At 41.0% G+C, this 57,092-nt stretch carries 62 protein-coding genes, 1 tRNA gene and 1 riboswitch (2 of these 64 running past the window's edge); of the genes, 34 read left to right on the top strand and 29 right to left on the bottom strand.

All coding sequences use genetic code 11. The features are described from left to right. The 3 genes in view from fabK to fabD are tightly spaced (each overlapping or abutting the next) and all read left to right on the top strand, a layout consistent with a single transcriptional unit that may run on beyond the window. A protein-coding gene (gene fabK / locus AS005_RS07125) for an enoyl-[acyl-carrier-protein] reductase FabK (protein ID WP_101510987.1) crosses the window boundary here: on the top strand, window positions 1-661 show its 3' portion. The gene continues 281 nt to the left of window position 1, outside the view; 661 of the gene's 942 nt are visible here — the last part of the coding sequence; its start codon lies beyond the left edge, outside the window; it ends in the stop codon at window positions 659-661. Beyond that, the gene (locus tag AS005_RS07120; protein ID WP_101510986.1) at window positions 658-1,167 is read left to right on the top strand and encodes a biotin transporter BioY; all 510 of its coding nucleotides are present in this window, start codon (window positions 658-660) and stop codon (window positions 1,165-1,167) included. The genes fabK and AS005_RS07120 overlap by 4 nt, the downstream gene beginning before the upstream one ends. Then, window positions 1,164-2,045, top strand: coding sequence for an ACP S-malonyltransferase (gene fabD, locus AS005_RS07115; RefSeq protein WP_101510985.1), 882 nt, complete (start codon window positions 1,164-1,166; stop codon window positions 2,043-2,045). The genes AS005_RS07120 and fabD overlap by 4 nt, the downstream gene beginning before the upstream one ends. Here fabD and AS005_RS07110 read toward each other — a convergent pair. Further along, a complete protein-coding gene (locus AS005_RS07110) occupies window positions 2,023-2,706 on the bottom strand; it encodes a 2-phosphosulfolactate phosphatase family protein (RefSeq protein ID WP_101510984.1) in 684 nt (227 codons plus the stop codon). The two genes, fabD and AS005_RS07110, sit on opposite strands and share 23 nt — an antisense overlap. Further along, window positions 2,700-3,716 (bottom strand): DUF1611 domain-containing protein, encoded by a 1,017-nt coding sequence (locus AS005_RS07105; RefSeq protein WP_101510983.1) that lies wholly within the window; start codon window positions 3,714-3,716, stop codon window positions 2,700-2,702. The genes AS005_RS07110 and AS005_RS07105 overlap by 7 nt, the downstream gene beginning before the upstream one ends. Before the next feature lie 53 nt (window positions 3,717-3,769). Between AS005_RS07105 and AS005_RS07100 the strand changes: the two genes are divergently transcribed. Next, window positions 3,770-4,549, top strand: a complete 780-nt coding sequence (locus AS005_RS07100; protein ID WP_101510982.1) for a PfkB family carbohydrate kinase — start codon at window positions 3,770-3,772, stop codon at window positions 4,547-4,549. On the opposite strand, the gene AS005_RS07095 is transcribed toward AS005_RS07100, so the two are convergent. Genes AS005_RS07095 through AS005_RS07060 form a run of 8 tightly spaced genes read right to left on the bottom strand, consistent with a single transcriptional unit; the run spans window position 4,502 to window position 11,684 of the window. Then, entirely contained in the window at window positions 4,502-5,914 is a 1,413-nt protein-coding gene (locus AS005_RS07095; RefSeq protein WP_101510981.1) for a hypothetical protein, read from the bottom strand. The two genes, AS005_RS07100 and AS005_RS07095, sit on opposite strands and share 48 nt — an antisense overlap. A gap of 2 nt (window positions 5,915-5,916) precedes the next feature. Continuing rightward, window positions 5,917-6,669, bottom strand: a complete 753-nt coding sequence (locus AS005_RS07090) for an ABC transporter ATP-binding protein (RefSeq protein ID WP_101510980.1) — start codon at window positions 6,667-6,669, stop codon at window positions 5,917-5,919. Between the two features lie 6 nt (window positions 6,670-6,675). Then, complete coding sequence (locus AS005_RS07085) at window positions 6,676-7,314, bottom strand: queuosine precursor transporter (protein WP_101510979.1); 639 nt, start codon at window positions 7,312-7,314, stop codon at window positions 6,676-6,678. Continuing rightward, window positions 7,298-7,711: a preQ(1) synthase gene (queF, locus tag AS005_RS07080; RefSeq protein ID WP_101510978.1), complete on the bottom strand. Its 414-nt coding sequence runs from the start codon at window positions 7,709-7,711 to the stop codon at window positions 7,298-7,300. Before queF ends, AS005_RS07085 begins: the two co-directional genes overlap by 17 nt. 4 nt (window positions 7,712-7,715) lie before the next feature. Then, window positions 7,716-8,915 (bottom strand): thiamine-phosphate synthase family protein, encoded by a 1,200-nt coding sequence (locus AS005_RS07075; protein ID WP_101510977.1) that lies wholly within the window; start codon window positions 8,913-8,915, stop codon window positions 7,716-7,718. Continuing rightward, a complete protein-coding gene (locus AS005_RS07070; protein ID WP_101510976.1) occupies window positions 8,912-9,661 on the bottom strand; it encodes a sugar phosphate isomerase/epimerase in 750 nt (249 codons plus the stop codon). The genes AS005_RS07075 and AS005_RS07070 overlap by 4 nt, the downstream gene beginning before the upstream one ends. Next, window positions 9,658-10,932, bottom strand: coding sequence for a phosphomethylpyrimidine synthase ThiC (gene thiC, locus AS005_RS07065; RefSeq protein ID WP_101510975.1), 1,275 nt, complete (start codon window positions 10,930-10,932; stop codon window positions 9,658-9,660). Before thiC ends, AS005_RS07070 begins: the two co-directional genes overlap by 4 nt. Window positions 10,933-10,937: 5 nt before the next feature. Then, complete coding sequence (locus AS005_RS07060) at window positions 10,938-11,684, bottom strand: sulfide-dependent adenosine diphosphate thiazole synthase (protein WP_101510974.1); 747 nt, start codon at window positions 11,682-11,684, stop codon at window positions 10,938-10,940. Between the two features lie 51 nt (window positions 11,685-11,735). Further along, window positions 11,736-11,846, bottom strand: a riboswitch (TPP riboswitch). 95 nt (window positions 11,847-11,941) lie between these two features. Between AS005_RS07060 and AS005_RS07055 the strand changes: the two genes are divergently transcribed. From AS005_RS07055 to AS005_RS08805, 3 genes are read left to right on the top strand one after another with little or no spacing between them, the layout of a single operon-like run. Then, entirely contained in the window at window positions 11,942-12,289 is a 348-nt protein-coding gene (locus AS005_RS07055; protein WP_101510973.1) for an encapsulin-associated ferritin-like protein, read from the top strand. A 15-nt stretch (window positions 12,290-12,304) separates the two neighbouring features. Next, on the top strand, window positions 12,305-13,108 hold the full coding sequence (locus AS005_RS07050; protein ID WP_199203877.1) for a family 1 encapsulin nanocompartment shell protein: 804 nt from the start codon (window positions 12,305-12,307) through the stop codon (window positions 13,106-13,108). Next, window positions 13,109-13,246, top strand: a complete 138-nt coding sequence (locus AS005_RS08805; protein WP_158241064.1) for a hypothetical protein — start codon at window positions 13,109-13,111, stop codon at window positions 13,244-13,246. 138 nt (window positions 13,247-13,384) lie between these two features. On the opposite strand, the gene AS005_RS07045 is transcribed toward AS005_RS08805, so the two are convergent. From AS005_RS07045 to AS005_RS07030, 4 genes are all read right to left on the bottom strand, one after another. Next, on the bottom strand, window positions 13,385-13,897 hold the full coding sequence (locus AS005_RS07045) for a hypothetical protein (protein WP_101510971.1): 513 nt from the start codon (window positions 13,895-13,897) through the stop codon (window positions 13,385-13,387). Between the two features lie 212 nt (window positions 13,898-14,109). After that, on the bottom strand, window positions 14,110-15,117 hold the full coding sequence (locus AS005_RS07040) for a glycosidase (RefSeq protein ID WP_101510970.1): 1,008 nt from the start codon (window positions 15,115-15,117) through the stop codon (window positions 14,110-14,112). A 39-nt stretch (window positions 15,118-15,156) separates the two neighbouring features. Next, entirely contained in the window at window positions 15,157-15,372 is a 216-nt protein-coding gene (locus tag AS005_RS07035) for a hypothetical protein (RefSeq protein WP_101510969.1), read from the bottom strand. A 57-nt stretch (window positions 15,373-15,429) separates the two neighbouring features. Next, window positions 15,430-15,903 carry a peroxiredoxin gene (locus AS005_RS07030; protein ID WP_101510968.1) on the bottom strand — a complete coding sequence of 158 codons (474 nt, stop codon included), beginning with the start codon at window positions 15,901-15,903 and terminating at the stop codon, window positions 15,430-15,432. A gap of 71 nt (window positions 15,904-15,974) precedes the next feature. Between AS005_RS07030 and AS005_RS07025 the strand changes: the two genes are divergently transcribed. Both AS005_RS07025 and AS005_RS07020 read left to right on the top strand, forming a co-directional pair. Then, complete coding sequence (locus tag AS005_RS07025; RefSeq protein WP_101510967.1) at window positions 15,975-16,712, top strand: Mut7-C RNAse domain-containing protein; 738 nt, start codon at window positions 15,975-15,977, stop codon at window positions 16,710-16,712. Between the two features lie 34 nt (window positions 16,713-16,746). Further along, window positions 16,747-17,451 carry a family 16 glycoside hydrolase gene (locus tag AS005_RS07020; RefSeq protein ID WP_101510966.1) on the top strand — a complete coding sequence of 235 codons (705 nt, stop codon included), beginning with the start codon at window positions 16,747-16,749 and terminating at the stop codon, window positions 17,449-17,451. Between the two features lie 16 nt (window positions 17,452-17,467). On the opposite strand, the gene infB is transcribed toward AS005_RS07020, so the two are convergent. The 5 genes from infB to AS005_RS06995 are packed head-to-tail and all read right to left on the bottom strand — an operon-like array spanning window position 17,468 to window position 21,856. After that, window positions 17,468-19,546, bottom strand: coding sequence for a translation initiation factor IF-2 (gene infB / locus AS005_RS07015; RefSeq protein ID WP_101510965.1), 2,079 nt, complete (start codon window positions 19,544-19,546; stop codon window positions 17,468-17,470). 19 nt (window positions 19,547-19,565) lie between these two features. Further along, window positions 19,566-19,880: a L7Ae/L30e/S12e/Gadd45 family ribosomal protein gene (locus AS005_RS07010; RefSeq protein WP_101510964.1), complete on the bottom strand. Its 315-nt coding sequence runs from the start codon at window positions 19,878-19,880 to the stop codon at window positions 19,566-19,568. Window positions 19,881-19,887: 7 nt separating this feature from the next. Continuing rightward, window positions 19,888-20,109 carry a DUF2905 domain-containing protein gene (locus tag AS005_RS07005; protein ID WP_101510963.1) on the bottom strand — a complete coding sequence of 74 codons (222 nt, stop codon included), beginning with the start codon at window positions 20,107-20,109 and terminating at the stop codon, window positions 19,888-19,890. A 2-nt stretch (window positions 20,110-20,111) separates the two neighbouring features. Next, window positions 20,112-20,927 (bottom strand): stage 0 sporulation family protein, encoded by an 816-nt coding sequence (locus AS005_RS07000; RefSeq protein WP_101510962.1) that lies wholly within the window; start codon window positions 20,925-20,927, stop codon window positions 20,112-20,114. Next, window positions 20,918-21,856, bottom strand: coding sequence for a DNA polymerase III subunit delta' (locus AS005_RS06995; protein WP_101510961.1), 939 nt, complete (start codon window positions 21,854-21,856; stop codon window positions 20,918-20,920). The genes AS005_RS07000 and AS005_RS06995 overlap by 10 nt, the downstream gene beginning before the upstream one ends. Window positions 21,857-21,909: 53 nt before the next feature. Here AS005_RS06995 and AS005_RS06990 point away from each other — a divergent pair, with 53 nt between their 5' ends. Genes AS005_RS06990 through ylqF form a run of 3 tightly spaced genes read left to right on the top strand, consistent with a single transcriptional unit; the run spans window position 21,910 to window position 25,899 of the window. Further along, complete coding sequence (locus tag AS005_RS06990; protein ID WP_101510960.1) at window positions 21,910-23,763, top strand: TIGR03960 family B12-binding radical SAM protein; 1,854 nt, start codon at window positions 21,910-21,912, stop codon at window positions 23,761-23,763. Next, window positions 23,705-25,120, top strand: a complete 1,416-nt coding sequence (locus tag AS005_RS06985) for a phospho-sugar mutase (protein WP_101510959.1) — start codon at window positions 23,705-23,707, stop codon at window positions 25,118-25,120. Before AS005_RS06990 ends, AS005_RS06985 begins: the two co-directional genes overlap by 59 nt. Beyond that, window positions 25,117-25,899: a ribosome biogenesis GTPase YlqF gene (gene ylqF, locus AS005_RS06980; protein WP_101510958.1), complete on the top strand. Its 783-nt coding sequence runs from the start codon at window positions 25,117-25,119 to the stop codon at window positions 25,897-25,899. Before AS005_RS06985 ends, ylqF begins: the two co-directional genes overlap by 4 nt. On the opposite strand, the gene AS005_RS06975 is transcribed toward ylqF, so the two are convergent. After that, window positions 25,870-27,789, bottom strand: coding sequence for a DUF1923 family maltosyltransferase (locus tag AS005_RS06975; RefSeq protein ID WP_199203876.1), 1,920 nt, complete (start codon window positions 27,787-27,789; stop codon window positions 25,870-25,872). The genes ylqF and AS005_RS06975 overlap by 30 nt on opposite strands. Before the next feature lie 121 nt (window positions 27,790-27,910). On the opposite strand from AS005_RS06975, the gene AS005_RS06970 reads away from it, so the two are divergent. From AS005_RS06970 to AS005_RS06955, 4 genes are read left to right on the top strand one after another with little or no spacing between them, the layout of a single operon-like run. After that, window positions 27,911-28,288, top strand: coding sequence for a GntR family transcriptional regulator (locus tag AS005_RS06970; RefSeq protein ID WP_101510956.1), 378 nt, complete (start codon window positions 27,911-27,913; stop codon window positions 28,286-28,288). Next, the gene (locus AS005_RS06965; protein WP_101510955.1) at window positions 28,276-29,067 is read left to right on the top strand and encodes an ABC transporter ATP-binding protein; all 792 of its coding nucleotides are present in this window, start codon (window positions 28,276-28,278) and stop codon (window positions 29,065-29,067) included. The genes AS005_RS06970 and AS005_RS06965 overlap by 13 nt, the downstream gene beginning before the upstream one ends. Next, window positions 29,057-29,803 carry an ABC transporter permease subunit gene (locus AS005_RS06960; protein ID WP_101510954.1) on the top strand — a complete coding sequence of 249 codons (747 nt, stop codon included), beginning with the start codon at window positions 29,057-29,059 and terminating at the stop codon, window positions 29,801-29,803. Before AS005_RS06965 ends, AS005_RS06960 begins: the two co-directional genes overlap by 11 nt. A gap of 14 nt (window positions 29,804-29,817) precedes the next feature. Continuing rightward, window positions 29,818-30,141 carry a heavy metal-binding domain-containing protein gene (locus tag AS005_RS06955; RefSeq protein ID WP_101510953.1) on the top strand — a complete coding sequence of 108 codons (324 nt, stop codon included), beginning with the start codon at window positions 29,818-29,820 and terminating at the stop codon, window positions 30,139-30,141. 25 nt (window positions 30,142-30,166) lie between these two features. Here the strand turns inward: AS005_RS06955 and rpsB are convergent, their stop codons facing one another. The 4 genes from rpsB to AS005_RS06935 form a co-directional block, all read right to left on the bottom strand. After that, the gene (gene rpsB / locus AS005_RS06950) at window positions 30,167-30,949 is read right to left on the bottom strand and encodes a 30S ribosomal protein S2 (protein WP_101510952.1); all 783 of its coding nucleotides are present in this window, start codon (window positions 30,947-30,949) and stop codon (window positions 30,167-30,169) included. Between the two features lie 139 nt (window positions 30,950-31,088). Next, window positions 31,089-32,336: an MFS transporter gene (locus tag AS005_RS06945; protein ID WP_101510951.1), complete on the bottom strand. Its 1,248-nt coding sequence runs from the start codon at window positions 32,334-32,336 to the stop codon at window positions 31,089-31,091. Window positions 32,337-32,397: 61 nt separating this feature from the next. Continuing rightward, entirely contained in the window at window positions 32,398-33,597 is a 1,200-nt protein-coding gene (locus tag AS005_RS06940) for a glycosyltransferase family 4 protein (RefSeq protein WP_101510950.1), read from the bottom strand. Then, a complete protein-coding gene (locus AS005_RS06935; protein WP_101510949.1) occupies window positions 33,597-34,361 on the bottom strand; it encodes an N-acetyltransferase in 765 nt (254 codons plus the stop codon). Before AS005_RS06935 ends, AS005_RS06940 begins: the two co-directional genes overlap by 1 nt. Before the next feature lie 148 nt (window positions 34,362-34,509). Between AS005_RS06935 and AS005_RS06930 the strand changes: the two genes are divergently transcribed. The 5 genes from AS005_RS06930 to AS005_RS06910 all read left to right on the top strand — a co-directional run bounded on the left by AS005_RS06930 (window position 34,510) and on the right by AS005_RS06910 (window position 42,050). Beyond that, window positions 34,510-35,670, top strand: a complete 1,161-nt coding sequence (locus AS005_RS06930; protein WP_101510948.1) for a flagellin — start codon at window positions 34,510-34,512, stop codon at window positions 35,668-35,670. A gap of 101 nt (window positions 35,671-35,771) precedes the next feature. After that, window positions 35,772-38,360, top strand: coding sequence for a glycosyltransferase family 2 protein (locus AS005_RS06925; RefSeq protein ID WP_101510947.1), 2,589 nt, complete (start codon window positions 35,772-35,774; stop codon window positions 38,358-38,360). Further along, on the top strand, window positions 38,357-39,709 hold the full coding sequence (locus tag AS005_RS06920) for a glycosyltransferase (protein ID WP_101510946.1): 1,353 nt from the start codon (window positions 38,357-38,359) through the stop codon (window positions 39,707-39,709). The genes AS005_RS06925 and AS005_RS06920 overlap by 4 nt, the downstream gene beginning before the upstream one ends. A 61-nt stretch (window positions 39,710-39,770) precedes the next feature. Continuing rightward, window positions 39,771-40,967 carry an FprA family A-type flavoprotein gene (locus AS005_RS06915; RefSeq protein WP_101510945.1) on the top strand — a complete coding sequence of 399 codons (1,197 nt, stop codon included), beginning with the start codon at window positions 39,771-39,773 and terminating at the stop codon, window positions 40,965-40,967. A gap of 6 nt (window positions 40,968-40,973) precedes the next feature. Beyond that, window positions 40,974-42,050 carry an NAD(P)/FAD-dependent oxidoreductase gene (locus tag AS005_RS06910; RefSeq protein ID WP_101510944.1) on the top strand — a complete coding sequence of 359 codons (1,077 nt, stop codon included), beginning with the start codon at window positions 40,974-40,976 and terminating at the stop codon, window positions 42,048-42,050. Window positions 42,051-42,172: 122 nt separating this feature from the next. Here the strand turns inward: AS005_RS06910 and AS005_RS06905 are convergent. Next, window positions 42,173-42,246 (bottom strand) — tRNA-Gln (locus tag AS005_RS06905). A gap of 59 nt (window positions 42,247-42,305) precedes the next feature. Here AS005_RS06905 and AS005_RS06900 point away from each other — a divergent pair. From AS005_RS06900 to AS005_RS06840, 13 genes are read left to right on the top strand one after another with little or no spacing between them, the layout of a single operon-like run. Continuing rightward, window positions 42,306-43,973, top strand: a complete 1,668-nt coding sequence (locus AS005_RS06900) for a nucleoside kinase (RefSeq protein WP_101510943.1) — start codon at window positions 42,306-42,308, stop codon at window positions 43,971-43,973. Window positions 43,974-43,987: 14 nt separating this feature from the next. Continuing rightward, the gene (locus AS005_RS06895; RefSeq protein ID WP_233186274.1) at window positions 43,988-44,848 is read left to right on the top strand and encodes a DUF4941 domain-containing protein; all 861 of its coding nucleotides are present in this window, start codon (window positions 43,988-43,990) and stop codon (window positions 44,846-44,848) included. Then, window positions 44,845-45,288: a GerMN domain-containing protein gene (locus AS005_RS06890; RefSeq protein WP_101510941.1), complete on the top strand. Its 444-nt coding sequence runs from the start codon at window positions 44,845-44,847 to the stop codon at window positions 45,286-45,288. The genes AS005_RS06895 and AS005_RS06890 overlap by 4 nt, the downstream gene beginning before the upstream one ends. Then, a complete protein-coding gene (locus AS005_RS06885) occupies window positions 45,273-46,058 on the top strand; it encodes a tRNA (adenine-N1)-methyltransferase (RefSeq protein ID WP_199203879.1) in 786 nt (261 codons plus the stop codon). The genes AS005_RS06890 and AS005_RS06885 overlap by 16 nt, the downstream gene beginning before the upstream one ends. Further along, complete coding sequence (locus AS005_RS06880) at window positions 46,058-47,266, top strand: S41 family peptidase (RefSeq protein WP_101510939.1); 1,209 nt, start codon at window positions 46,058-46,060, stop codon at window positions 47,264-47,266. Before AS005_RS06885 ends, AS005_RS06880 begins: the two co-directional genes overlap by 1 nt. Further along, entirely contained in the window at window positions 47,263-47,649 is a 387-nt protein-coding gene (locus AS005_RS06875) for a hypothetical protein (protein ID WP_101510938.1), read from the top strand. The genes AS005_RS06880 and AS005_RS06875 overlap by 4 nt, the downstream gene beginning before the upstream one ends. Continuing rightward, window positions 47,649-48,074 carry a hypothetical protein gene (locus AS005_RS06870; protein WP_199203875.1) on the top strand — a complete coding sequence of 142 codons (426 nt, stop codon included), beginning with the start codon at window positions 47,649-47,651 and terminating at the stop codon, window positions 48,072-48,074. Before AS005_RS06875 ends, AS005_RS06870 begins: the two co-directional genes overlap by 1 nt. 7 nt (window positions 48,075-48,081) lie before the next feature. After that, complete coding sequence (locus tag AS005_RS06865; protein WP_101510936.1) at window positions 48,082-49,302, top strand: glycosyltransferase family 4 protein; 1,221 nt, start codon at window positions 48,082-48,084, stop codon at window positions 49,300-49,302. Window positions 49,303-49,307: 5 nt separating this feature from the next. Next, the gene (locus AS005_RS06860) at window positions 49,308-49,952 is read left to right on the top strand and encodes a hypothetical protein (RefSeq protein WP_199203874.1); all 645 of its coding nucleotides are present in this window, start codon (window positions 49,308-49,310) and stop codon (window positions 49,950-49,952) included. Next, on the top strand, window positions 49,952-50,581 hold the full coding sequence (locus tag AS005_RS06855) for a metallophosphoesterase family protein (RefSeq protein ID WP_101510935.1): 630 nt from the start codon (window positions 49,952-49,954) through the stop codon (window positions 50,579-50,581). The genes AS005_RS06860 and AS005_RS06855 overlap by 1 nt, the downstream gene beginning before the upstream one ends. A gap of 1 nt (window position 50,582) precedes the next feature. Next, window positions 50,583-51,068: a pantetheine-phosphate adenylyltransferase gene (gene coaD / locus AS005_RS06850; RefSeq protein ID WP_101510934.1), complete on the top strand. Its 486-nt coding sequence runs from the start codon at window positions 50,583-50,585 to the stop codon at window positions 51,066-51,068. Beyond that, window positions 51,065-52,990, top strand: a complete 1,926-nt coding sequence (thrS, locus tag AS005_RS06845; protein WP_101510933.1) for a threonine--tRNA ligase — start codon at window positions 51,065-51,067, stop codon at window positions 52,988-52,990. Before coaD ends, thrS begins: the two co-directional genes overlap by 4 nt. A 2-nt stretch (window positions 52,991-52,992) precedes the next feature. Beyond that, window positions 52,993-53,838, top strand: a complete 846-nt coding sequence (locus AS005_RS06840) for an HD-GYP domain-containing protein (protein WP_101510932.1) — start codon at window positions 52,993-52,995, stop codon at window positions 53,836-53,838. Here AS005_RS06840 and AS005_RS06835 read toward each other — a convergent pair. The 4 genes in view from AS005_RS06835 to AS005_RS06820 are tightly spaced (at most 11 nt apart) and all read right to left on the bottom strand, a layout consistent with a single transcriptional unit that may run on beyond the window. Beyond that, window positions 53,818-54,297, bottom strand: a complete 480-nt coding sequence (locus AS005_RS06835; RefSeq protein ID WP_101510931.1) for a hypothetical protein — start codon at window positions 54,295-54,297, stop codon at window positions 53,818-53,820. The two genes, AS005_RS06840 and AS005_RS06835, sit on opposite strands and share 21 nt — an antisense overlap. Before the next feature lie 11 nt (window positions 54,298-54,308). Then, window positions 54,309-55,481, bottom strand: coding sequence for a metallophosphoesterase (locus AS005_RS06830; protein WP_101510930.1), 1,173 nt, complete (start codon window positions 55,479-55,481; stop codon window positions 54,309-54,311). 5 nt (window positions 55,482-55,486) lie between these two features. Further along, complete coding sequence (locus AS005_RS06825; protein WP_101510929.1) at window positions 55,487-56,323, bottom strand: type I phosphomannose isomerase catalytic subunit; 837 nt, start codon at window positions 56,321-56,323, stop codon at window positions 55,487-55,489. Continuing rightward, window positions 56,320-57,092: the 3' portion of a DUF342 domain-containing protein gene (locus AS005_RS06820; RefSeq protein ID WP_101510928.1), read on the bottom strand. 601 nt of this gene lie beyond the right edge of the window; only the last 773 of its 1,374 coding nucleotides appear in the window; its start codon lies beyond the right edge, outside the window — the gene reads right to left on this strand; the stop codon is at window positions 56,320-56,322. Before AS005_RS06820 ends, AS005_RS06825 begins: the two co-directional genes overlap by 4 nt.

The following is a 57,092-nucleotide window of genomic DNA, read 5'->3' as shown; positions in this document are numbered from 1 at the left end:
CACCTTCGGAGCTGGAAATCCCACCAAGTACATAAAAAGGCTTAAAGAAAACGATATAAAAGTAATTCCAGTTGTTGCGTCTGACTCTCTGGCTCGTATGGTGGAAAGAGCGGGGGCGGACGCAGTCATAGCGGAAGGAATGGAATCAGGCGGACACATAGGGGAAGTTACTACTTTCGTTCTCGTCAACAAAGTATCAAGAAGCGTGAAAATACCCGTTATAGCTGCCGGAGGAATAGCAGATGGAAGGGGGATGGCGGCAGCGTTTGCTCTCGGTGCCGAAGCAGTTCAGATGGGAACAAGATTCGTTGCAAGTGTGGAAAGCGATGTTCATCCCGTTTACAAAGAAAAAATAGTGAAGGCTTCTATAAGAGACACCGTGGTGACAGGGGCGAAACTTGGTCATCCTGCTCGGGTACTCAGAACACCTTTCGCTCGTAAGATACAAGATATGGAATTCGAAAATCCTATGCAGGCCGAGGAAATGCTGGTAGGAAGCTTGAGAAGGGCAGTTGTTGAGGGCGATATCGAAAGAGGATCCTTCATGATGGGGCAAAGTGCAGGATTGATCGACGAGATAAAACCTGTGAAACAGATCATTGAAGATACGATCAAAGAATTCATAGAAACAGTCGATAAACTGAGGGGGTACATTGTGTGAAACAACTGGCAATCTCCGGACTGTTCACCGCTCTGATTGTTGTTGGAGCGTGGATTTCTATCCCTGTAGGTCCCGTCCCTTTTACACTCCAGGTGTTCTTTATCCTCCTTGCCGCCTACCTTTTGGGTAAAAAGTACGGAACCCTTTCTGTAACCACTTACGTCTTACTCGGTGCTGTGGGTCTTCCCGTTTTTGCCAATTTCAAGGGAGGAGTTCACATCCTTGTGGGGCCAACCGGTGGATATCTCTTTGGTTTCATTATCGGAACGTTTGTCATAGGATTTCTTTCCGAGAAAAAGGAAAACCTTTTCTGGTACATTCTTTCGGGAATAGCAGGTCTTGGGATTATTTATACTCTTGGTGTTTTCGTTCTTAACTTTTACGTTCACGATATAAAAAGAGCTGTCCAGGTTGGTTTTGTCCCGTTCGTGTGGCTAGATCTTACAAAATTGGTGCTTGCTTCCTTGATAACGATCAAACTGAGAAAAATGGGGGTGTTGAAATGAGAGCCTTCATTTTCCCAGGACAAGGATCCCAGTATTCTGGTATGGCAAAAGATTTCTCCGTTTACGAATCGTCGGAGGAGATTTTTGAGAAAGCTAGGAGAGTTTTGGGATTCGACATTACAGAGATCATGAATGGTGACGAAGACACCTTGAAACTTACGGAGAATGCACAACCTTCTATATACATAACGAGTTATATTGCTTTTCTCGAATTGGAAAAGAAGGGTATTCTCCCCAATGTTGTAGCTGGTCACAGTCTTGGGGAATATACCGCCCTGGCTGTTGCAGGCGTGTATGATTTCGAAACCGGACTGTACCTTGTGAGAAAAAGAGGAGAGTACATGTCGAAGGCGTTGGAACCCGGGAAAGGAACGATGGCTGCTGTGATAGGCCTAGATATAGAGAAAATTGAAGAAGTGGTGAACCAAATAGAAGGTGTTTACATCGCTAATTACAACTCAAACGAACAGGTTGTCATCAGCGGTTTGAAAGAAGCCGTCAAAAGAGCTATGGAGATCCTGAAAGAAAAAGGTGCCCGTCGGGTAGTAGAATTGATGGTTTCGAGCCCCTTCCACACCCCGTATTTGGAGTATGCGAAAGAGAAGATGGAAGAGGAAGTAGAGAAAGTAGAGTTCAAGAAACCAAAATGGCCTATTGTGATGAACTCAACTGCTAAACCAACTGAGGATCCGGAGGAAATAAAGAAGAACATTATCGAACAAATCACCGGCCCAGTTCTTTGGAAGCAGTCCGTGGATACGATGAAAAACATGGGAGTAATCGAATTCATAGAAGTGGGTCCAAAAACTGTCTTGAAAAATCTGTGCAGAAAAATGGGAGCGAAAGCTTTACATTTCACAGAGGTTCTTTCAGAATGAAAGCATCGTCCACGAGGATAGGTACCACATCGGAAACATTTTCTCTCAAGCAATAGTCGACGTCTTTTTCAAATCCGAGGGAGATGAGCTTTCTAGCATGGGAGGAGTGCTGTTTTATCTCCTCCCTTAAATCTTTTACTGACTCAAAGTATTTCTTGGCAACGTGAGCTCCATCTTTCAAATCTTCCCTTCCCAACCTTTTCACGATCGCACCGGCTAGCAAAAAATCTTCTGAAGAGAACTCACCGTTCGTCCCTGCACAAACGAAGACGATATCTCTTTTGTCTCTCAAATATTTCACAACGGCAAGGGCATTCAAAAACGACGCTGCGATTATCTCTTTACTCTTGATCTTTTCGATCACTTGTGTTCCATTGGTAGTGGTGAGAACAATTACTTTCCCAAAAACGATTTCTTTCTTGTATTCTAAAGGAGAATTCCCCAAGTCAAAACCTTCTATCTTTCTTGCTTCTCTCTCTCCACATATCAGGACATTTTCCCTTCGTTTCTCTAGTGCCTCCTTCACAGTACGAACCGGTATCACTCTTTTGGCACCGTTCGCGAGAGCAGTTACAATGGTACTGGTGGCCCTCAAAACATCTATAACAACCGCCACTTCACTCTTCACAAAAGAACAAGGTAACATTGCTACATCTACCATTGGACCACCTTCTTCAGCATTTCATCGAGATCAGCAGGATCAAACGGGTTGTAAACAGGAAGATCCGTTTTGAACGAACCACTTAAGCATACTCCACCCAACACTCTTGCGTTCGAAAGAGTTTCTATCAGTTTTCTCTCTTCCTCAAACTCGGGTTTTTTTGGTACTTTTGGAAAAGATTCGAAATGTTCACGGCTCGGATCATGCACCAGAAAAACGATATCCGGATTAGAGCCGTATAGGAGACCAATAGTGACCTGACCGTAAGCAGGGTGTCTCAGAGCTCCTTGACCTTCGACAAAAACAACCTCCATTCCTCTTCTCTCCAATTCTAAAATTGTTCTTTCCACTACTCCTGGAACGAAATCTGCCGGGATGGCATCTATTACGTATCCAGCATCTGCACCTATCAGTATCCCCGTCTGACCCGTCGCCATAAAGCCCGCTTTCATTCCTCTTTCTATGGCCTTTTCCCAGAGTTGTACCGCTGTGGTTCTCTTTCCTACAACGCAGTCCGTTCCAAAAATACCAACAACTTTCACTTTCTTTTTGTAGATATCTCCTCGAAAAACTCGCAATTCGGAGGGAGGAACTCGAATGTCTATTATCTTCGAACCACTTTTCCGAGCGAGCTCTAAAAATTCTGATTGCTGAGAAATTTTAAAGTGAAGTCCGGATAAAACGTCAAGCCCTTTCGATAACGCGTCTTTCACAAGTTGAGCAATTCTCTCTTCTAAATACCCACCAGGATTCGACACGCCGACTATCACAACTCTTGCACCTAACCTTTTGGCTTTTTCAATTGAAGAGACGATTGGCACATTGAAACGAACGGGAGAAACGAATTCACTGACCATTCTTCCCTCATACTCTGCTATGACACATACGGGCTTAAAAAGTCTGCTGTGCCTTAAGAGTCCATAAGTGGTTTTCGCGTGTGGAGTTCCCAGTTGTCCCCAAGATACTATTGCAGCGGGCGTCCATCGTTGGTATAATTTCCAAAGATTCACCCTTTTTCCCTCCGCTCCTTTTAAAAAATTCTATCATATGGGAGGTTTCTCAATTGAGGATAGCAGTTGTCGGCGGATCTTTTTGGGATATTTTCGTGTTCGGGAAAGAGGCACATTCAGTGTTGATCAAGGAGACGCCGGGCGGTTCCGGTTTGAACGTAGCGTACGGATTGTTTCTCCTAGGCTACGAAGTAGACTTTTTCTCGAACATAGGAAACGACTACAGGGGTAAACATATTATCAAAGTGTTGAACGATGAAGGTTTCGACATATCCGGCATAGAAATAGTTCGAGGAGAAAAAACAGGGCTCTTCATTGCGTTCAACGACAGGCCCCTTGCTGTCGATCGCGGTGTGAACGAAAAAGAAGTTGACGTTCCTTCACCTCTGGATGACTACGATCTCATCTTCATAACAGGTGAGGTCCCAGAAGAAACTATAAAAACGGTATGTGAGGAAGGGAGCAACGTAGTACTCGACATAGGGCCCAATGCGAAGGTAGATACCGAAAACTTGAAAGCCCTTGTGATAGGAAATGAAGAAGAGTGTTCAAAAACGAGGTGTGATATTGTAAAAATGGGACCAAAAGGTGCAAGGTGGGGAAGAGTAGAGATTCCTGGAAACGGTAGGCCTTTTCCATATTCGCTCGGACTCGGTGATGTCTTCGACGTTGTCTTAATTCACCTTCTCTTAAAGGGAAAATCCCAAGGAGAAGCTCTCAAAGAAACTGTAGAATACGTCCAGGATTTCTATGGAAAAGAGCCAAAAACTCCTTTTGAGAAGATATCAGATATCCGATTTCTCGAACCATTTGATAAAACGATTGAAGATTGAGACAAATCCAACTGTACTTCCTATTATCAGGGAGAACACTGTCAACAGAAAGACGTTGCGCGCCGATTCCAAAGTGTAGCTCAGCAACGCGATCACACCGAATACCATCAGTTGGATCAAAAGGATCTTCGGAGTTGAGAAAACTTTTGCAGGATTCGTGAGTTGTCCTTTGTGTTCTTTTTTGGACAGAAGAAGCCCAAAAGACGACACAAAAAGGTAAAGACTGAGAAACACAGGTATGAAACACAAATACAGAGGTTGAGCTTTGTAAATGGTGACAAACAATACGTAAGCTGATATGATCGCAAAATTGAGCAGAGAAGGAACCACAACTTTGGAGGTCATGATTTCTCTAAGGCGCAGTGGAAGTGTTTTTGGAAAGGGCCATACTTCCAATTCTCTTCTCAAAAGCATGCCACTCATCGTGGAGTTGTAGAGGGCAGAAATTCCAGCGGCAAAAATGAGCCCAAAATCGGTGTTGCCAATTATTGTCATCAACATCCCAAATCCAACTGGATAAAGCAAGAGATACACTGTCCTCTCCTCGCGGAGAAGCGTAATCAAGTCTTTTTTGAAGAAGCCTTTTCCAATAGAGAAAGAGTTGTTCTCTTTGACAGGAGATTTTCTTCTAGAGACAACTGGTTCAAACGCAAATTTCTTCGCTAAACTTTCAAAAACTGTGAAGACAAGTACGATCAGCAAAAACTCGTAAATCACAAAATGTGGTTTATAGTGGGAGAGAAAAGGATAAGCAAGAGGATTCCAAGCAGAGACAAAAATCTTTCCGAGTTTTATAGCAAAAGACGGCACGTTCGCCAAGGTCAAAAATCCAAGAATGGCAACGAGTTGCACGAAAGACGAAAGACGACGAGCAATCGTGTTGGTCATTAGTCTTCCAAACAAAAGAGCAAGTACTGATCCGCTCAAGAAAAGAACAAACACATGAACAATACCAGATATCAACGCTATCCAGTCTTTCAGGAGAAGAGAAAACATAACGAAATTCAGAAGTATGATTATCAGGGTAAAAGATTGGTAAAACAACGATACCAGCAATTGATATGTGATAATCGTTCTTCTCTTAAAGGGAAGAGTGAGTAGAAACTCCAGCTCGGTCTCCAAGATGAGGGAATGTGAAAGGTAGAATGAAATTCCAAGAATAAACATTATGGAAAACAAGGTCGTCGAAAAAGCCAAGGAGTTGATAAAAGCCGCTTCACCGTATTCTTCGAGAAGAAGCTCGAAAGGCTTTCCTAAGAGAGGATAAAAAAGCGTACCTGTTGCCACAATGGAGACGAAAGTAGAATACAACCCTCTCTTTCCATTTGGGAACGCGTATCTCAGCAAAACAAGAAGTTCCCTCATTCTCACAACTCCTTTATAATATCTTCTATTTCCTTACTCTCAGCAGTTAACTGAAGGAACAAATCCTCCAAAGTTGCTTCTTTTTGTCCGGAAATCCTTCTCAGTTCTTCCATCGTACCTTCCGCGATGATCTTTCCCTTGTTTATGATTCCTATTCGATCACACATTTTCTCTGCTATTTCCAGTATGTGAGTTGTGAGGAAAATTGTGGAACCTTCATCGGCATATTTTCTCAAGAGAAGCTTCAGAATTTTGGCACTCTTTGCATCGAGACCAACGGTAGGCTCATCGAGAAAGATCACCTTTGGTTTCCTCATGAACACACTGACCAACATGAGTTTTTGCTTCATCCCATGGGACAGTTCTGCAACTTTCTTTCCCAGGTAGTCAACACCAAACGCTTCGCAAAGCTCTGATATCCGCTTGATGGAAACAGACTTCTCCAAATTGTACACTTCCAGAATGAAATTGAGAAACTCTTCACCTGTGAGATGAGGGTAAATTTTTGGCTCGTCAGGAACGACTCCTATGTTTTTCTTTATCTCCAACTCGTGAGCTTTCATATTCAACCCAAGAATTTCGATTTCCCCTTCTGTTGGTTTCAAAACACCGGTGAGCATCTTTATGGTGGTGGTCTTCCCCGCACCGTTTGGTCCAAGAAAACCATATATCTCTCCAGGTTTTACATCAAGATCGATGTGATCAACGGCAAGAACATCACCAAATTTTCTGGTCAATTTTTTTGCGACTATCAAGAGAATTCACCTCACTTCTTTTATGATCCATTCACCACTGACCAATTTCACGCCGAGATAAACAAAGGGAGTGTCTATCAACGCGATTATGAGTTTCACCGCGTATTGAGAGAAGATCATTTTAACCAAAACCGTTATTGGAACGGTTCCCAAAAAAGCGATGGTGATGAACACGAGAGTATCTATGAACTGGGAAACCATGGTGGAAAGGTTGTTTCTAATCCATAAATGTGAACCCTTGGTGACTCTTTTCCAAAAATGAAAAGCCCAAACATCATGGGATTGTGAGATGATGTAAGCCAAGATGCTAGCAAAAACTATTCTAGGGGTTGAACCGAACACTTTTGCGAACGCTTCGTTGTTTCCGAAAATAGATGCGGGTGGATAGATTACAGCGATTTGAGAATATACCACGAGAATAAGAGATGCGAAAAAACCTGTCCATACTACTTTTTGAGCGGTTCTTTTCCCGTAAACCTCGGAGATTATGTCCGTTACAGCGAAAGTGATGGGATAACACAAAACCGCTATCGGTACAAGGAAAGGACCGATATTCACAAGTTTTCCGGCGATAACATTCGATATCGTCAGAGTAGATACGAAGATACCCGTTAACAAAATGAGTTTTTCACTTGTTTTCTCCATTTCTTTCTTCCTCCAAAGAACCCATTTGAGTCGTAGTTTTTATTCCACCCCTTATATTATAAACAACGGTAACTTTAAGTCTGTTTGTTTTCAGAATTTTTTTCAAGTCTTCATATATTCTTTTCGTTGCTTCTTCTTGATAGATACCAACGTTTCTAAAACTGACGAAATAATATTTCAAAGACTTCAACTCGACAATCTTCCCACCGTCCGGATAGTATTCTATGATCACCTTGCCGATATCAGGAAGACCAGAAAAAGGGCAAACAGCCGAAAACTCGTCTGTCTCGATTTTGATGTATTCATCTTTCCCATCAAAGTCTATAGTTTCCAAAAAATCTGTTCTTATCGCATCGTGTCCTTTAAAGTCAAAAATTCTTCCTTCTGCCTTGGGCATATTCTCACCCCTCCAGCATGAGTTTTATCTTCTCAAGAACCTCTCTCGGATCCCTTCCAAAAACTCTTATCATGGCTTCTTTTCCCCACCAACCTTCATCGTATATTACATCTGGTGGTGATTTTAACTGTGATATTGCTTGCTCTATCATCCACTTCATAGACTCTCCCTCTTTTTCCCGAACTTCTGATGGTTCCTTTGAACGATCGTATCGGAAAACCCTCAAACCTTTTTTCTCAGCTCTTTCCACATATTCCTTCTTGTATTTTACATTCACAGTACAGCGCATATGAGGATGAAATTGCATTATAGCAATGGCCATCCTTGCAGTATGCGATCTATCTTTAAAAGAGGCAGAAGACACAGCAACTGCCTTTCCTTCCTTGAGTCTGATTCTCCCAGGAAATTTTCCAACTTCGAACTCAGTTTGTGCCCATGGTAAAGCATAAGAAATGTTTTGACCCACCTCGGGAACCGTGAGGGGACCTATTTCAAGAAACTCAGGAAGAATCTCGTCTAAAGAGTTCAAAACATCGTGTTTGTACCATTCTCTAAGGAGTTTTTCTGTCTCCACAGAGTCACCTTGGGAACGAAGTAATATCTTTCTCACCAAATCCATGGCCGCCAATATTGCTTCTTCCGCTGAGTAATTTAAAGCCAGAAAACCTGAAAAAGCGCTGGAAAATGCGCAACCGGTTCCGTGAAATTCTCCTGAAACCCTGGGAATTTCAAAATCTTTTCCTCGAAACCTCACACGAACCGATCTGCCCGTTTCATGTCCTCCGGTGACAATGAAATTTTCTTTCAATTCTAAATATCGCGCCTCCTCGGAATTCAATATAACATAATCGGCATACTCCGTGAATTTATCAACCGTTTCCGGATCCAGAAATTTGAAGCCGGAAGAAGATGAAAGAATCACATTCCATACGATTCTGGAAGAAGGAAACATTTCTCTCAATTTTTTAACTACTGCAGGCAATGAAAGGCCTATCTTTATTACTTTGGGTGTTGGTAAAACTTCAATCTCTCTTCTCATCACATCCCATTCCCTGAAATTCACGGAGAACACTCTCTTTTCATTTTGAACGGTGAAAGCAGAAACTACTCCGTAAGCTCTCAATCCGAGCGCAGAAATGACCTTTATATCTTGGAAAATCCCCGCACCAGCAGATGGATCAAGACCAGCCACGACCAAAATCATCCCAATCCCCTCCAGTATTCAAGAAGCATCTCCAAACCGTCAGGACATTCCGGGGTTGATTCTATGACAAAATCTGCGTCCATACCTCTTATAAACTCCAAAATTTCGTGGAATATTCTTGAATCCCCCCAGGGAGCATGATGACATTTTCTATAAGTTTCAAAGTCCGCATAATATATGTGAAATTCGCTTATCGAATCTGAAAGTACATCGATAAACCTTGCAGGCGAAAAACCATACATTTCTGCATCAAGAATAAGGTGGCCTATATCGACACACATAGTGCAATGCGTGTTTCCTAAAAAGATCTTGTAATCTTTCGCACTATGGAAATAGTCGTTTCCGTATACATTCTCCACGCGGATTTCTATCATCTTTGAAAGTTCAAAAAATTCTCTCTCCACTTCTTCGTAAATGTAAAGCCAGTTCTCTTGCTGGAGAGCGTTTGGAAAATGTACGACCATGTACTCTGACCCGATCTTCTTCGAGAGATCAGCGCATTTCTTGTTCACCAAAAAGGTGTCGATTCTGTCCTTCTCGTTCAAAGAGGTAGGATTCGGATGTCGTTTAGCGTATCTGTAGACGAAAGGTGCGTGCACTCCGAACTTTTTGCCTGCAAAAAAGCGGAGGACCTTTTCCAAGTCCTCCATGGTGAAAAATCCAAGCTCATAAAGTTCAGCGTCTGGAAGAAATTTCAAGAGTTTTGGATTGCTTTTTATGATACTCGTGGAGATACCCTTTCTCAAGCGAATTCCTCCGCAATCTTAATGGCACAGAAGGGACCACACATTGAACAACCTTTGTCCGGATAGGGCCTCTTCTCGTGTTTTTCTTTTGCTACATTTTTACCCAAAGATAACTCGAACATGGTCTCCCAATCGAAATCTTTTCGGGCTAGCGCCATTTTTTCCTCCAAATCCCAAGCTTTTTTGTTCCCTCGTGCCACATCCGCTACAACCGCTGCTATTTTAGATGCTATCACACCTTCTCTCACATCTTCAACATCTGGAAGAGAGATGTGTTCTGCAGGAGTTACGTAACAAAGAAAATCTGCTCCATAGTATCCAGCCAGCGCTCCCCCAATTGCACAAGCGATATGATCGTATCCCATAGCTCTGTCGGTTGGAAGAGGCCCGAGGAGAAAAATAGGCGCTCCCTTTCCAATTTTTTTCATGAGAGTAACGTTCATTTCGATTTCATTCAAGGGTACGTGACCTGGCCCCTCCAGCATCACTTGTACACCTTCTTCTCTTGCCTTTTCTACCAATTCTCCCATTACAAAAAGCTCTTCAAACTGCTGCGTATCGCTGGCATCCACTACAGCTCCGGGCCTCATTCCGTCTCCAAGGCTCAGCGTGATATCGTACTCTTTTGCTATGCTCAGAAGCTCATCGAAATATTGATAGAAGGGATTTTCTCTGTTGTTTTTGATCATCCACCCCGCTATTATGGATCCTCCTCTACTCACTATCTTTAAAATACGTTTCGATGATTTTATTCTCTCCAAAACCCTTCTGGTTACTCCCACATGAATCGTCATGAAATCAATTCCATCTTCCGCATGAGCAACTACCATATCGAAAAAGTCCTTCTCTGAAAAATCCACCACATTTTTCTTTGTTTGATAGCTTTTCACCGCGGAATCGTATATGGGAACAGATCCCACAGGAACGGGCGAAAGACTCACTATAGTCCTTCTTATTTCCCTAAGATCTCCCCACGTGGAAAGGACCATCAAAGAATCCGCCCCGTATTCGATGGCAACCTTTGCCTTTTCCTTTTCTTCCTCTATCGAGGAAAAACCTTGAGAAGTACCTATGTTGGCGTTCACTTTCACAGAGAAACCTTCTCCTACGATCATAGGCCGCTCCACTTTGTGAATTTTGTTCTTTGGAAGAACAGCGCGCCCTTCCGCCAATTTCTGCCTCACCAGCTCCACATCAACACCCTCATATGCCGCTACTTTTCTCATCTCTTCAGAAATGAGACCCTTTCGGGCCATTTCCATTTGAGTCATAAAGATCACCTCAACCTTTTGTTAACAATTTTTGCAATCTTTTGACCCGATAGAATCATCCCACCGAATATGGGCCCCATCCTCGGACCTCCGTAAACCTCACACACTGCCATACCTGAAACGAGAAGACCCGGGAACACTTCACCAGTTTTCTCCACAACGAATTCTTCGGCGCTGTCCGCATCCATAGGAAATTCTGTTTTCATTTGAATTAGTCCTCTTTTGGCGAGAAGTGTAACAACGTTCGCAGGATGTCCTGTGCCATCCACCACAAAGGAAGACTTCACAGTTATAGGATCCACATGCAATCCTAATCTAACGGTAGGGCCCCAATTCACCACCACACCACACACCCTTCCTTCACGAAGAGCAACATCTTCCACAGAAATGTTGTTGAACACCAAAGCACCCTCTTTCGTCGCTCTATAAAGCAAAGCAGAAGCAAAATGAACAGAATCAACAACGATGTGATCTTCTCTCAACGTATATCGTACTTTCAACTCTCTTAAAAACGTTTCCAATTCCTTCTCCAAGACTACCTCGTTGAACATCATCCCTCCACCCCAAATACCACCTCCCGGAACGTTCCTCTCTTCGAAAACGGCTACCTTGAAACCGTTTTTTGCAAGTTCGTAGGCGGCAGTGAGACCACTGGGCCCTGCTCCAACGATGGCAACATCTAGTTCTAAAGAGCTTTTGAGTTTCTCAAAGTATTTCTCCACGATCAATTTGGAAATCAAAAGATCCCGCATGAAAACACCTCCTTATAAAAATAAATCCTCCGCTCGAACGGCGGAGGTCTTTTTGCCCTCCTTCCCCATTCCCTCCGCCGGTATTACCCGGATCAGGTTCTAGGGGTCGAGGGCTTCCGCCCTCCTCTCAGCCCCGGACTAGGAGCTCCCCCTGGGGAAGGAATTTATTCAAATCGTTATAGATTTTAATGTTTTTTTGTGTGATACAATTTAAATAGATGTTTCATGTTTGAATAATTTTAACGGAGGTGGATAACATGGCTGATCAATACCATGAACCTGTTTCCGAACTCTCTAATCAAGATAGAGACTTTGTCAGAGCACTGAACAGTCTTAAAGAAGAAATAGAGGCGATCGCTTGGTACCATCAGAGAGTTGCGGCGACGAAAGATGAAACTGTGAAAAAGATTCTCGAGCACAACAGAAATGAAGAAATGGAACACGCCGCTATGCTTCTCGAATGGTTGAGAAGAAACATGTCGGGGTGGGATGAAGCTTTGAGAACTTATCTTTTCACTGATAAACCTATTACTGAGATAGAAGAGGAAGAATCCTCCGGTGGTTCAGAGAACTCGAGGGGTGATCTTGGAATCAGAAAGCTTTGAAAGGGGGTGAAGAACATGGAATTTCTGAAAAGATTTCTTGCTCCACTGACAGCGAAACAATGGGAAGAGATAGATAAGAGAGCAAAAGAGATCTTTTCTACACAGTTGTATGGAAGAAGAGTGATCGATGTTGAAGGACCTTATGGTTGGGAATACTCCGCATATCCACTCGGCGAAGTGGAAGTTTTATCGGGAGAAAATACGGTGAAATGGGGATTGAGAAAATCTCTTCCGTTAATAGAAACGAGAGCGACGTTCACCCTTTCCCTCTGGGAGCTAGACAATCTAGAAAGAGGAAAATTGAATGTGGATCTTTCGAACCTTGAAGAAACGGTAAGAAAGGTGGCAGAGTTCGAAGATGAAGTTATATTCAGAGGATGTGAAAGAGCCGGGATAAAGGGTATGCTTGCCTTCAAAGAAGAAAGGCGTATCAACGTTGGAGAGACACCAGATGATCTCATCGAGGCACTTCTCAAAAGTCTTTCTATTTTCTCAAAAGAGGGAATTGAAGGACCCTATGCGTTGATCATCAATACAGAAAGATGGATAAAGCTCTTGAGAGGAACAACAGGACATTATCCCCTTGAGAAAAGAGTGGAAGATACATTGAGAGGAGGAAGGATTATCACGACCCCCAGAATCGAAGAAGCCATCGTGATTTCAGAGCGTGGAGGAGACTTCAAATTAATCTTGGGTCAGGATCTATCTATAGGTTACGAGGGCAGAGAATCCGATAAGGTGCGATTGTTTATAACGGAGACGTTCACGTTTCAAGTTGTCAATCCAGAAGCTATGATACACCTGAGTTTCCAAGTGTAGGTGAAAAGAACACCAGATGTTCTGTTCACCCTCAGTAAAGAAATGGGAGAATTCACGAACATCTGGGATGACGTACATCGCTTCTTACTTAGCAATGGTGTCGATGTGAAATTGTTGAATCTGAAGATAAAAGCATAGCCCCCGAGAAGAGCGAGTTTTGTTCACATTTGAATCAGGGGCTTTTTTTCTTTTTTGCTGATGATGTTATTCTTCATTTATTATCCTCTAGCAGATTTTGAAAAGACCTCTTCGAAGAAAAACTAACCGGTTAAAAGATTAGATAACATCCATTTTTCCTTTTCCCCAACTTCCAACAACTCTTCCCACAACACCAACCACTCCTAAAATCCCGGGTAGACGTTTTGTTTCTCTTAGAAAACGAGGAAGATCGTGCGAGTGTTTTACTTCAGCTGCGAAATTTCCAAGAGCATTTTCACACACATTCTCGTTTTCTCCTATAACAAGCACTCCTTTGTTTTCTCCAAAACTTTGACTTGCAAGAATGGAAGGAGAAAGTTGCGGATGTATTCTGACAGTTACTCTTCCACAAATACGGAACGTTACAGGTCTAACGATCTTTAGAAAAAATTTCTCTTCCTTTTCCAAGATGAACTCATCCATTTTCTCAGAAAGTCTTCTTCCAAGCTCCTTCAGACTCATCGATTCTACTTCATGATCGACATTATAAACTTTGGATTCTTCCTTTATGAACAAAGAGCAATCTTCACTCAAATCAATTCTCTTAAATCTGTTTGTTAGCAAATGAACTGAGTTGCTAAGCAGCCTCATTTTCTCACCTCCCCAAAATAAAAGGGGCCGACCTTTCGGCCGGCCCCTTGATCCTCGACACAGTGGTTACAAAGATACCCCCGGTCCTTTGAGGGGCCGGCCTTTTAACAACCTGCACATTATCATATCGCTTAATATTCCGTTCTCATGAAATATGAAACACACCATGCTCTCTCACCTCTTGAAGCTAGGATACCATCGCAATGTTAAGATCACGTTACTTCCTTCATTAAATTCATCACAGTGCGTTCGCTGGTTGCAAAAACACCTATTGTCCAGTCAGAAACACCACCTATCCAGATTATCTTGTCCTCATATTTAACAAGACCACACCCGAATATGACATTGATTCTATCACCGTACTCTTCTATCACACCTTTTGGCGAGAGAATGTAATCCGTCGTCCCAAGAAGTCTTCCGTTTCTGTCAACGAGCGCCAATCCGTTTTTGTAAGTAAGATTCTCTTTCAAAACAGCGTGCCATCCTATCAAATAACCTCTTTTTGTTTCAACAACATTTGTAGACCAACCAACTTTCGTTTCCCAATCCTCTGGGAAGAAAACCGCTTCCAAGCTATAGAGATCAATTGAATTCCCTTCTATTCTTCCCCTCCAACAGACTTTAGAATCGTCTATGGTCATTCTCGTCAGAATCACGTTGTCTGATACAAAGGAACTATCTTTCATCGAGGGAGGAAAGAAGATCTCAGAAGTACTTTTCACGGAGATATATCTTTTTTCTAGAAGATTCAATTCCTCATCCAAGATAGCGTGGGCAAGAAAATCCGTGTGAGGTTTCCCTTCTTGAGCCCAGCTTCTGTACCCTTTTGCTGTGTACAATATTTCAAAACGGGAATTTCTAAAGAAAACCCTTGGATCTTCACATCCAAGGAATTCCTGAACATCTCTTGGCCAAAAAATAATCTCCATTTCGATCGGTCTTTTAACATCTCCGTTCATCAACTCATCGATATCCACCACAAAATGTCCTATCGAGGAAACATATTTGTAGTAGTCGAAAATCACTCTCGGAAAAATATGGAGGGCTTTTCCTACCAACACCGCCCCTGGATTGAAAACAGCCACAGGTTGTCTGGGATAATTGACCACTACAAAATCCTTTGGGAAAAAATAAGTTATCCTTTCAAAAATATCGATTGTTTCATTTTTTCTGATTGACCTTTTTCTCGAGAGGTATTTTTTCAGTATCTCCTCCACCATCCTCTATCCCCCCAAATTGAAGGGGAGAAGATCTCCCCCTCACGCAAATAAATCTAAGTTTTTCCCTGAATACAACTCGGCTGCTATTCTTACCAGTTTCATGTTGAGACCCGTTTGTTGATAAAGGGCGAAGAAGAGAATCTGCTCCATCTGTTCCTTGCTCATAACAGTGGTAGTGTTGGGATTTGAGGTAGCGGATCGAGTCGTATAATTTGGATAAACAACGGGATCGTATCTCACACTGTTTATTCGCAATCTCCCACCCCCCATTGATTTTATCGGAACGTGTTGAGATATTTTTACTTAATACTACTACTTGGATAGATTTTCCAAGGTCATCTCTACTTCTTCGTAGACCGGCTCTTTCCCAGGATCATCCGAAACCCAAGAATACACTATAGTACCATCTTTGTCAATGACAAAAACAGATCTCTTTGCAACTGTGTAACCTGATATATCCAAGAAGTTCTCGTGAACTCCTCCGTATTGTGAAGCTACCTTGCCACCAAAATCAGAAAGAAGATCGAATGTAATATGATTTTTTTCAGCGAATGCTTTGTTGGCAAAGGGACTGTCCACACTGATTCCGAGAACAACCGCGTTGAATTTGTTAAACTTGGAGAGAGAATCCCTAAAAGTACAAAGTTCTTTTTCGCATACACTCGTGAAAGCTCCTGGATAGAAAGCTAAAACAACGTTTTTTCCTTTAAAATCGGAAAGTCTGATTCTTCTCAATTCTGTGTTCACAAGCTCAAAATCGATTGCTTTGTCGCCAGATTGAAGCATAAAAATCACCTCCATCAAAAATAAATTAGGTATATCTTATCGTTTTTATTCTATCACAACGAGGAGAGGTTATGAAATACAAAAAGATCGCTTATTTCAGGTTCTTCGGTAGACTAAACGACTTTTTTAAAGATGAGAAATTCGTTAAAGTACACAATTTCACAGGCTTTCAGACTGTGAAAGATAGAATAGAAGCATTGGGAGTTCCACATGTAGAAGTCAGTTTCATCACTAAAAATGGGAAACCTGTAAGCTTCTATTACATGGTGGAAGACGGGGATTTTTTCTTCGTTTATCCGGAGTTTAAAAACATAAACCTTCCGGAGGAATGGCTCGTTACACCTAAATACAAAGGAGAACCGCGTTTCATTCTCGACATACATCTTGGAAAACTCGCAAAACTTTTAAGGATGCTAGGCTTCTATGCTTTCTTTGGAGAAGAAAAGGATGAAATACTGTGTAGGAAAGCTGTGCAGGAAAATGCCATTCTTCTTTCCCGAGATATAGGCCTTCTGAAAAGAAAAGAGCTCGTCTTCGGATATTACGTAAGAAGCACCGATCCGAGAGAACAATTGAAAGAAGTGATAGAAAGGTACGATTTGAAAGACTGGATGAAACCTTTTACTAGGTGTATTGAATGCAACGTTGAGTTTGAAGAAATTCCCAAAGAAAGCGTGAAAGGAAGGGTACCTTCGAAAGTTTTCGAACTCTTCAATGAATTTGTTCGATGCCCAAATTGTGGGAGGATATATTGGAAAGGTACGCATTACGAACATATGACTGACTTTTTGAAAAATGTGATAAAATGATATCAAGTCAAAATTATTTTTGGGAGGGATCAGAATGAAGAAAGTTCTTTATTTGCTTCTGTTGGGGACATTGGGTTTGTTCCTTCTTGGAACAAGTTGTGAACAGAGAGTTCAAATACCGGTCCCTCTTCCAGAAGTGAGTGTAGAAACTCCTGAGATTAATCTGGGTTTCAAAGTGGTAAAGCCAACTGGAACGGAGGAAATATTCGAGGATTTCGAAGCTTACGGTCAAGGTCAAACTGCTCCCTTTGGTCCTTGGAAGATTTTACCAGGTTTCAACGCTCCTCACGTTGAGGAGGGCATTCAAGCGGATAAGACTATAGGGAAAGTTTTGAAAGCGGGAGATGATCAAGGAATATTCGTACCCGCCAGTTGGGAAGATCTCATTATAGAGTGCAATTTCAACGGTGTTGACGGTGGAGCAATTTTCTTCAGACTCACAGAGGACGGTCAAAAAGGATTTTATTTCATTATGGAGAATCCTGGACGAGTTTCACTCCACAAATTCGCCGGCAGTCTCGACATATCGTTAGCAGAGAACACAAGCGTGAACAACATATCCAATGGATGGAACTATCTGAAAATTGTCGCGAATAGGCAAAATGTGAAAGTCTACATAAACGGCAGAAAATTGATTGATGTAAATGATCCCGACATTTTCAGCGGAGGGGTTGGTTTAGCCATGAAAAGTTGGAACACTATTTTCTACGACAACGTGAGAATAGAAGTAATCGAATGAAGGGGGACATCCCCCTTCATTGTTGCTGTTCGGACAGGTTCTTTTGACTTTCCTCCACAAAGGTGGGCTTCCTCTTTACTTTCCTTATCACATAGAACTCCAATTCGTCTCCCTCTTGTATGTCATCGAATCCTGAGAGTTTTATACCACATTCTTGAGGTGCTTCGACGACATTCACATCCTCTTTGTAATGCTTCAAGCTTTCTATTTTACCTTCAAAAACGAGTTGACCGTTTCTGTAGAGTCTGACGAATCCGCTTTTGTCTGCTTTCCCATCAAGCATTTGAACACCTGCAACTTTCCCAACTTTCGAAATTTTGAAAACCCTCTTTATCTCTCCATGCCCAATGATCTCTTCTACTTCTTCAGGTTCCAGCATTCCCTCAAGGGCAAGTTTCAAATCGTCAACGAGCTTGTAGATTATAGAGTAAGTCCTCACATCGACTCCCTCTTGCTCAGCTAGTTTTCTTGCTTTGCTGTTTACTTTCACCCTGAACCCAAGGACTACAGCATCAACTGCCGCTGCAAGCATAATATCACTGGTGCTGATCTCACCCACACCAGCATGTACAATGTTCAACTCGATTTCCCTCGATTGCAACTTGTTTATAGCGTTTCTCAATGCCGCTACCGATCCATAAGTGTCTGCTTTCACGATGATGTTCAATATCTTCTTGTCTTTTTCTTTCATCATTTTCATGAGCTCTTCCAGATTCACGTGTTTTTTTCCAAACTTTTGAGATTCAAGTTTTTCTCGCCTCTTCTCAACGATCTCTTTGGCTTTTTCCACACTCTCGACCACATACACATTGGAATGAACGTCGGGCACATCCTCAAAGCCGAGAATCATGACAGGTTGTGAAGGATGTGCTTCCCTTATCGATCTCATCCTATCGTCAAAAAGGTTTCTTACTTTTCCATAAGTATTGGAGGCAACAACAGCGTCTCCAACTTTCAAAACCCCATCTTTCACAATAACACTCGCCACAGGTCCCATTTTTTTGTCAAGCTTTGATTCTATAATTACGGCTCTTGCGGGTCCTTCGGGATAACACTTTATTTCGTTCATATCGGCGACAAGGAGTATCATCTCGAGAAGTTCGTCAACACCTTGGCCTGTCTTTGCTGATATAGGAACAACTACTGTGTCTCCACCCCATTCTTCTGGTATCAGACCGAGTTTTTCTACCAACTCCTGCTTTGTTTTTTCCACGTTAGCATTCGGTTTGTCTATCTTGTTTATGGCAACTATTATGGGAACGTTGGCGGATTTCGCATGATTGTAAGCCTCTATCGTTTGCGGCATGACACCATCATCTGCCGCCACCACAAGTACAACTATATCCGTCGCTTGAGCACCTCTTGCCCTCATTTCTGTGAACAGCTCGTGCCCTGGTGTGTCTATAAAGGTTATCTTCCTTCCGTTCACTTCTACTTGATAGGCACCTATAGATTGAGTGATACCACCTTCTTCCCTCTCAGCAACCCTGGTAGATCTGATTCTGTCGAGAAGAGTTGTTTTCCCATGATCAACGTGTCCCATAACTGTGACCACAGGAGGTCTTGGAACCAATTTATCTTCTTCTCTTTCATAGAGTTCCTGAAATCTTCTTTCCAGAAGTTCGAAATCATCCACTTCTTCTTCTCCAGCTTTTTCCTCTTCCAGTTCTATTTCTGCTTTGTATTCCTTCAAAATCTGCTCAACCTCTTCGAGTTTTAGGATTTGACCTGGTCTTAGTGCAAGCCCTCTCTTTACGAACATATCTTGTATTATCTTGTTCTGAGGAATTCCCAATTTTTCTGCAACTATGTCAAGTTTCAATTCATCGGGTTTCAAAGATATTTTTCTCTTCTTTTTCTTCTCCGTAATCTCTTTCTCTATCTCCTCTTCATCGTCTTTTCTGGGCTTGGAAGGTTGCTTGGATTTCTTCTCTTTCCCTTCCTCCAAAAGATCTATTATGATGTTGGCTATCTCTTCGTCCACAAAACTCATATGATTCTTCACACTGACACCAAGCTCTTCGAGCTCTTGAAGAAGCTCCTTTGGGGGCATATTCAATTTTCGAGCAAGCTCGTAAACTCTTAATCTGGCCATTTCTATCACCTCACTCTGTCTATTTTACCACCTTTTCTATAGCCTCTATTAGATTGTCCTCCTCTAGACCCACAACGGAAACACCAGGTTTATCCAAAAGTCGTCCCAAGTCTTCTTTGGTAAACATAATGACGTAAGGAACTCCTTTGTTTTCACAACGCATGATCGTGTCTTTCTTTGTCCTATCACTTGCATCTTCTGCTATCACGATGAGTTTTTTCTCCCGAGGAGACCTTATATAGGCTCTAATCCTTTCTTTTCCAAAAACTACCTTCCTTGCCTTCACAGCGAAACCGAGATAACTGTAAACTTTCTTTTTGATTCGATCGTTCATATTATCATCACCTCATTCGGGAGATCAAATAGAGGATCAAAGAAATAACCACACTTATAATCAAGCTTGTCATCAGTGGAAAGTAGAAAACAAAATTCTTTTTCCTTATTACAATATCTCCCGGCAATTTTCCGAGGAACGGTATTTTCTCGAAGAGGAGTAGCAAAACGCCAAAAACTACCAAAATCAAACCCATGAGAATCAGGAATCTCCCGATTCCCTGGAACACGGTCACGCCTCCTTCTTGAAATATTCGAACGGAACTTTCACCATCTCTCCTTCCTGCTCGGAGAAAAGAGTCACTGTTTTCAGAAATACATTCACGTTCACAACCCTGTATCGTTTCCCTTCATAAGTTATGGTACTTCCTTCATCAGGAATACCTGCTAATTCCTTCTCATAAAAATCGTACTCGTATGTTAAGCAACATAGAAGTCTTCGACAAGGTCCCGATATCTTTGCTGGATTTATCATCATTTGCTGCTTTTTTGCGTGTTTCAGTGTAACACTCGAAAATTCCCTGAGAAAGGTTGAACAACAGGTAGGAAGTCCGCACAATCCGAGTCCACCAAAAAATTTCATCTCATCCCTCACACCAACTTGTCTGAGTTCGATACGCGTCTTGAAAGTCTTGGCTAAATCCCTTACAAGTTCTCTGAAGTCAACTCTTCCCTCAGCACTGAAAAAGAAGACAAGGCGAGTTCTGTCAAACGTGTACTTCGCGTAGAGAAGTTTCATGGGAAGACCGTGTTCTTTTATCTTCTTCTTACATATCTGAAAAGCTTTCCAAGCATCTTCAACATTCTTTTTATATTGCTCAACGTCGTCCTCTGTCAATTTCTTGATGACAGCTTTCAGTTCGTACCCAACCTCATCTATGCTAACTTCACGTACAGGAATGAGTACCCTTCCCACTTCCAAGCCGAAATCGCCCATCACTAGGACAAGATCTCCCTTTTTATATTCCTCTCCGTTTGGAACAGAATAGTATATTATCTTGCCTTTGGGCATTATTTCTATTCCCACTGCTTTAGCTTTCAACTCCAAGAGTTAACACCTCTCTTTCGTTCTCTATGAATTATCAGAATGTTCATGAGAGTTATTCTAGAGTTCAAGTTCGCTACTCTTGTTCTCAAGATGGAATCTAAAAACGATATGTCTCTCTGAGCGGATGAGTCTTCCCAATCGTTTCTGTAGAGCACGATACGTACCAATTTCTGTATCAAAAGAAACATGTCCTTCCCTGTGACAGCATTGGTAAGTTTATCGAAAATTTCAAAGAAAGTCTTCGTTTCAACCTCCACGAATCTCCTGAGGAGTTCCAAACATGCTACGTAACCTTCTAGTCCCTCTAACAAGATTTTCTTCAGTAATTTGTCTGTCTCCAAGTGCCTTGTATTCTCTAAGAGCTTCAAGACACCACTTTTCTCAAGTTTATAAGCCTCCAAAGCAATCTGAAAATCTCTTTCCAAGAAGGAAACTTCTTCCCAAATTTCTCCAAGTTTTTCCTTTAAAGAATCCAAAAAGTTCCTAGGTACTCTTACACTAACCCTGAAAACTCTGCTTCTGATCGTAGGAAGAAGATAATGCCAACGCTTTGTGTTCAAAATTATCACAGCATACTCTGGTGGCTCTTCTAAAGTTTTTAAAAAAGCGTTAGCGGCTTGTTGTGTCATCTTGTCGCAATCGTGTACTATTACATACTTTCTAAGGTAAAGCTCCGGACTGTAGTTCAAGAAATCCTTTATCGAACGAATCTCGTCAATTCCAATGTTTTCTCCTTTCGGATCTATTTCCATGATATCCGATGCTTTGCCTGGAAATTTTTCCACATATTCTGGCAACGCTCGAGAGATCTCCTTTTGATAAGAGAGATCCTCTCCATCCACGAGCAGAGATACACCTTTAGAACGTTCAATGATTCTTTTCAAAAGTTCCAATTGACCTTTCGCATAGTTTACTATCAAATCTTTCATTTTCTCACCTCGCTTTTCAATTATATCTGATAAAATCGATACGAGGTGAAAATATGATTCTGAGATTCCTAAATGAGACTCTTCCTTGGGTGAGGAAACCGAGTAGATACATAGGAAAAGAGATTAACTGTGTGATAAAGGATCCAGGTGAAGTTTCTCTTAGAATGGCGCTCGTTTTTCCAGATACGTATGAAATAGGCACTTCGAATTATGGATTGGAAGTTCTGTACCATATCTTGAACAATCAACCTGACGTCTGGGCAGAAAGGAGCTATCTCCCGTGGGTCGATATGATAGAAAAGATGAAAGAAAAAGGTGTTCCCCTTTACACTATGGAATCCTATACACCTCTTTATCAAATGGATGCCGTAGGAATTTCTCTGGAGTACGAACTCTCTTATACCAACGTTGTGGAAGTTTTGAAGCTCTCTAAAATCCCCCTATTCTTTTGGGAAAGAAAAAAAGAAGATCCTATTGTTCTCGGTGGAGGCCCTTGTTCTTCAAATCCTGAACCAGTTTACGGTCTTTTTGATGCAATTCTCATCGGTGATGGAGAGGAAGCCATTCTCGAAATTGTACAAGTTTTGAAAGAAACAAAAGGTGAAAAAAGAGATACTATTTTGAAAGAATTATCAAAGATAGAAGGTGTCTACGTTCCTGCCTTTTACAAACAAAAAGAACAAAAGATCGTACCCATCTCACCCGACTTCCCAGAGAAGATCAGAAGAAGGATAGTGAGGAATCTAGACGATCAACCTGTACCTATTAAGAAAATTCTTCCAAATACGGAATCTGTACACGATAGGGCCGTGATAGAAATCGCCCGTGGATGCACTCGAGGATGCAGATTCTGTCATGCTAGTATTTTTTACAGACCGGTGCGTGAAAGATCCCTCGATAATATTTTGAGAAATGTTGAAGCGATGTTAAAACACACAGGATACGAAGAAGTATCACTCCTTTCACTCTCGACGATGGATCATTCACAAATAGGGGAGATCGTCTCTGAACTTTTGAACAGATATTCAGAAAAGAAAATCGCTATCTCAATCCCTTCAACAAGAATGGACAGATTCGGTGTGGAAGTCGCTTCCAAGATAGCTTCTGTGAGAAAAACAGGCCTTACATTCGCTCCAGAAGCAGCCACTCAACGGCTAAGAAACATCATAAACAAGAACATAGAAGAACACGATATCGTTTCAACGTTAGAAGCAGCGAAAAAAGCTGGATGGCGAAGAGTGAAACTCTACTTCATGATAGGATTACCAGGTGAGAGTGAAAAAGACCTTGAGGAAATGGTGTACCTTCTCCAAAAGGTGAAGAGAATGGGTTTCAAAGAGGTAACAGCATCCGTATCTGTTTTCGTTCCAAAACCCCATACACCATTCCAATTTGTTAGACAAATTACACCCGAAGAAGCAGAAGAAAGGTTCAGAGTGATAAAAAAGGCAAAGAGGGTTGCAAAGATATCGTATCACGATCCAAGAATGAGTTTTCTCGAAGGAATATTTTCAAGAGGAGATCGCAACTTATTGAATCTCATAGTACGAGCAAATGAACTCGGTGCTTTGTTCGACGAATGGAGTGAACAGTTCAATTTTGATGTTTGGCTTAAAGCGTTTGATATCACCGGAGTAGATCCTATGCACTATCTCAGAGAGAGAAAATTGGAAGAAGGGCTACCATGGGATCACATAGACATGGGTGTCACAAAAGAGTTTCTTAGAGAAGAATTCAAAAAGGCTTTGGCTGGAGAAACAACAGAGGACTGTAGATGGAATAAATGTTACCTATGTGGAGTCTGCTACAGGCTCAATGTGAAAAACATTCTCTCCGGAGGTGATAAAGATGATCCTATTTGGAACGGGTGGTATTCGCGGGATCATGAGGGAAGGCGAGTTCGATGAAGAAACTGTGAAAAGAGCCTCACTGAGTACCGCCCTCTGGATGAAAGAACGAAACTTGAAAAGTGTGGTGATAGCTTACGATACGAGGAGAAACTCCAGAAAATTCGCGGAGCTTGCAGGGAAGGTTTTCGCAGGTGAAGGAATAGAGGCTTATGTGTTTTCTGAACCAACACCAACTCCCGTTCTTTCCTATGCTGTTAGAAGCATGAAAGCGGGGGCTGGTGTTGTTATCACAGCGAGTCACAATCCTCCTGAGTACAACGGATACAAAGTGTACACATGGGATGGTGTACAGGCTATTCCAAAGTATACTGATGAAATCACAGAGATTTATAAAAAGGTAGATACCTCTGCAGTGAAAGAAAGAAACTTCAAAACAGTTCCTCCTGAGATTAAGGAGAGTTACATAGAAAAAATTGTAGAGATGCTCTCTAAACTTCCTAGAAAATCGAATCTCGATATTGCCTATTCTCCACTTCATGGAACGGGTGCAAATTATGTTCCCGAAGTCCTCAAGAGACTCGGATTCACCGTGAGACTCGTCGAGGAACAAATGAAACCGGATCCCAATTTTTCCACCGTCCCAACACCAAACCCGGAAGAGGATGATGCCCTCATATTGCTGAACAAAAAACAAGCAACTTTAGGACTCGCTACGGATCCAGATTGCGATAGAGTGGGAGTGGTTTACAGGGGGAAAAGACTCACAGGAAATCAAGTGGGAGTACTTCTCACAGACTTTCTCCTTGAACACATAAAAGTGGATAATCCTCTGATCATAAAGACGATAGTAACCACGGATATGGTTAGGCCCATTTGTGAAGAAAAAAGAGCCTTTCTTGAAGAAACTCCGACAGGGTTCAAGTTCATTGGATACTTGATAGAAGAGCACCAAAAGAAAGGTGATAGAAACTTCGTTTTTGGTTTTGAAGAAAGTTGTGGATACTTGATGGGCGATCATGCGAGAGACAAAGATGGCGTAGTGGGAAGTGCTCTCTCTGCGGTGGCATTCAGCAATTATGATCCCTATGAAAAACTCGAAGAATTATACAAAAGGTACGGATACTACATGGAAAAACTCATAAATTTCAAATTTGACAACGTCGATAGAGCGATCGAGATATACCGTTCTTTGAAAAATCGCAGTGATATAATTGACTATTCCAAGGGGTACAACAATGTCATACCGAACGAAACTGTCGCATTCGTCTTTGAGAAAAGTAGAATTTTTGTGAGACCCTCGGGAACAGAACCGAAACTTAAGGTTTACATACACGTGAAAGGAGATACAAAAGAAGAAGCGGAATCTCTTATAGCAGAGAACGAGAAAAAAATTAAGGAGATATTGGGACTGTGAATTGGTACCCTGGTCACATCGAAAAGGCAAAACGGCGAATTAGAGAACTGTTGAGAATGGTGGATACCGTTTTGGAGGTCCGAGATGCCCGGGCCCCTTTTGCTACATCCGCTTACGGGATAGATTTTTCGAAAAAAGATTCCATAATCATTTTGAACAAAGTAGATATCGCCGATGAAACGGTGACGAAGAAATGGGCATCGTTCCTCACGGCCCAAGGGAAAAGAGTTGTCACTACCTATAAAGATGAGCCCAGAAAGGTACTCTTGAAGAAGCTCTCTATCGAAAGAACCGCAAAAATCTTGGTTGTAGGTGTTCCAAATACAGGGAAGTCGACGATCATAAACAAACTGAAAGGGAAAAAATCGAGTACAGTTGGTGCTCAACCCGGTGTGACTCGCGGCATTCAGTGGTTCTCTCTCGAAAATGGTGCAAAGATATTGGACACCCCTGGTGTACTTTACAAAAACATTTTCAACAAAGATCTTGCCGCAAAGCTTCTACTCGTTGGAAGTTTACCCATTGAACGTGTGGAAGATTTCACGATTTTGGAAAGGGCTTATGACATATTCAGAAGAGTTCAGTACCTCGAGGAGGATTTCAATACTTTCTTTGAAAATTTTGCAAAAAGAAGGGGATTCCTCAAGAAAGGAGGAATCCCCGATTTAGAGAGAGCTATCAACGTTTTTTTCACAGAAGTATCTCAAGGAAAAATTGGACGTCTTTCTTTCGAACGACCTGACGAAATTTCAAGATTGGAAAATGAGGGCGAATTCTAGTGGTTTGAGTGTTACCTTTCTTTTCTTTTCCCACATTCTTCCTCTCCAAACTAATCCGCTGATCCTTAGAGTTTTTTGTGAGTTCCCTATGTTTGCAGCAACGATCAATTTCCTCTTCTCTTTTTGATAAGAGAACATCAAAAGTTCATCGTCTGAGAGATTCTGATATTCCCCTTCAATCATCATATCTGTAAATTGATTTCTCACATCTATCAATCTTCTAATGAATTCTAAAACTCCTTTATCTGGGTTGTCCCAATGAAGAGCGTATTGATCGAAGAAGGCTAGTCTTCCAAAGAACTCATCAGTTGGTGACAAAACCTTTCTCAAATTAGGATCAGTATCGAGTCCGAGATTCATCGGTTGTTTCTCCCCTATCTCCTGTCCCGTATTCACATAAGGTATTGAATTTGGTAAGAAGTATGTTATAAAAGGAGACAATCTCTTCAATCGCGAACCATACTTTCTCGTCGTTATGCGGGGCGTATCTGGTGTCTCAACAGACGCTAAAAAAGGTAAGACAAGTTTTTCCGAAACTTCAAGAATTTTCTTCATCTCGTTCAATCTGCTAACAAAGTACCAACTGCTTCCCAAGATTACATCGTATCCTGATTCTTTGGCTGCTTTATCCTTTTCCATATCGAGTTCTTCGGCTATCATCACGAAGGCGGGATCGTAATCTTTCACGTTCTTTATTATGAGATCGAGCAGTTCCTTTGGAAGAGCATGTCCCATATCCAGTCTTGCACCATCTATTCCAAATCTTTTCTGGTAATGCGGTATCACTCCTGCCAGATATTCCCAAAGTTCTCTGTTGGGCTCCTCTCCCGGAAATTTACTCGCTTTTATCACATCGTACAGAACATAAGGAGGTTGATTGGGACTGACAAACTTCTTCGACGCTTTTGGGTGATCCAGATACAATCTCAAGAAAGTAACATCGTCCCAAGTCGGTTGCGGATCGTTTATCAAATCAGAAAATCCTGGAGGTGTGATGAGACCAAATTCTCTAATGATGGCTTCCAATATGTTTTCTTTGGCTTCTTTTATCTTTTCCCATTTTTCAGGGTTCACCAGATTTGGTGGAAGAGAAAACTTCCGAAGATGCTTTTTTACACTTTCCTTACCATACACTATCTCCAGTTCATCCTCATCTGGGACTTTGAAAGGAAGTTCTTCCGCGCGCGGAGGAGCATAATCCGCCAACTCCTCAACTCTTATCCAATAGAACCAATCCGGATGTTCCTTTATAAGATCGGAATCTCTCGCAGCAGTTCGAGGGATGAAATCAAGAATGACTCTGATTCCTAAGATGTGACATGCTTCCACAAAAGCTTTAAACTCTTCATCCACACCGAAACCTTCAAGAAGAGGATCGTGGTATCTTTCATCCAGTTCCATCGGATTTCTCACAGCGTAAGGTGACGGGGCACTTCCTTTCTTAAACAAATCACTCATTTTACTCACCGGGAGAAGATATATGGTGTTCACACCAAGGCTCTTGATGAATGGAAGAAGAAGTATCATCTTGAAAAACGTTCCCGCTTCGCGAAAACCGAGCGCATCATCTTCTTCGTAGTACCCAGAGCCTTTATGATTGTAGGCGACTGTTGTTCTCGGGAGAGAGCCATAGACGATTGATTCTCTCACCCAATTGGGAGCTCTCTCTCCTTTCAGAAACGAAAGAGGTTGAGAATAATCTAATCCTTCAGATTGGGATAGTATCCAATCTGTAATTTCCGCACCAAATTCGTAAGGATCCACAAAGTACTTACCTGATTTTTCATCAAATTTTTTAAAGAATTTCGGAACCCACAATTTTGGGACAGCGTAAAGACGTCTTCCTGTAACTCTCCCTTTACAGAAGCTATTTATTTCTTTTAGAATCACCATCATCCCTCCTGATTTAAATTATTTCATCATCTATTTTAACAAAACGAAACAAAGTCTGCAAGACAAAATTTAATTCTGATATGGTGTAATAGTATAATATTACAATGAGGTGATAGAGTTGTGGTTCAAAATAAATTTCCACTCCTCAAAGCCAATATACGAGCAGATAAAAGATAGAATAAAACTTCTTATTCTCTCCGGAAAATTAAAAGAAGGCGAATTTGTCCCTTCCATAAGATCCCTCGCAGAAGATCTGGGTGTGAACTTGAACACCGTTTCACGCGCTTACAGGGAACTCGTTCAGGAAGGAATTTTAGAGGTAAAAAGAGGAGAAGGATACGTTGTCACCAGAGTGGACAAAAAGAAAATACAAATGCAATTGGAAGAAGAACTCATAAAAGTCTTGAGAGATTGCAAAAGAGCAGGTATCCCTTTCGAGAGGGTTCAGAAATTGATAGAAATAGTCTACAGGGGTGAGAAAACATGCTTAGAGTAAGAGGTTTGAAAAAACTCTATGGTGACAAAGTTGCTGTAGATGGTGTCGATTTTGAAGTGAACAAAGGGGAGATCTTTGCCATCCTTGGTCCCAACGGGGCGGGAAAGACTACCACATTGAAATGTATCATTGGCCTTCGAAAAAAATCAGCCGGCGATGTAGAACTGAAAGGGACTTTCTCCTACCTTCCAGAGGAAAAAAGATTGTATCCGTACCTGAAAGTAATAGAAATCGTTGATCTCTTCAAGAGAATCGGGAAAAATTTCAATGAAAAAAAGGCACTCAAAATGATCGAAAAGTATGGGATACAGTTGAGTGAAAAGGTAACCAATCTTTCTCATGGTATGAGAACGATTCTCTATCTTTCGTTGATTTTCGCGGAGGATGTGGATCTTTATATACTCGACGAACCCACTTGGGGACTCGATCCCATCGTGAGAAATGACATGCTTGAACACATAAGATCTCTCACCTACAACGGAAAATCTGTTCTTTACACCAGTCATGTGCTTGCAGAGGTAGAGAAGATAGCGGACAGGATTGCGATCATGAAAAGTGGAAAGATCGTTCTTCAAGGGAATCTTGACGATATAAAATCTTCCTACAAGCTCGTTGTATCTAGAGATAAACTCAATGGTCCCCTGTTGAAAACTCTCAAAACCGGTGAAAAAGTATACCTGGTGAAAACAGACAAAGTCCCGAAGAACATAGAAGTGGAAGATGCTTCCTTTGAAGACATATTCGAAGCTTTCGTGAGGGGTGAAAGTGATGTTTGCTAAAGAATTCAGAGATATGAGGGTTCGTTTCCTCGCGTTGTTTTTTGTTCTTCTTGGAACTTTTATGCTCCTTTTAATCATGAAAGATTACACTCAAAACCTTTCTGATCTCATAAAAACCATCCCAAACGATTTTTTAAAAAAACTCGGCGTGACAAATGAATTCATCCAGAGACTTTCAGAATGGAACTTCTACATTTTGAGTCAATGGTATGGAAAAAACCTTGGACAGTTCATTCCCATTCTTGCTATTATTATGGCCTTCCCCGTTTTCGCTCGAGAAATAGAAAACGAAACCATAGAACTTCTTCTCACAAGAATTCAAAGGAGGACACTCTTTGGAATCAAGTTTTTAATTCCTTTCTTGGCGTCAATCTTGGAATTAGCCGTTCTTGCACTCCTTCCTATACCAGTCAGTTGGATTATTGGAGAACATTTGGATTCCTGCTCCGTTTTCCAATATTTCCTAGTGGAAATGGTCGGTTTAACGCTATGGTTTTCCGTGACCATCTTCTTTTCGATGATATTTTCAGATCAAATCAAACCCCTCATCGTATCCATAGCGATTCTCTCTGGTACTACCGTGATTGGTGGTTTCATCAAATCTCTTTATTTTCTGAACACTTATTCTTACATCCTAGAAGGATCTCTTAATATCCGACTGACAGCCGGTTATATCTTGGCAAGCGTCACTTTCATCTTTCTTTCCTACAAAACATTCATGAAAAGAGATTTCTAAGGGGGTGAGAAATCATGATAGTGACAACAACGGAGAAAATACCAGGATACGAAGTGAAAGAAGTAGTTGGAATCGTTTCCGGGAACGTAGTGATGTCAAAACACCTGGGAAGGGATATCGCAGCAGCCCTTAAAACATTAGCTGGTGGGGAAATTAAAGGTTACACAGAGATGCTCACAGAAGCGAGAAATATCGCCTTGGAGAGAATGGTAAAAGAAGCGGAAAAACTGGGAGCGGATGCGGTAATAGGATTCAGATTTTCCTCTTCAACCATAATGAGCGGTGCCGCTGAAATTCTCGCATACGGTACGGCGGTGAAACTTCGAAAGAAAGAATAAAGGGGGTTACTCACCCCCTTTTTCATCAAACTTCTTCCTCTTCAAATTCTCCAAAATCTAGCTCTTCACCCATTTCCTCTGCAACTTCTTCACTCGTCTCTGCTTCTTCTTCAGTTGCGAGAGGAGCTCCTTCTCTTCCTTCAAGATATGCATTTGCTATAACAGAAGTGATGAGTTTTATGGATCTTATTGCATCATCGTTTCCAGGAATCACGTAATCAATTGGATCGGGATCACAATTGGTATCAACGATGGCAACTATAGGAATACCGAGTTTGTTGGCCTCGGCAACCGCGATTTTTTCTTTCCGCGGATCTACAACATAGAGGATATCCGGTAATCTCCTCATTTCCTTGAGACCACCGAGGTTCTTTCTGAGCTTTTCTAAAATTCTTCTTATTCTGCTTTGTTCTTTTTTCGGAAGTTCTTCGAGTTTCCCACTCTGCTCCATCTCTTCAAGCTCTATGAGTTTATCAATCCTGGATCTTATAGTTTTGAAGTTGGTCAGAAGACCTCCAAGCCACCTGTTGTTGACATAAAAGGCACCACACCTTTCCGCTTCAGCTTTTATAACTCCCTGAGCTTGTTTCTTCGTTCCCACAAAAAGAATCGTGGCACCTTCGCTGGCCTTTTCTCTTACAAAATAGTAGGCTTCTTCCAAGAGTTGCTGTGTTTTCTGGAGATCGATGATGTAAATGCCTTTCCTCTCCGTATAAATGTACGGGGCCATCTTAGGATTCCATCTTCTCGTCCTGTGGCCAAAATGAACCCCTGCTTCGAGAAGCTGTTTCATCGTAACAACTGGCACGAACAACACCTCCATCCTTTTGGTTTTAATCCTCCGCCCCCTTCAAACCCACGCCGGCCTTTTTACAGGCACCGAGGGTGGGATCCAGGGGCGTGTGTTATGAATACCTCGGAGATTTTATCACTAAAATGTGAAAAATTCAATCGAGTTTGCTCTGTTTTCTCGGATCCGAGATGAATTTTAAGACGTAAAAGCAACCGAATGCACCGATTATTGCAGTGAGAATCATAAGCACATCGTATCCAAAAATATCCGCTATCTTCCCACCCACGAGTGGTGCAACGAAAGAAAATGGGGCGATAGAAAAATACAAGGATCCCATGTACAATTCCTTCCGTTTACCGGAAACGAAATCCAACGTGATTGCCATACTTCCCACATTGTTTGTGGTGTTGACGAGCCCCAACAGTGCAAAAGCAACGTAAGCCTCCAAGATACTGTTACATGTAACCACAAGAAGAACAGCAGAGGTATAGGCTACCTTACTCAGGATAAGATTGAGTTTGTGTCCCTTTTTATCACCGAGGGGACCGAACAGAAAAGATGATATTCCTTGTGATGCAAGTATGATAGCGGTAAAAACTGCTGCCACATCGTCTGAAAGAGAAAGCTTTTTCAAAATATAAACTGTTACGAAACCACTGGAAGCGAACATAAAGCTGGTGAGAATTCTATCCATCAAGTAATTTCTAAAATTTTTGTCAATAAAAACATTTTTCATGTTTCTTATGTAACTCCACATGGATTCATTTTCATAAACAGCACAATCGGGCACTTCTCTCGTGAGAATTAAAAAGAAGAAAGACACCATGAAAAATACAAACGATGTCATAAACACGTATCCAAAGTTTTTAGGAAATGGGTAACTGGAAAGTAGGTGTTTTGCAAGAACGGACCCACCGATTCCTAGGATTGCACCTAAGCCGCTTCCCATTGCAAAGAAAGAACCTCTTCTTTTCGGATCGATGACCTTCTCTATCATACTCATCCAAGGAGGACCAAGAAACCCCATAGTGAAAGTTGCCACTCCCATCATCAATATGGAAAGGTAGAGGGCCAATTTCGGTGAAGGAATTGCAAGGTAAAAACTTATTAGTGCCATAAAGAGATAAGGGAGTCTTTCTCCCATGGTAACTTTCAAAACGAGATCTAATTTCCTAGGAGACCTTTCGGCGTATTTGGCTCCCCATATAGCAGGAATACCCCAGCCCAAATTAGCGATGGCTGGAATGAGACCGATTTCAACATTCGATGCCCCAAGATTTTTTGCAAAGACGGGAAAGAGTGTGAAGATGGAACCCAGAGTCATACCGAGACTGAAAAAAGCCATATCGAGAGAGTTGACTATGAAGTTCCATCGATAGTCTTTTTCTGTGAGTTGCTTCATATCCAGCTCTCCTTCTGTCTTGGAATATGCGGCATACATTATTCTATCCTAATTTTTTATCTCAAGAGAAGAGAAAATCCTTTAATTTTTTGTAAAGGGGATCCCAACTTCTTTCTTGTTCTACAAACTCACGATTCTTCAAACCAAGATGAGAGAAGTCTCTTTCAAGAAGGGTTCTCAATGTTTCGGTGAGGTTTTTCTTGTTAAAGAAGATCGCACCACCCGTTTTTTTGAAGGGGAGCCCTTCTATGTCAACACAGAGAACGGGTTTCCCCGAAGCCATGTAGTCGAGAACCTTGTAAGAACTCACCGCAGGATCATTCATCTCAGCTGAAGAAAGTGTGAAAAGAAGGAAGTCCGCTTTTTGAAGGAGATAAGGAACACAAATCTTTGGAACAGGATCGAAGAAGAAAACGTTGGACAAATCTTTCGAAATGACCTTCAATTCCTCTAGATAGTTCGGCTGGGATGGCCCTATGAACAGAAAAGAAAATTTGTTTCTCAGATCTTTGGGCACTTTCTTCAAGGTTTGAAGGAATTCCTTTATTCCCTTATGAGGGGCTATCGATCCTGCGTAGACAACTTTTACTCTTCCTTGAGGAATCTTGGAGAAGATATCATCTACTGTAACACATCGCTTTGGATTCTCGAATTGTTTCACATCGATTCCGTTTGGAATGAAGATATGTTTTCGAGGTTGGATTTTCAGTCTTTTAAAGTGTTTTGAAAGATCCGGGAGCAAAAGGATGAGACCATCTGCTTTGGGATAATATTTTCTGCACATAAGGTCAAATAATTTTGCGACAGGATGAAAAGATGATAAAGATCCAAATTTCAAAAGATCGTCCGGCCAAACGTCTCTGATCTCGATGAAAAATTTTCCCTTTCCTTTCTTCTTTACGTAATACCATCCCAAACTCCACGAGAATGGATGTGGTGAAGATGCAATGATCACATCATAATCTCCTTTAAGAATGAGATGCTTCCCGTTCCTGTAATAATCGTATGAGGACAAGAATCTGTCGAAAGAGTTTTTACGATAAGTTCTCGTCTTTACAACAAGGAAGTTTATCCCCTCTTTGGAAAATCTCCAGCCGTATACCTCACTCCATCTCTTTTTCAAAAGATGAGAAAAGTCTCCAACGTAAATATCAACGTTGTAACCCTCGCTCACAAAACGTTTTGCCAGTTCAAAATGCCTCGTCTCGGCACTTCCCATTTCTGGAATACTCGCATAGTGGTTTAGTATCGCTATGTTCATTATTCTTCCTCCCGGTAGTAACTTTGATTCTCCAGAAGTTGATTCTCCGGTACATCTCCAACGACTTTAGCCGGTACCCCCATCACGATTTTTCTCGCTGGGACATCTCGCGTTACAACCGCTCCCGCTGCAACCAAAGCATCTTCCCCTACAACGATGCCCGGTAAAAGGGTCGCATTTGCACCGATTCTTGAACCTTTCTTCAATATCGGTCCCTTGAAGAATTTTTTTCTCTCTTCAGTTCGACCGAGAAAATTGTCGTTCGTGAAAGTAACTTCAGGAGCAACGAAACAATAATCCTCCACGACGGAAAAAGCCGTTATGTACGCATTCGTTTCTATTTTCACGTATTTCCCTATGGTTGTTTCGTTTTCGATCGTTACACCTTTTCCGACGACGGAAGCGATTCCTACGGTTACTCTCTCTCTTATCACTGCAAGATCACCGACAAAAACAAAGTCTTCCAATAGAGCCCCTTTGTACACAACAGAATTCGCTCCTATCACGACGTTGTTGCCTATTTTCAAAGGCGATAATCCAGTTGCCTCTTTCGTAGTAGCAGATGTACTAGATTTCCAAGGTTCTTTTCCCAATACCGCCCCATCGAAAATCACACAGTTGTCACCAATTTTAGTTCCTTCTTTTATGACGACGTTGTTTCCAATCTTCACATTCTTACCAACGATCACGTTGTCTTCTATAACGACGTTGTAACCTATCTCCACACTTCCCTCAAAGACTGCTAATTTGGATATATAAGACACTCAATTCACCTCCTCGAAGGAATTTTATCACTTTCGTTGTTACAAACATTTAACATTAAAACCCCATGATTTTTTTCCGATTAAAAAGATGGAAAACCCGGCGCCGGGCACAGGGAAGTAAAAAACTTCACATGGAGGTGAAGTGTCTATGAGAATTAACCACAACATAAGTGCATTGAACGCTTGGAGGAATATCAATCAAACACAGTACAGTATGAGTAAAACTCTTGAAAGACTTTCCTCTGGTCTCAGAATCAACAGGGCTGGAGATGACGCTGCTGGTCTTGCAATCAGTGAAAAGATGAGAGGCCAGATCAAAGGATTGAACATGGCTATTAAAAATGCTCAAGACGCAATTTCTTTGATCCAAACAGCAGAGGGAGCGCTTACAGAAGTCCACTCGATCCTTCAGAGAATGAGGGAACTCGCGGTTCAAGCTGCAAGTGATACAAACACAGATGTCGACAGAGAGCAGATTCAAAAGGAAATTGACCAACTCAGAGAAGAGATCGACAGAATCGCAAGAACAACCGAGTTCAACACCAAAAAACTACTCGATGGAAAGCTTGAAAGTTTCAGAAACGAAGTTGATGCCAAAGTTGTGACCGGTGGAAATATAAATGTGCAACTTGGAACGGTTTCCAGTGCCGCGATTGAAGGAACTTACGTGATAGAAGTCGGACAGCTGAACGGAAGTGAGACCAGCCAGCTCGATGTCAAAATCACTCTGTTCACAGCAAGTGGAAGTACATCCACGATAACATCTATAACAGCCGGTTCTGCAACGCTCGGTAACATTAACTTCACCTGGACAGTTGCTTTTGATATAAACGACTTTGGTGGAGCATTGCCTTCAGGTGAAGTGGTTGACAGCGCTGTCGTCAGAGTTGAAGCTCTCAACACATCGAATTCTCAACTCGTCTTCCAAATTGGAGCTAACGAAGGACACAACATGGTAGCTGGTATTGACGATATGAGTTCTGGAGCTTTGGGACTGACAACGGCATCACTCGATGTGACTACACAAGATTCCGCTGAAAGATCTATAATGGTCATAGATGCAGCGATTCATAGGGTAAGCACAGCAAGGGCCGCATTGGGTGCTGTACAGAACAGACTCGAACACACGATTTCCAACCTCGGTGTTGCAGCAGAAAACCTGACCGCCGCAGAATCCAGAATCAGAGACGCAGACATGGCAAAAGAGATGATGGAATTCACGAAACAACAGATCTTGCTCCAGTCCAGTATGGCAATGCTCGCGCAGGCCAATACGCTGCCACAAAATGTCCTACAGCTCATGAGATAATGGCAATTGATAACAAGCAAAAAGGGGGCACACGCCCCCTTTTGTTTTTTTGAAGGAATTCTACTCTCTAGCACAGAAAAATTTCATTGAGGTGATGTTTCATGGGGAAATGCTTGCTTTCTGTTGCGATGATCGTGAAAGATGAAGAACAAAACATAAGAAGGGCACTGGAAAGTGCCAAGAGCGTCGTAGATGAGATTGTGGTGGTGGATACCGGCTCTAAAGATAGAACTCCTGAGATCGCAAGTGAGTACACCGATAAACTCTTCTTTCATGAATGGAAAGACGATTTCTCTGAAGCGAGAAATTTTTCACTGAGGTTTCCTACCTGTGAGTGGGTTCTCATTCTAGATGCTGATGAGGAAGTTTCTGAAGATTTCAAAAAGAACATTAGAAGCTTCCTTGAAAGTTTGCCTAGAGATGTGAACACCGTGTACCTTCCAACGTTGAGCTATCTTGACTGGGATTTCAAAAGAACGGAAATTGCTTCCACACCACGTATTTTTAGAAATGGAACGGTTCGTTACAAAAACATCGTACACAATCAACCAGTCTACAAGCCAAAGGTGGTTCATGCACCATTTGTGATATACCACTATGGCTACATCTGGACCAGAAAACTCAAAAAGAAGAAATACGAAAGAACCGCTACTCTCATAAAAAAGCATCTCGAAACGGCAAAGAATCCTGCTGAGAGGATATACTATCTCGTCCAGCTCTACAAAACAGAACTGAGCATTGGAAAAAAATCGGAAGCAAACAAAATAGCTTGGAAAACTTTGGAAGAGATCAAAAAAGTTGGAATGATACCGCCTATTGGCCTCGAATTTTTTTATCTGTTTGGTTTGACACTCGTCACCAATGGATTTCTTGAAAAGGGGGAGGAACTCATAGACCTTGCATTGAAAGCTTTCCCAGACAACCCAGACCCTTACTTCGCGAAGATGATAATTTTTGAGAGAAGATCAAATTGGGAGAAGATGTATGAATACGGAAAGAAGTTTCTGGAAGTACTTGATTTTGCTTTGAATAGAATGGAAAAATATGAGTTCACCATTCTAAGTATGAAGGAAATCGGAATAGCCCATCTGCTTCTGTGTCACGCCTGTTTGAAGATGAAGAAATGGGAAGAAGCCTACGACCATCTCTTGAAAGCGATAGAAGAAGACGTGGATCCTTCTAAACTTTCCATTACACTCCGTATCATTTCAGAAATAGACGAACGAGAAGAATTTCAAAAAAGTCTCAAACTTGTCGAAAAAATAGCAGAACATGGTGAAAACCTGTTCTTCGACGATATAATAACGAAGATCGCCGAACTCGATGTAAGAGTTCCCGAAAGATTGTTGAGGAAGGTTCCTCTCTCAAAAAGAATCTCGAAATTGATCGTAGAAAGGTTGATAAGAAGAAAAGATCTGCTACTGGAATATCTCACCGAAGGTGATCTGAACTCTTTTGTGAAAAAAACCGGAATTCCGGGACTTCTTCTTGCTTTCGAACTTTTGAAAGGCCAAGAGAGCGAAGGGAAGATTATCAGACTCCTCTCAAAGATAGAAGGCGACGAAAAACTATCAGGGGTAATCCAAGCGCTTACAGGAGATCTCTATCTCAAACTTGGAAACTTCTCCGAAGCCGTTTCTAGATACAGAAAAGCTGTAGAATTGATGCCAGAAATAGCAAGTTTCGTAAAACCCGTTGTGGAAGATTTGAAAACAAAACTCGACCCGAATACAGAAGGAGTCTATGAAGAACTTTATAGATACTTCTCCGGTTATAAAGAATTTCCTTTCGACCTCCTTGATTACGCAAAAGAGGATGCAGAAAAACTGTATCTCATCTCTGACCATCCTATAGCCGTCTATGCTTCTGCTGTTGCCCTATTCAACAAGGATAAAAAGAAAGCAAGAGAATTACTTGAAAGTTTGGAAGATATTACCAAATTGCCTTTTTACTACTATAGACTTGCGAAGATCTATGAAAAAGACTCTCCAAAGAAAGCCTTTGAACTACATATAAAGGCATTAAAGGAGAACGAAAAATTAGGAGACATCGTTCTGGGGAGATACCCATACACCGAACTTTATCCAAATCAAATTCTTCCTTTCATGAAACAAGAAGATGAAATCGTTTGGGTTGGAAACATCACGGAGAAATTTTCGAGTCTTGGAGTGATACACCCCATCAGAATTTGGAAGAGAAAAGAAGATTTCTACTATTCGATTCCGTTCCCAACTGATGAGGCGTTGAAGCTCTACAAGGAAAGAGAACAAAAAACTTACAAAGAACCTCCTTTTAAAATAAAAGAAGAGTATGTTCTCGAAGTACTTGCAGAGAGTGATATAGAGGATCTATTCGTGAACGAGAAATCTCCAGAATTAATTTCTATTGTGAGAGATTTGGGAATAGAGATAAAAGAAAACTCTGAAAACTACCTTCTGATTTCCGGGATAGAAAGGTCTCTGAGTCTCGAAGAATTATTGGTAAATTCGAAAAGAGCGCTTCTTTTTTTCTTCGTCCCCAATCTAGATAACAGAGAAGATCCTGTGTGGTTCTACCCCGCTTTCAGGGTGCTGAGAACGACCGCTCAAATGAGGAAAACGTTAGAGAAAATTGGATTCTCCATTAAACAGTTGAAAACTTTCGGAAAGAACCTAAGATTTGCAGAAGTACTCAGGAGGAAAAATCAATGACGGTTTTTGATGAAATAAAAAGGATGATCGAAAAAAAGGAATTTTCTAAAGCGAAAAAAATACTGGAAAGAATGGAAGATGATGCGGAAAAGTATAACACTTTGGGAATCATCTGTTACTACGAAGGAAACATCGACGAAGCTTCCAACTATTTCAGGAAAGCTCTAGAACTGAATCCGGTTCACGACGATGCTCTTTTCAATTACTCAAAAGTCCTGTTTGAAAAGGGACTTCACTTCGAATCATGGCGTTATCTGACGAGGATTAATCGAAAAACATGGGAAATTTTCGACATGCTTGGCGACACACAGCTGAGACAGAACAACCTAGCCATGGCGCTTCATTACTATCATAAAGCTGTGGAACTTTCTAATCTATCCGAAATGAAAAACAAGTATGAGACACTCAAAAATCAACTCAAGAAAGCCTTGAGACTTGCTATTTTCTGCCTACCCAGATTGGACAATTTCATAAAGGACATAGTAAGTGTGCTTTCAGAAATTTACGAAGTAGAGGTTGTTGTGACAACAGACGGAAGACAAATAGCAGATGCTTACAATCGAGCGGATATCGTTTGGATAGAATGGGCAAACGAAATGGCTATTTATATAACAAACAATTTTCCGAAAAACGATAAGAAAGTCATCTGTAGGCTCCACAGTTACGAAGCACTCGGTAATTACCCCGAGAAAATAAATTGGACCAACGTAGATACTGTGGTGTTGGTTGCCGACCACATAGAATCTATTTTAAAGGCTTATCATGAAAATGTGTACAAGAAGATAAGAGAGAAGATCAAAATAATACCAAATGGTGTCAATTTGAATCGATTTAAGTACACAATTCATTCTCCCGGTTTTAACATCGCAGTCGTGGCAAACATAAATTACAAAAAAGCTCCTGAGATGTGGCTTCAGGTTATAGGAATGTTGAAAAAGATCGATGAAAGGTATACTCTTCATGTTGCGGGTGGTTTTCAAGACTTACGTTATCTACACTATTTCAAGTACCTCATCGATGATGCCGGGTTGAGAAAAAACGTCAGATTGTACGGTTTTGTAAAGAATGTAAATGAATTCTTGGAGGACAAGAATTATCTCCTCTCAACGAGTATTCATGAAAGTTTTGGATACAATATAGCAGAAGCAATGGCAAGAGGTATAAAACCGATAATTCACAACTACGCCGGCTCGAAAAAACAGTGGCCAAAAGAGCTTGTGTACAATTACATACACGAAATACCGAGAATTTTGAATCAAGAGTATTCGTCGGATGAATACAGGAAACACATTGAGTTGAACTACTCGCTTGAAAAGCAGATAAAAACTATTTACAGTATTCTCATATAAAAATTGCAGTGTTTTGATATAATAGTTTGGATTACCTAATTAACACTTGGAGGTGCTAACTGTGCCGAAAGTTCGTATGAGACAAATTTTTAACGACCCTGAGATCTACATTCTGAGAGTAGATGATGATCGAATAAGATTTTTTGAAGCGGTTTGGGAGATCCCCGAGGGAATCAGTTACAATTCGTACCTTGTGAAAACAAAAGACGCTAACATACTGATAGACGGTTGGAAGAGAAATTACACAGGAGAGTTTCTTACCACACTTTCAAAGCTCATAGACCTGAAAGATATCACACATATCATAGTGAATCACACGGAACCAGATCATAGCGGAACACTTCCCTCTATACTTGAAGCCAATGAAAACAAAGCAAAAATAATTACTTCTAACTTTGGGAAACGACTTCTGGAAGGTTTCTACGGAGTAAAAGAAGTTGATGTCGTAGCAGATGGTGAAGAAAGAGAAATTGGAGGAAAAACTTTCAAATTCATCATGACTCCTTGGCTTCACTGGCCCGATACGATGGTAACCTACCTAGATGGAATTCTCTTTGGCTGTGATGTGGGTGGAGGATATTCTCTTCCTGGTATGTTGGACGATTCAGATGAGACCGTGGTTGAGGAATATCTTTCATACGTTACCAAATACATTGTCACTGTGATAGGACATTACAAAGATTACATCTTAGAGGGTGTAAAAAAACTTTCTCAATTTGAAATAAAAGCTCTTCTTCCAGGTCATGGCCTCATTTGGAAAAGAGATCCTCAAAAACTCATAAAACATTATTTGAATGTTGCAAAGGGTATCTCCAACAGAAAGAAAGTGACTATCATTTATGACTCCATGTACGGATTCGTTGAAAACGTTATGGTAAAGGTGATCGAATCACTCAAAGCAGAAGGAATCACGCCGGTTGTCTACAAATTCTCTGACGATGAAAGTCCCGCAATAAGCAATGTATTGAAAGACATCCCAGACAGCTCTGCCTTGATCTTTGGAATCTCCACTTACGAAGCGGATCTTCATCCACTTATGAGATACACAATTTACGAAATCTCCGACAAAGCCAATTATGAAAAACCAGTTCTTGTTTTCGGCGTACACGGTTGGGCACCCTCCGTTGAGAGAAAAACAAGAGAGCTTCTGAAGGGTACGAAATACAAAGTTCTATCTTTTGTAGAAATGAAAGGCGCTAACATAAACGAAAATGAAGTAAACGAGGCACTAAAAAAGCTTTTAAAAGAATTGGAGTGATGTGAAATGAGAGTGGTCATCATCGGAAATGGTCCTGGAGGAATTGAACTTGCAAAACAACTTTTCAAGGATCATGAGGTGACAATCGTTGAAAAAGAGAATGTTCCCTATTATACGAAACCGATGCTCAGCCACTATATAGCGGGATTGACAAAAGAGGAAAATCTCTTCCCTTACTCTCTGGAGTGGTACAAGGAAAAGGGCATAAACCTTCTCCTTGGAACAGAAGCAAGAAGAATAAATATAGAAAGAAAAACGGTAGACACAAATAAAGGAACTTTCGCATACGATGCCTTAGTACTTGCCACAGGGGCAAAGCCTCGTAAAGTCCACATCCCAGGTGAGGAAAACATGCTAACTTTGAGAACCCTGGACGACGCCAAGAAACTTAAAGAGAAGGTAGAGAAAGAGGGGGAGCTCCTCATAATCGGAGGAGGATTCATCGGTCTAGAACTCGCTGGTAATCTTTCAAAAAGAGGTTACAAAGTAAAAGTAGTAGAGAAAACCCCATTCCTCATGGGTATGGACAAAGACTTGACAGCTAAAATAAAAGAAAAGCTTGAAGAGTACGGTGTAGAATTCTTTCTCAGTAGAAATATTGAAAAAATAGAAAATGACGCGGTTGTCACTGACAAGGAGAAAATCCCATCGAAAGTGGTACTTTGTTCCATTGGAATTGTTCCCGAAGTAACACTTGCAAAAGAAAGCGGACTCTCCACAAACAAAGGGATTTTGGTGGACAAAACGTTCAAAACCTCAGTGTCCGATATTTACGCCATAGGAGACTGTGCAGAATTCAGGGGAATCGTGTGTGGAACAGCCAAAGCTGCTATGATGCATGCAAAAGTACTCGCAAACAATTTAAAAGGCCTACCGGACGAGTATGATTTTTACTTCAGATCGTCCTACTTCAAGTTTGGAGATTTTCCAATTGCGATGGTGGGAACTTTTACGAAAGATGGAAAATGGTTGGATAATGAAACAAAGGCTTTTTACAAAGATGGAAGAATCGTGGGAGTTGTGGTATTGGAAGATATGAAGAAAGCGAGAGAATGGGAGGAAAAACTTAGAGATTCATTATGAACCTCTCATCGGAATCGCAGAAGAATAATATCTTCAGAACAGGATTTTTTCTCTGGTTTAGGTGTGATTTAGAAAAAAGAAAGAGTAATAAAATCAAAGCCCCCTTCAGGGGGCTTTCGATTTGGCTGGGGCGGGTGGATTCGAACCACCGATCGCGGATCCAAAGTCCGCCGCCTTACCGCTTGGCTACGCCCCAACCCATTCCGTGCTATAATTTTACCACTGCAGGAGAATCTTTTCAAGGGAGGGTGGGGTGTGAGAGAAATTGTTCTCGTTTCAAAGATCGATAACAGGAAAATTACTCTCAAAGAGGGAGAGAATCTTTTCAAAATAGCCGATGAGTATCAAAAATATTTCAAATACAAAATACTGGCCGCAAGGGTGAACAATCGAATAGTGGAACTTTTCAGAGCACCTGATAGAGGTGGTGAACTTGAATTTTTAGATCTCACCGACAAAGACGGCCTCAGAATATATCAACGCGGCCTTGTCTTCTTGGCGAGTCTTGCGATAAAGAAGCTGAATTCCAACTGGAAATTAAAGGTCCTCCATTCTCTTGGGAAAGGGATCTATTGTGAAATTTATGAAAATGAAAGGCTAATGCTTCCAAACTCAGAAAATGTAACCACTATAAAGCGTAAAATGAGAGAACTTGTGGAAAGGGATCTTCCCATAGAGAAGAGAACCTTTTATAAAAACGAAGCAAAAGAAATTCTTTCTAAAGAAGGACTTTTCAAAACTGTTGAGCTTTTCAAGTACAGGAAGAAAAGGACAGTGAAACTTTATCACTGTGACGGATTTTGGGCGTACTTTTATGGATATCTTCCACCGAGTACAGGTAGAATCGATACCTTCGATGTTCAATCTTACAATCAAGGAATCGTTCTTGTACACCCTGATCCAAAAACCGATGAACTTCCCACGATTCACATGCCGAAACTCTCGCGTGTTTTCCTCGAGTATGCACGATGGTTGAACGTTCTAGAAGTTGAATACGTGTCTGATCTAAACAATATAATAGCTCACAGTGAAAGAAAAGTAGCTGAGCTGATGCTTCTTTCTGAAGCGCTTCACGAGAAAAAAATAGCAGATATAGCAGATGAAATCTCGAAAGATAAACGAAGACGACTCGTTCTCATAGCAGGACCTTCATCTTCTGGAAAGACCACTTTCGCGAAAAGATTATCCATCCAATTGAGAGTTAATGGATTGAAACCTGTAGCTATTTCCCTCGACGATTATTTTGTAGACAGAGAGAAAACCCCTCGAGATGAGAATGGAAACTATGATTTTGATTCAATTGAAGCTCTCGACATAGAATTGTTCAACAGGCACCTTCAAGATCTCCTTGCAGGAAAAGAGGTCGTTCTTCCCAAATTCAATTTCAAGACCGGGAAGAGAATGAGAGGGCCAACGCTCAAGCTAGAAAAAGACAACATCATAATAGTGGAAGGGATACACGGATTGAACGAAAGACTAACAGCTTCCATACCTAAAGAACAGAAGTTTAAAATATATGTGAGTGCTCTTACTCAACTGAACATCGATGATCACAATAGAGTCACAACAACAGATACACGACTTCTTAGAAGAATAGTAAGAGATTACAAGTTCAGGGGTCATTCGGCGCATGACACCTTGAAAATGTGGCCAAACGTTAGAAGAGGGGAAGAAAGGAATATATTCCCATATCAAGAAGAAGCAGACGCGATGTTCAATTCTGCGTTGGTTTATGAAATACCTGTTTTGAGAATATTTGCAGAACCTCTACTTGTACAAGTTCCAGAGGAGACACCGGAGTATTCAGAAGCACTTAGATTATTAAAATTGCTAGATTTCTTTCTCCCGATAACCAACATTGAAGACATTCCCGACAAATCGATCTTGAGGGAATTTATAGGAAGGAGCATTTTCAAGTACTGATGAGAGGAATACTTTTGGTTTTTGTTCTTTTTTCCACAATAGTTGTAGCGGATGCGATCACTTTTGAAGCTACTCTTTTGAAATTTGATGATTTATACCAAATTTTCGAACAACACTCGAAACTTTTCGAGATTACACCGCCATCTACGGGAATAATTGGCAGTTTGAGGTATCTTGAATACAATGGCCACGTCTTGGCAAACGTGGAAGATCTTTATATTCTGGATAACAATAAACTCTCTACACCGGGCCTCCCTGTGGAAAAATTGGAACTTTTTGGTATTTATTATGTAAAGATCGATAATCAAATCAAGATAATAACGTGCCAAGTGAATTCGATAAAAGAGATTGGAAGAACGATTGTGATCGACTACAGAGGAGAAAGGGCTTTCGAGGTGAATCAATCGAGAGGTAAGGTAGAAATCCTTGTTAAAGACTGGTTGGTAATGAACGAAACAATTAAAAAACCAGGAGAAGTGTTGTTCGAAAGAGAAGGCGTTAAAGTTGAGAAAACAGCGGAAAGCGATGGTCAGTATAGAATTTTATTGAGTTCTGAATCCTCTGGGAATTACGTTATAAAACCCTTGGGAGAAAGGATTGATCCTTTCGAAAAAAATGTGGTATTTCTTGTGGGTTACGGTGATGGAAGAATCATTGTGAGGAGTTTTTCTAAGGACTTGAGTGGTCTCGATTTGCCATCTTACTCTGAATCTTTAAAGATAGCCAGACAAATCGCATCCTTAATGGGTTACAAGATCGAAGAATGTCCTGTTTACGACATACCCGTTGGTGTTACTGGAATGATTGTTCTTTTGAAAGACGAAGAAGATATGCCCATACTCTTGGATACTATAAAAAGGTTGATGGAAAAATGAGATGGATAACATTTCTCTTAACGATGGTTGTTGTCATAACTATTGCGGTTGAATTGAAAATCTGTTACTTAAATGACTCACTTTTACCTATTGTGAAAGTCGTAGAGGGTAAAGAGAATCTCGTTTTAGAGATGTTTGAAGCACTTTCTTCTCCACCATATGGATTGAGGACTTTCGTGCCCAAAGATGTTTTGAGGGCGTATTTTTTCGTAGATAACTATTTAATTCTCGATCTTTACGGCGAGAAGTTGAAAGGATTGGATTTTACAGCTGAAAGGTATTTCCTTCATCAGCTTCTCTATACGATTTTTTTGAATGTAAAAGGAATAAACAACGTGTATATCCTTGTAGATGGAAAAAAACGGAATGTTTTGGTAAAACATGTAGATATAAGATTCAGCTTTCCAAGAGAGGTGTGGTCAAAATGGCCGGTGCATTGAAACCTGGAGAAAGGGTCCTTCTTTCTTTCGAAGATGAAAGCGAATTTTTAGTTAATCTGGAAATTGGCAAAAGGCTTCATACACACTTGGGGGTGATAGATCTCAACGAAGTCCTAGAAAAAGAACCGGGAGAAATCATAAGAACATCTGTCGGGAAAAAGGGATACATCTTGAAGCCCAGGCTGATCGATGAAATAATGAACATGAAGAGGAGAACTCAAATTGTTTATCCAAAAGATTCCTCTTTTATTGTTATGATGTTGGACGTGAAGGAAGGTGACAAAGTCATCGACACGGGAGTCGGAAGTGGAGCAATGTGTGCGGTTCTCGCTAGAAACGTTGGCAGTACAGGTAGAGTGTTTGCTTATGAAAGAAGAGAAGAATTCGCAAAGCTTGCCGAGAGTAACCTGAAATCATGGGGACTTATCAACAGGGTTACAATAAAGGTAAGGGACATATCCGAAGGTTTCGATGAAAAAAATGTCGATTCTCTCTTTCTAGATGTCCCAGATCCTTGGAATTACATAGATCGATGTTGGGAAGCTTTGAGAGGCGGAGGTAGATTTGCAACCGTATGTCCCACGACTAACCAAGTGCAAGAGACGTTGAAGAAACTTCACGAATTCCCCTTTGTGAAGATAGAAGTATGGGAAAGTCTTTTTAGACAATACAAACCTGTACCAGAAAGATTGAGGCCCATGGATAGAATGGTTGCGCACACCGCTTACATGATATTTGCCACCAAAGTTTGTAGAAGGGAGGAAATATGATGAAATTGAATCAACTCACCAAATTCGTTATTATAAGCGTTTCAGTATTAGTTCTCACGCTCTTGCTAGGGGGTTCCACTAAGACAGATCTCACCGTAGAAGAGATAAACAAGGCTCTCGGACCGTTCTTCGACTCACTTTCTTACATCTTGAACTACTACTATGAGGCGGACAAGTTGGACATCAACAAATTGATAGACCATGCTATAGATGGCCTCGTGAAAGGAACAGGTGACGATTTCTCCTACTATCAAGATCCAGAAACTTACAGAGAAAGTCAGATAGAGATGAAAGGAGAGTATGGAGGCCTTGGAATAGAAGTAACATATGATACTGAGCACAGTGCAATAAAAGTGGTAGCTCCAATGTATGGAACACCAGCATGGCGAGCGGGTTTGAGAGCCGGGGATCTCATCATAACAATCGACGGAACACCCGTCTCAAAGATGACTTACATGGAAGCGGTAAATAATCTGAGGGGAGAACCCGGAACATCTGTCACAATAGAAGTTTTGAGAGACAGCAAAAAACTTACTTTCACCATAGTGAGGGAAAAGATTGAGATAAAAATGGTTCTTTATTCTTTCATAGAAACGGAAAAAGGAAGGATAGGTTACGTGAGAATAACCCGTTTTGGAGAAAAGGCAGATTCAGATATGAAAAACGCTTTAGACAAAATTTTCGAAAAAGGCGTGAAAGGATTGATCATAGATGTGAGGGACAATCCTGGTGGTTATCTCGATGTTGCTTTGAAAATTGTCAGTATGTTTGTCGATAAAGGTGTGATTTTGAAGGTTAGAAACGGATTTGGTGAGGAAGATGTGTACGAGTCTTATGGTAACGATTATCCAAACGTACCCATAGTAGTCTTAACGAACGAAGGATCCGCATCCGCGTCTGAAATTCTGACCGGAGCTTTGAAAGATCTAGGAATAGCAACGGTCGTTGGAAGGAAAACGTTTGGAAAAGGTTCAGTACAAACAGGGTTTCCTTTGAGTAACGGTGGAGTCCTTTTCCTCACAACAGCTCATTATCTCACACCGTCCGGGAAAGATATACATAAAATCGGTATAGAACCGGATGTTCTGGTAGAAGAGGAAGTAGAAGAAGATCTTCACGCAGAGACAAGAGAACAGATAGAAATCGATCCAGAAAAAGATCCGTTCATAAAGAAAGGTCTAGAGGTTCTTCTTGAAAAGATAAAATGACGAGAAACGGCTTTCTTTTAATCCTTTTGATAGCTTCATTGGTGTTAACAGTAGTGGATGTTACTATCAAAAGCGAAAGGAAGGAGATCGTGAGGCTCCCTTCCTTTGTTTTTGATGTCGACACGCCTTGGGAATCTGTCGTCGAAGATCTCAAAGAAGAACTGAATCGTTCCATTCTCGTGAATGAAATAATGAAAGAAATCTCAGATGTTGATTACTATCCCGAGTGGAAATCGTTTGTTTTCAGAAACGAGGAAGATTTTGAAAAAGCAATAAGGATTGTCGCAAGGGAAACTGGAGAAACACCAGCACTTAAATCTTTTGAGAACGACATAAGGTATCTGTTCGTAAGGGGAATGTATTTCATATTGAAGGTGAAATGATGCTGAATTCAACGCGACTGGACGATTCTATGAAAAAGTATTCTTTCTTGGTTCCCGTTGTAGTGTTCTTTGTTAATCTACTGGGTTTTTGGGATGAAGTGACGCTTGTGTACAACTCACTGAGAATCTACTTGAAAATAGGAGAAGCTTTTTTTTGGTTCTTCCTCTACACCCTTTTAATAGCAGGTGTTTACAAAATTGTGAGTAGAAGATCACCCAGTGAAATGATGGTTGCATTTTCTCCTTACGTTCTTTTACCACTTCTGTCTCTGTTGTTGGATCCAAGAATATCGATTCTGATACTCTTTGGTGTCTCAGTTTTTTTTCTACAGAAAGTGCAATTCAAAAAGTTGTTTTTTTTGATCCTCTTGAGATTACCAGTTGTTCTTTTCCTCGTCTGGAAAGTCTCTTTGTGGATGAGGTGAATGAGTTATGAACATCGGAATGTTCAGTGATACTTATGCACCACAAATAAACGGTGTTGCCACATCTATAAAGATTTACAAAGAGAAGTTAACCGAGCGCGGCCACAAAGTAGTAGTGGTGGCACCGTCCGCTCCGAGAGATGAAAAAGATGTTCTTGTGGTTAAAAGTATTCCATTTCCTTCGGAGAGGCAACACAGGATCTCTATTGCCCCCACCAAACGGATTCTCGATTTTGTAAGAGAGAATAAAGTTCAAATACTACACAGTCATTCCCCCTTCTTTATGGGATTCAAAGCGTTAAAGATACAAGAAGAAATGATGCTTCCTCATGTCCACACCTATCACACTCTTCTTCCTGAATACAGACATTATATTCCAAAACCATTCACTCCCCCCCGAAAGATGGTAGAACATTTCAGCGCATGGTTTTGCAACCTAGTGAATGTAGTAATCGCTCCAACAGAAGATATAAAATCCGAATTGGAAAGTTACGGTGTGAAGAGACCCATTAAAGTACTTCCAACAGGCATAGAAATCGAAAAGTTCGAAAATGCGAAAGCAGACGATCTCAGAAAAAAATATGGACTCGTCAACAAAAAGGTCATTTTGTACGTTGGAAGAATAGCGAAAGAGAAAAATATAGAGTTCCTCTTGCATGTATTCGAAAAAGTAAATTCACCAGATACTGTTTTTGTTATGGTTGGGGACGGTCCCGAGAGAAAAGAAGTTGAAGAGTTTGCCAGAAAAAGACAACTGAACGTTGTAGTAACAGGTTACATACCCCATGAGAAGATACCGAAGTACTACAAAATCGGTGATGTGTTCTTGTTTGCCTCGAAAACTGAAACCCAAGGATTGGTACTTTTGGAAGCGCTGGCCTCTGGTTTACCCGTCGTGGCTTTGAAGTGGAAAGGCGTGAAGGACGTTTTGAAAGGTTGTGAAGGAGCCATTCTTATCGAAAAAGAGAACACTGAAGATTTTGCAAGAATTTTGAGAAACGTTCTTGAAAATCACAGACTGAGAGAAGAACTTTCCGAAAAGGGGAAAGATTTCGTTAGAAAGAACTGGTCTGTGGAATTTTTTGTGAGCAAGTTGGAAGAAATTTACTTGGAAGCACTAGAAGAAGGACCTCTTGAGATAAATACCTCTCTTATGATAAAGGAGTTTGTAAAATTTGAGAAATTGAAGGAGTTCTTCTCTAAATTGGAAGACAGAATTTGGAGGTGATTCGTTTGTTTCCGTTCCATCTTCTTCTAGGCCACGTGGTAGCAGACCACGGATTCACGAACAATGCCAAGATAAGAGAGTACAAAGGTTGGAAATTGATTGGACATATGATTTGGTCTGTGTTTGCCATTCTGGCTTTCACTTTCGATGTTATCTTCAAATCGACCCAAGGAACAATTGTATTTTTCATATCGGTCATTGTACACATTGCAGGAGATCTTTTCAGAGTAAAGCTCCATAAGAAAGGAAAAAAGCGAGCAATAGACTTTTTGGAGACATCTCTTCTGATTGTTTTTTTCTTCCTAAATTTTTCAATAAGGAATATATTCGCAAATTCTTATCTAACTTCGGAGTTCATCTTCTACCTTCTTGGAATGAACGTGGTTTCCGTAGCAGTTACCTACATATTCAGAAACCTTATTCCTGGTGATCCGAAAATCTCGGACATAGAGGGGATCTCTGAGAGATTGGCGTTTTTTGTTTTCTTACTTGCTGATAGAAAACTGTTCGCTTTTCTCTCCCTTGTTCTCGGTTTTCTTTACCGACTTTGGAAATTTAAAAAACCGGATGTTAGGTGGTGGATGAGTCCCGTTCTCGGTGTGGTATTGTCTGCAATCTGGAATCGACTGATGTACGGGAGGTTCTTTTGATGGTCTACGCAATAGGTGATGTACATGGATGTTTTTCGTCGTTGAGATTGCTCCTTGAGAAACTACCGTTGGAGGAAAAAGACGAGCTCGTTTTTATCGGGGATTACATTGATAGGGGTCCGAACTCAAAGGAAGTTGTAAGTTTTTTAGTTGAATTATCGCAACACTACAAATGTACATTCTTGAGGGGTAATCATGAAGAAATGCTCCTAAACTGTGTGAAACATGGATCCGGGTGTGACATATGGTATTTCAATGGTGCAAGAAGTACTGTAGAAAGCTTTGGAGGAGTAAAAAGAATATACGATTTTCTAGAATTTTTCGAAAACACCGTTTATTATTACGAGAAGGGAAACTATCTATTCGTCCACGGAGGAGTGAGACCGGGTGTCCCACTCGAGAAACAAGATCCATTTGATCTTGTGTGGATAAGAGAAGAATTCATATACAGTGAAAATCCTCTACCTGGAAGAATTGTGATCTTTGGGCATACTCCCTTTACTGAACCTTACGTTTCTCGCGATAAGATTGGTATAGATACGGGATGTGTCTATGGTGGAAAACTTACAGCTCTCAGAATAGAAGATAGAACATTCTTCCAAGTAAAATGTGCAGACAGGAGATGGTAAAATGAAAGCGGTTTATCCTGGTTCTTTCGACCCTATAACTTTCGGACATGTGGATATCATAAAGAGGGCTTTGACGATCTTCGACGAATTGGTGGTTCTCGTCACCGAAAATCCGAGAAAGAAATGCTTGTTCAGCTTGGAAGAAAGAAAAAAGATAATAGAAGAAGTTTTAAAGAATTTAAAAGGCGTACAGGTGGATGTTCACAAAGGTTTATTAGTAGATTACCTGAAGAAACATGATATAAGAGTTTTGGTGAGAGGCTTAAGGGCCGTCACCGATTATGAATACGAGCTTCAAATGGCTCTTGCAAACAAAAAGTTGTACAACGAGCTAGAAATAGTTTTTCTCACAGCAAGTGAAAAATTTTCTTTCCTTTCGTCGAGTCTTGTCAAGGAAGTTGCCGCTTATGGTGGTGATGTAACCGAATGGGTGCCACCTGAAGTAGCAGAATTGCTCTACGAAAAACTAAAGGAGGGAAATAGATGAAAATAAAGGTAAAATTTCCCGATGGAAGTCTGAGAGAATACGAAAAAGGAATCACGCCGATGGAGATCGTCCGTGAGATGGGTATTAAAAAAGTAATAGGTGCTGTCGTGAATGGTGAGTTGTGGGACCTTAAGAGACCTCTTGAGGAAGACTGTGAGAAGATTCGCTTTGTTACGCTCGACGATCCCGAAGCACCTGAATTCTACAGGCACACGATGTCTCACATACTCGCTCAAGCTGTAATGAGGATATACGGTAGGGATAACGTGAAACTTGGAATAGGTCCAACTATTGAAAACGGTTTCTACTATGATTTCGACATCAAAAATGGCAAGATCACTGAGGAAGACCTGCCGAAAATTGAACAGGAAATGAAGAAGATAATAAAAGAAAATCTTCCAATAGAGAGAAAGACTATAAGTAAGACAGAAGCTAAGGAGTTATTTAAAGATCAACCTTACAAGTTAGAGCTCATTGAGGAAATAGAGGGCGATATAGTAACAGTGTATCAACAAGGAGAGTTCGTGGATCTATGTAGAGGTCCACATCTTCCCTCCACAGGTGTTGTGAAACATTTCAAACTCCTTTCTGTTTCCGGTGCTTACTGGCGTGGAAGCGAAAAGAACCCTATGTTGACAAGAGTTTACGGAACAGCGTTCGCAAAGAAAGAGGACCTTGAAAACTACTTGAAATTCCTTGAAGAAGCACAGAAAAGGGACCATAGGAAATTAGGACCACAATTGGAATTGTTCATTTTGAACACAGAATTCGCTCCCGGAATGCCTTTCTTTTTACCGAAAGGGGCCATTGTGTTAAACGAATTGATGAATTTTTCTAGAGAACTCCATCAGCAAAGAGGATATAAAGAAATATTCACACCTCTCATCATGAACGAACAACTTTGGAAAATATCAGGTCATTGGGATCACTATGCAGAGAACATGTATTTTATAGAAAAAGATGAAGAAAGGTATGCTGTGAAGCCCATGAATTGTCCTGGTCATATCCTTGTATACAAAAGTATGACAGTATCCTACAGAGATCTGCCGCTGAGATTTTTTGAATTCGGTAGGGTTCATAGGTATGAAAGAAGCGGGGTTTTGCACGGTTTGATGAGAGTAAGATCTTTTACGCAGGACGACGCTCACATCTTCTGCACCCCTGAACAAATCGAGGAAGAAATTCTTGGGGTACTAGATCTTGTCAATGTGATATATAAGCAGTTCGGCTTCACTTATAGAGTGGAACTCAGCACTATGCCCGAAGATCACATGGGAGATGAAGCTATTTGGGAAAAAGCAACAACAGCACTCAAGAATGCCCTTGAAAAAGCCAATCTTCCTTACAAAGTAAACGAAGGCGAAGGAGCATTTTACGGGCCAAAGATAGATTTCCATATAAAAGATTCTTTGGGAAGAGAGTGGCAGTGTGCCACTATTCAACTTGATTTTATGATGCCTGAGAAATTCAACGTTACTTACATTGGCCCAGACAATAAAGAACATACCGTTGTGATGATTCATAGGGCGATTTATGGATCTCTCGAAAGGTTTTTTGGAATTCTCATTGAACACTTTGCCGGGGCTTTTCCAACTTGGATAGCCCCCGTACAGGTAGTAGTGATTCCGATTTCCGACAAGCACAGTGAGGGAGCCAAAAAAATTGTTAAGGAATTCTCTAAAAGCGGATTCAGAGTGTTTCTTGATAACAGAAGGGAAACTCTGGGATATCGAATCAGACAAGCGCAGATTCAGAAGATCCCTTATATGGTTATAATCGGAGACAAAGAGTTAGCTAGTGGAAAACTCTCTGTGAGAACGAGAACAGGAAAAGAAATCAGGGATTTAAGCTTAGAGGAATTCGTGAAAACTTTAAGAGAAGAGGTAGCAAATCGAAAGTTGGAGCTCACATTGGAGGGATGAACGTGAAGTGTTTTTTCGAAGACAATGAATTCGAAAAGATTGTTGAAAAGATAGATAGACTCTATGAAAAGGTGGATTCTTTGGAAAAAGCACAAATAGCTTTCTTGACAAAAAGGCGTTCTTTCCCTGGAATATCGGTTGTATGCAAAGATAACGTATGTTCGATTTACAGATCTGATGAGCCAATCGTGGTAGACCGTGTTAACAAAGAAGAAGCCACCGCAATCGCTTACGTTCTATCAAACGAGAAAATGTTATCTGGAAGCTGGGTGAGAAGAATGGTAAGCGGTCTTCTTCAAGCGATGGTGGTTTTGATGGAAATAGAAGACGAAAATGGATGGAGCCATTCTCAAAGAGTTGCTAAGCTTGCAGAACGTGTAGGAAAAGAATTGAGCCTTTCTGAAGAAAGAATATCTCGTTTGAAAGAATACGCCATGCTGCACGATGTAGGAAAAATTGGAATAGAGCAACTTATGCTTTACACTCCCACAAGGTTGAGAATTTTTGAAAATTACCCACAGGACCATACGATAATGGGTTCTATCTTTCTAGCATCCCTCGAGGTGTTATGGGACGCCGTACCCATCGTGAGACATCATCACGAAAATTGGGATGGATCAGGATATCCAGATGGCCTCAAAGGTGAGGAGATACCTCTCGAAGCCCGTATCATTTCCGTCTGCGATTATTATGACGTCCTCACAAATTTTGTTTCTTCAGAATGGGAAGGAAGGACAAAAACACACGAGGAAGCTATAGAGTTGATCAAGAAAGAATCTGGAAAAAGATTCGATCCAAAGGTCGTAGAAGCCTTCTTAAAGATCTTTTCAAACGAGACTGTCGAGTAATATTCCTACCAAGAGTTCTGGAACACTGAAACTTGTTCTCAACATGTTCAAAGCAAGTTCGAGTCTCTTTATGTCCTCTTTTAATTTTTCTTTCTTCAACGGATCTGTCTCTTTTTCGAGTTTAGATTGGAGTTCCAGAATCTTTCTTTCTATCTCCTGTTGTTGCGTTTGAAGATCAGAGTTTAAATTGCTACTCCCTTCCGATGAAGCAGGTTTGTAGATGAACACCTGTGTACGTCCTGCAACTGCAGCAAGAAAAGAGCCTCTTTTTTTCATATCTAAATGTATATTGCTGTATACAACATATCCACCTTCTCTGAAAGCTTCTCTCTTGAAAGCGATGAGATTCGATATTTCCTGCGAAAGAACTCGAAGTACACTCTGACTAGCCGGAGCAGAATAAGGAAGACCAGGTTCACCCGGATCAAGTTTGTATCCTAAAATGGGATTGGAGATCACACTCTCCCCCCTTAGATTCTCCCGAGTATGTTCGTAACAGATACTTTCACTTCTACTTGGTCTCCTGAAAAATCCATCAAAACCTTGGGAAGTTCTGCTTTCCTGTGAAAACCATGCTTTTTTCTTAGTCCTACTTTTTCAAGAACGGGCCTCCAACTTCCGCAATTTAAATACAATTTTTTCCCGGTAGGCGTAGGAATTATTTTGTAAGTGAAATGATGTACGTGCCCCATTACAAGTATATCAACTTTATCTATTTCCTCTAAATTCCCATCGTACCCTATCATAAAATTTTTCCAATTTTTCTTTTCTTTCAAAATAGCTTTCGCCCATTTCTGAAGATAGTCGATCCTTCTGAGCTTTCTGAAAGTGTATATGGTTCTCACCAAGATCCTTCCAAGTTCCACACCACCAAATCTGTTCACAAACACTTTAGATAACCAATAGGTGTTTGGAAAAGTATTTTTCATCCACGTTTTTGCTTCTTTCGTTTTTAGCATGTCCAGAAAACTTCTTAACCAAATCTCTACCAAATCGATTCCAAGATCGTAAGCTTCAGTGACATACTCGAACCAGTGAAAAACGTCTAGAAGAGGTCTAACATTATCATAATCCCGCACAATGTCCTTTGGAGCAAAATTTATTACGTGTTCGTCAAAATTCACCATCATATATCTCGCTATAAAATCACCGAGTGGTGGAACTATTTTTTTATTCTTCTTGTCTAGAGAAAAACGGTTTATAGCGTCAAATTGGTTCCCATGAAGTACCAAAAGTCTATTCTGATGATCATAATAATATGGTAATATTTCGAAATGTTCAAATCTTTCCAACAAAGCTTTTTGAAGTTTTTCATTTTTGAAGATATGATAGTCGTGATTTCCTACTATGTAATAAATTTTATGTTTTTTAGAAAATCGCCTTAGCGTTTTAAAAATTTTTTGGTGCTTTCTCTCTATCTCATCCATAAGAGTCCCATCTAGGGTTTCTATTATTTCTTCGAAAGGTTTTAAACCCAACTCCTTCACTGCTCGACTTTCGAGTATCTCAAACCCGTCCCCTACTATGAAAAGCTCGACTTTCGGTTCTTCGGATACATCTTCTAAGAATTTATTCAATTCTTCATCGAAAAAAAAGTCATCCTTCGCTGATCCGTCTCCTATATGCAGATCACTCAAGAACACTCTTTTTATGGCCTCTCACCCCATTTTTCGAAAAAGTTTCCCAGTTCAATCACCAAACTGGTCGTGTTGAGAAACGCTTCTTCATCTTTCGGCACAATGTACGTTTCAAATTGCCTAACTTCTCGGCTATCTACTTCACCATCTTCAAGAACAACGATAGTGCAGAATCCTTTTAGCGTTTCTTTTTTGGTCTTTCTGACTTTGAAATACTCGCATTCAAACTCTTTGAAATTCTTAATCAGAAGATCATCGAAACTTCTTCTTTTCATAACTTTAAAGGCTTTTTCTATATGGAGCTCTCTGCCACGATCCCAATCGTACACTCTGTAAGTAACATCCGATGACTGTTGGATCTCAATAAGAAAACCACTCGGGCCCAACGCGTGAACAGTACCAGCAGGTAAAAAAACGAAGGTTTCAGGAAGAATTTTTAACTTTTTCAAGGCGTTATTCCAATTCTTTGTCGAGAGAGCCTTTTTTATCTTTTCAGGATCTTCGCCAATAGCTATCTGCCCTTCCTCTACAAAGTACCAAGCTTCGGTTTTCCCCCAAGGTTCTCCTTCCAACAACCTTGCTTCTTCATCGTTTGGATGAACTTGTACAGAAAGCCATTCTTCTGCCGAGATGAGTTTCACAAGAATCGGAAAGCGCGGGAAAACTTTTCCTAGGATCCTTTCCATATCTTCATTGAGATCAATCCCTTCTTCAGTTTCAGTTATGAAGAGAGGATGTCCCGAAAGCAACCACACTTCACCTATTCTCTCTTCAGAACCGAACATCTCTCCGAGGCGTTTGCTACCCCATATTTGTTTCCTCAATTGTGGAAGAACTTTTATCGTCATTCTGAATAACCTCCCACTCTTATTTCTCCATCTCTGTAATAAAAAATCACTTTAGTGATACTCTTTTCTACACGGAAAATCTTGTCGAGCATGATGATCTCGACGCCCGGATACACAACGTCCTTGACGATAACGGAAGCACTCTTCGCCATTTCCTCTGCTACTCTGTTCAACTCTTTGAGTTCTTGTTCGTTTTTTTGAATGGACTCTCTGAGGTTTATTAGGGTGTTGTTCACCCTCTTCAAGATCTCTTCCTTGTCGGGAGGAAACTTATCTTTCAGTGTGCTATGCAGTTTTCTGAGTTCTATAAGGAGCTTTGTCAACTTCTTAACGTTCTCTTTGTCAAGTGAAATCTGTGCAGAAATGAGTTTCATCTTCTCGTTTATCGTCGGGTCGACTCCAACCTCCACTTGTGTTTTGATACCTATAGGAGAGCCTAGCTGATACGTTTCAATCTTTACTCGGGCAATGGTCGTACCCCCTCTTATACTTCCTTTACTACCTGTCACCATCACAGTGTGCGCTTTTATAAGGGAATTTTCGATGCTCTTTTCTACCACTATCTCCTCTGCTTCCACTTCTGCGCTCTCTATGAAAGCGGCCTTAACGGTCTTTTTAGCTTTTAGAAAGGCTTTATTTCTTCCCTTCACCCCTGCTACCGTGATGCTCCCGTTGAAAGAAATAACCGTTGCAGCTTCTACCACGCCTTTTATCGTTATATCTTCCTGGGCTTTCACCACAAAATCAGGTTTCACGTCTCCTTTTACGA

The sequence above is a fragment of the Thermotoga sp. KOL6 genome, from assembly GCF_002866025.1.
GTDB lineage: Bacteria > Thermotogota > Thermotogae > Thermotogales > Thermotogaceae > Thermotoga.
Note: the sequence above shows the minus strand (reverse complement) of the source record. Positions and strands in the feature narration are given on the sequence as shown.

What these genes read in the sequence shown, in the direction of transcription:
- AS005_RS06880 (WP_101510939.1), top strand. Translation starts at nt 46,058, where the DNA reads ATGAAATTGAATCAACTCACCAAATTCGTTATTATAAGCGTTTCAGTA.
- AS005_RS06955 (WP_101510953.1), top strand. Translation starts at nt 29,818, where the DNA reads ATGATAGTGACAACAACGGAGAAAATACCAGGATACGAAGTGAAAGAA.
- AS005_RS07110 (WP_101510984.1), bottom strand. Translation starts at nt 2,706, where the DNA reads ATGGTAGATGTAGCAATGTTACCTTGTTCTTTTGTGAAGAGTGAAGTG.
- AS005_RS07085 (WP_101510979.1), bottom strand. Translation starts at nt 7,314, where the DNA reads ATGGAGAAAACAAGTGAAAAACTCATTTTGTTAACGGGTATCTTCGTA.
- AS005_RS06945 (WP_101510951.1), bottom strand. Translation starts at nt 32,336, where the DNA reads ATGAAGCAACTCACAGAAAAAGACTATCGATGGAACTTCATAGTCAAC.
- AS005_RS07010 (WP_101510964.1), bottom strand. Translation starts at nt 19,880, where the DNA reads ATGAACGATCGAATCAAAAAGAAAGTTTACAGTTATCTCGGTTTCGCT.
- AS005_RS06985 (WP_101510959.1), top strand. Translation starts at nt 23,705, where the DNA reads ATGATCCTATTTGGAACGGGTGGTATTCGCGGGATCATGAGGGAAGGC.
- AS005_RS07045 (WP_101510971.1), bottom strand. Translation starts at nt 13,897, where the DNA reads ATGAGGCTGCTTAGCAACTCAGTTCATTTGCTAACAAACAGATTTAAG.
- AS005_RS06885 (WP_199203879.1), top strand. Translation starts at nt 45,273, where the DNA reads ATGGCCGGTGCATTGAAACCTGGAGAAAGGGTCCTTCTTTCTTTCGAA.
- AS005_RS06825 (WP_101510929.1), bottom strand. Translation starts at nt 56,323, where the DNA reads ATGACGATAAAAGTTCTTCCACAATTGAGGAAACAAATATGGGGTAGC.
- AS005_RS06960 (WP_101510954.1), top strand. Translation starts at nt 29,057, where the DNA reads ATGTTTGCTAAAGAATTCAGAGATATGAGGGTTCGTTTCCTCGCGTTG.
- AS005_RS06865 (WP_101510936.1), top strand. Translation starts at nt 48,082, where the DNA reads ATGAACATCGGAATGTTCAGTGATACTTATGCACCACAAATAAACGGT.
- AS005_RS06870 (WP_199203875.1), top strand. Translation starts at nt 47,649, where the DNA reads ATGCTGAATTCAACGCGACTGGACGATTCTATGAAAAAGTATTCTTTC.
- AS005_RS07055 (WP_101510973.1), top strand. Translation starts at nt 11,942, where the DNA reads ATGGCTGATCAATACCATGAACCTGTTTCCGAACTCTCTAATCAAGAT.
- AS005_RS07095 (WP_101510981.1), bottom strand. Translation starts at nt 5,914, where the DNA reads ATGAGGGAACTTCTTGTTTTGCTGAGATACGCGTTCCCAAATGGAAAG.
- AS005_RS06890 (WP_101510941.1), top strand. Translation starts at nt 44,845, where the DNA reads ATGAGATGGATAACATTTCTCTTAACGATGGTTGTTGTCATAACTATT.
- AS005_RS06930 (WP_101510948.1), top strand. Translation starts at nt 34,510, where the DNA reads ATGAGAATTAACCACAACATAAGTGCATTGAACGCTTGGAGGAATATC.
- AS005_RS06995 (WP_101510961.1), bottom strand. Translation starts at nt 21,856, where the DNA reads ATGAAAGATTTGATAGTAAACTATGCGAAAGGTCAATTGGAACTTTTG.
- thiC (WP_101510975.1), bottom strand. Translation starts at nt 10,932, where the DNA reads ATGACTCAAATGGAAATGGCCCGAAAGGGTCTCATTTCTGAAGAGATG.
- queF (WP_101510978.1), bottom strand. Translation starts at nt 7,711, where the DNA reads ATGCCCAAGGCAGAAGGAAGAATTTTTGACTTTAAAGGACACGATGCG.
- AS005_RS07040 (WP_101510970.1), bottom strand. Translation starts at nt 15,117, where the DNA reads ATGGTGGAGGAGATACTGAAAAAATACCTCTCGAGAAAAAGGTCAATC.
- AS005_RS07030 (WP_101510968.1), bottom strand. Translation starts at nt 15,903, where the DNA reads ATGCTTCAATCTGGCGACAAAGCAATCGATTTTGAGCTTGTGAACACA.
- AS005_RS07025 (WP_101510967.1), top strand. Translation starts at nt 15,975, where the DNA reads ATGAAATACAAAAAGATCGCTTATTTCAGGTTCTTCGGTAGACTAAAC.
- AS005_RS07075 (WP_101510977.1), bottom strand. Translation starts at nt 8,915, where the DNA reads ATGATTTTGGTCGTGGCTGGTCTTGATCCATCTGCTGGTGCGGGGATT.
- fabD (WP_101510985.1), top strand. Translation starts at nt 1,164, where the DNA reads ATGAGAGCCTTCATTTTCCCAGGACAAGGATCCCAGTATTCTGGTATG.
- AS005_RS06925 (WP_101510947.1), top strand. Translation starts at nt 35,772, where the DNA reads ATGGGGAAATGCTTGCTTTCTGTTGCGATGATCGTGAAAGATGAAGAA.
- AS005_RS06990 (WP_101510960.1), top strand. Translation starts at nt 21,910, where the DNA reads ATGATTCTGAGATTCCTAAATGAGACTCTTCCTTGGGTGAGGAAACCG.
- AS005_RS06910 (WP_101510944.1), top strand. Translation starts at nt 40,974, where the DNA reads ATGAGAGTGGTCATCATCGGAAATGGTCCTGGAGGAATTGAACTTGCA.
- AS005_RS06940 (WP_101510950.1), bottom strand. Translation starts at nt 33,597, where the DNA reads ATGAACATAGCGATACTAAACCACTATGCGAGTATTCCAGAAATGGGA.
- AS005_RS06855 (WP_101510935.1), top strand. Translation starts at nt 49,952, where the DNA reads ATGGTCTACGCAATAGGTGATGTACATGGATGTTTTTCGTCGTTGAGA.
- infB (WP_101510965.1), bottom strand. Translation starts at nt 19,546, where the DNA reads ATGGCCAGATTAAGAGTTTACGAGCTTGCTCGAAAATTGAATATGCCC.
- AS005_RS07050 (WP_199203877.1), top strand. Translation starts at nt 12,305, where the DNA reads ATGGAATTTCTGAAAAGATTTCTTGCTCCACTGACAGCGAAACAATGG.
- AS005_RS06965 (WP_101510955.1), top strand. Translation starts at nt 28,276, where the DNA reads ATGCTTAGAGTAAGAGGTTTGAAAAAACTCTATGGTGACAAAGTTGCT.
- AS005_RS06920 (WP_101510946.1), top strand. Translation starts at nt 38,357, where the DNA reads ATGACGGTTTTTGATGAAATAAAAAGGATGATCGAAAAAAAGGAATTT.
- coaD (WP_101510934.1), top strand. Translation starts at nt 50,583, where the DNA reads ATGAAAGCGGTTTATCCTGGTTCTTTCGACCCTATAACTTTCGGACAT.
- AS005_RS07020 (WP_101510966.1), top strand. Translation starts at nt 16,747, where the DNA reads ATGAAGAAAGTTCTTTATTTGCTTCTGTTGGGGACATTGGGTTTGTTC.
- AS005_RS06875 (WP_101510938.1), top strand. Translation starts at nt 47,263, where the DNA reads ATGACGAGAAACGGCTTTCTTTTAATCCTTTTGATAGCTTCATTGGTG.
- AS005_RS07060 (WP_101510974.1), bottom strand. Translation starts at nt 11,684, where the DNA reads ATGCGGGATCTTTTGATTTCCAAATTGATCGTGGAGAAATACTTTGAG.
- thrS (WP_101510933.1), top strand. Translation starts at nt 51,065, where the DNA reads ATGAAAATAAAGGTAAAATTTCCCGATGGAAGTCTGAGAGAATACGAA.